Annotated in this window: 22 protein-coding genes and 6 pseudogenes; 11 read left to right on the plus strand and 17 right to left on the minus strand. The window is 65.4% G+C overall.

Annotated elements, in window-relative coordinates; all coding sequences use genetic code 11:
* Window positions 1-145 precede the first annotated feature (145 nt).
* A complete protein-coding gene (locus ACH4YL_RS37790) occupies window positions 146-385 on the plus strand; it encodes a transposase family protein (RefSeq protein ID WP_398512085.1) in 240 nt (79 codons plus the stop codon).
* Between the two features lie 279 nt (window positions 386-664).
* Here the strand turns inward: ACH4YL_RS37790 and ACH4YL_RS37795 are convergent.
* Window positions 665-1,487: pseudogene (locus ACH4YL_RS37795) on the minus strand (IS5 family transposase).
* A gap of 742 nt (window positions 1,488-2,229) precedes the next feature.
* Here ACH4YL_RS37795 and ACH4YL_RS37800 point away from each other — a divergent pair.
* Window positions 2,230-3,057, plus strand: a complete 828-nt coding sequence (locus ACH4YL_RS37800; protein WP_398512064.1) for an N-acyl homoserine lactonase family protein — start codon at window positions 2,230-2,232, stop codon at window positions 3,055-3,057.
* A gap of 1 nt (window position 3,058) precedes the next feature.
* Here the strand turns inward: ACH4YL_RS37800 and ACH4YL_RS37805 are convergent, their stop codons facing one another.
* The gene (locus tag ACH4YL_RS37805; RefSeq protein ID WP_398512065.1) at window positions 3,059-4,858 is read right to left on the minus strand and encodes an ISAzo13 family transposase; all 1,800 of its coding nucleotides are present in this window, start codon (window positions 4,856-4,858) and stop codon (window positions 3,059-3,061) included.
* A gap of 79 nt (window positions 4,859-4,937) precedes the next feature.
* Window positions 4,938-5,759 (minus strand): annotated as a pseudogene (locus ACH4YL_RS37810) (IS5 family transposase).
* A gap of 1,536 nt (window positions 5,760-7,295) precedes the next feature.
* Here ACH4YL_RS37810 and ACH4YL_RS37815 point away from each other — a divergent pair.
* Both ACH4YL_RS37815 and ACH4YL_RS37820 read left to right on the plus strand, forming a co-directional pair.
* Entirely contained in the window at window positions 7,296-8,099 is an 804-nt protein-coding gene (locus tag ACH4YL_RS37815; RefSeq protein WP_398512066.1) for a plasmid pRiA4b ORF-3 family protein, read from the plus strand.
* A 91-nt stretch (window positions 8,100-8,190) separates the two neighbouring features.
* A pseudogene (locus tag ACH4YL_RS37820) lies at window positions 8,191-8,352 on the plus strand (transposase family protein); the annotation flags it as partial.
* A gap of 26 nt (window positions 8,353-8,378) precedes the next feature.
* On the opposite strand, the gene ACH4YL_RS37825 reads toward ACH4YL_RS37820, so the two are convergent.
* The 3 genes from ACH4YL_RS37825 to ACH4YL_RS37835 form a co-directional block, all read right to left on the minus strand.
* Complete coding sequence (locus tag ACH4YL_RS37825) at window positions 8,379-8,939, minus strand: ATP-binding protein (RefSeq protein WP_398512067.1); 561 nt, start codon at window positions 8,937-8,939, stop codon at window positions 8,379-8,381.
* 596 nt (window positions 8,940-9,535) lie between these two features.
* Entirely contained in the window at window positions 9,536-11,905 is a 2,370-nt protein-coding gene (locus tag ACH4YL_RS37830) for an ATP-binding protein (protein WP_398512068.1), read from the minus strand.
* Window positions 11,906-12,258: 353 nt separating this feature from the next.
* A complete protein-coding gene (locus tag ACH4YL_RS37835) occupies window positions 12,259-14,613 on the minus strand; it encodes an ATP-binding protein (RefSeq protein WP_398512069.1) in 2,355 nt (784 codons plus the stop codon).
* A 1,043-nt stretch (window positions 14,614-15,656) separates the two neighbouring features.
* Between ACH4YL_RS37835 and ACH4YL_RS37840 the strand changes: the two genes are divergently transcribed.
* The 6 genes from ACH4YL_RS37840 (at window position 15,657) to ACH4YL_RS37865 (ending at window position 29,091) form a co-directional block, all read left to right on the plus strand.
* Window positions 15,657-16,490 (plus strand): hypothetical protein, encoded by an 834-nt coding sequence (locus tag ACH4YL_RS37840; RefSeq protein WP_398512070.1) that lies wholly within the window; start codon window positions 15,657-15,659, stop codon window positions 16,488-16,490.
* A 1,566-nt stretch (window positions 16,491-18,056) separates the two neighbouring features.
* Window positions 18,057-19,079 (plus strand): sulfotransferase, encoded by a 1,023-nt coding sequence (locus ACH4YL_RS37845; RefSeq protein WP_398512071.1) that lies wholly within the window; start codon window positions 18,057-18,059, stop codon window positions 19,077-19,079.
* Window positions 19,080-19,851: 772 nt separating this feature from the next.
* Entirely contained in the window at window positions 19,852-20,523 is a 672-nt protein-coding gene (locus ACH4YL_RS37850) for a LuxR C-terminal-related transcriptional regulator (protein WP_398512072.1), read from the plus strand.
* Between the two features lie 71 nt (window positions 20,524-20,594).
* Entirely contained in the window at window positions 20,595-24,320 is a 3,726-nt protein-coding gene (locus tag ACH4YL_RS37855; RefSeq protein WP_398512073.1) for a BTAD domain-containing putative transcriptional regulator, read from the plus strand.
* On the plus strand, window positions 24,317-26,491 hold the full coding sequence (locus tag ACH4YL_RS37860; protein ID WP_398512074.1) for a BTAD domain-containing putative transcriptional regulator: 2,175 nt from the start codon (window positions 24,317-24,319) through the stop codon (window positions 26,489-26,491). The genes ACH4YL_RS37855 and ACH4YL_RS37860 overlap by 4 nt, the downstream gene beginning before the upstream one ends.
* 1,154 nt (window positions 26,492-27,645) lie before the next feature.
* Entirely contained in the window at window positions 27,646-29,091 is a 1,446-nt protein-coding gene (locus ACH4YL_RS37865) for a GH1 family beta-glucosidase (protein ID WP_398512075.1), read from the plus strand.
* 744 nt (window positions 29,092-29,835) lie between these two features.
* Here the strand turns inward: ACH4YL_RS37865 and ACH4YL_RS37870 are convergent.
* The 6 genes and pseudogenes from ACH4YL_RS37870 to ACH4YL_RS37895 form a co-directional block, all read right to left on the minus strand.
* Window positions 29,836-30,093, minus strand: coding sequence for a hypothetical protein (locus tag ACH4YL_RS37870; RefSeq protein ID WP_398512076.1), 258 nt, complete (start codon window positions 30,091-30,093; stop codon window positions 29,836-29,838).
* 1,119 nt (window positions 30,094-31,212) lie between these two features.
* Window positions 31,213-31,581: a chorismate mutase gene (locus tag ACH4YL_RS37875; protein WP_398512077.1), complete on the minus strand. Its 369-nt coding sequence runs from the start codon at window positions 31,579-31,581 to the stop codon at window positions 31,213-31,215.
* A gap of 378 nt (window positions 31,582-31,959) precedes the next feature.
* Window positions 31,960-32,599, minus strand: a pseudogene (locus ACH4YL_RS37880) (IS5/IS1182 family transposase).
* Window positions 32,600-32,864: 265 nt separating this feature from the next.
* On the minus strand, window positions 32,865-33,449 hold the full coding sequence (locus ACH4YL_RS37885) for an ATP-binding protein (protein ID WP_398512078.1): 585 nt from the start codon (window positions 33,447-33,449) through the stop codon (window positions 32,865-32,867).
* 313 nt (window positions 33,450-33,762) lie between these two features.
* A pseudogene (locus ACH4YL_RS37890) lies at window positions 33,763-34,957 on the minus strand (IS4 family transposase); the annotation flags it as partial.
* Between the two features lie 1,660 nt (window positions 34,958-36,617).
* On the minus strand, window positions 36,618-37,226 hold the full coding sequence (locus ACH4YL_RS37895; protein WP_398512079.1) for a response regulator transcription factor: 609 nt from the start codon (window positions 37,224-37,226) through the stop codon (window positions 36,618-36,620).
* A gap of 1,397 nt (window positions 37,227-38,623) precedes the next feature.
* On the opposite strand from ACH4YL_RS37895, the gene ACH4YL_RS37900 reads away from it, so the two are divergent.
* Entirely contained in the window at window positions 38,624-39,715 is a 1,092-nt protein-coding gene (locus ACH4YL_RS37900) for a type III polyketide synthase (protein ID WP_398512080.1), read from the plus strand.
* Between the two features lie 608 nt (window positions 39,716-40,323).
* Here ACH4YL_RS37900 and ACH4YL_RS37905 read toward each other — a convergent pair.
* From ACH4YL_RS37905 to folP, 5 genes and pseudogenes are all read right to left on the minus strand, one after another.
* Entirely contained in the window at window positions 40,324-42,171 is a 1,848-nt protein-coding gene (locus ACH4YL_RS37905) for a hypothetical protein (RefSeq protein ID WP_398512081.1), read from the minus strand.
* Window positions 42,172-42,387: 216 nt separating this feature from the next.
* Window positions 42,388-43,182 (minus strand): annotated as a pseudogene (locus ACH4YL_RS37910) (RNA-guided endonuclease InsQ/TnpB family protein); the annotation flags it as partial.
* Between the two features lie 238 nt (window positions 43,183-43,420).
* On the minus strand, window positions 43,421-44,659 hold the full coding sequence (gcvT, locus tag ACH4YL_RS37915; protein ID WP_398512082.1) for a glycine cleavage system aminomethyltransferase GcvT: 1,239 nt from the start codon (window positions 44,657-44,659) through the stop codon (window positions 43,421-43,423).
* 870 nt (window positions 44,660-45,529) lie between these two features.
* The gene (folE, locus tag ACH4YL_RS37920; RefSeq protein WP_398512083.1) at window positions 45,530-46,171 is read right to left on the minus strand and encodes a GTP cyclohydrolase I; all 642 of its coding nucleotides are present in this window, start codon (window positions 46,169-46,171) and stop codon (window positions 45,530-45,532) included.
* Window positions 46,172-46,348: 177 nt separating this feature from the next.
* Entirely contained in the window at window positions 46,349-47,134 is a 786-nt protein-coding gene (gene folP / locus ACH4YL_RS37925; protein ID WP_398512084.1) for a dihydropteroate synthase, read from the minus strand.
* Window positions 47,135-47,257: the final 123 nt, after the last annotated feature.

Genomic DNA, 47,257 nt, shown 5'->3' on the forward strand with positions numbered 1-47,257 from the left:
GTATGTACTGGTCGACGAAACCCTCGCGCAGTGCGACCGGGTCGGCGACGGCCGCGGCAACCACTCGGGAAAGCACCGCCGACACGGCGTGAACCTCCAGGTCATCACCGCTGCGGACGGCCAGATCTCATGAATCTCGCCGCTCCTGCCCGGCCGCACCCACGACATCACCGCCGCGCGTATCCACCGTACTGTCACCACCTGCCGACGGCTGGGTGTCCCGGTCCTGGCCGACCTCGACTACCTCGGGGCCGGCGGCACCTTCGCCGTCCCCGTGCCACGCCGCCCAGGAAAAGAACCCACCCCCACCCACAGGTCGTCGAACACAGCCCACGCCCGGCTGCGCTACCCCGTCGAACCCTGCAAGGCCCGACTCAAGACCTGACGGATCTTCCGCAAAGCCCGCTGCAGCCACACCCGGCTCACCACAGCAGCCAAAACCGTCCTCGCCCTGGAAAGCAACCGCTGAACATGCTCCCTACGTTGTTCTGCGGGATGCTGTGAGCCTGGCTTCGGCCGGGCGGCTCGTCGTGGGCTTCGGCCGTGACGTCGCGGTGTTGGCCCGCCGCTGACCGGGTCCCGCGCGGCATGCCCTTGTGCGCCTGCCGCGCAGAAGCCGGTGCCGGGGCGTTTCGGTGCTGGCTTTTCAGGGGCGACGGTGGGGTCAGGCGCACCAGCGGTGCGTGGTCCACGCCCGGCGGATCATGCTGCGGACGGTGATGATGGAGTCGGCGAGATCGAAGAAGGCGTCGACGACGGTGGCGCGGCGCTCGGGCAGCGGGCGAAGCGGCGGAAGGCGTTCTGCCGGGCATGGGTCCGCTCGACATGCCACCGCTGGCTGGCCTGGATGAGGGCTTTCTCGCCCTTGTGCGCGATGCGGCCGTGCAGGTGGCGTGCGCCCAGCAGGGTGCGGGTGTTGTCGCTGTCGTAGCCGGCGTCGAGGTGGACGGTGATCGGTTCGGGTAGGGGTCCAAGGCCGTTCAAGAGGTCCAGGGTCGGGCCAGGAGTGGTGAGTCGTGGCGGTTTGCCCCTGCCAGGACGCGGCCGAGGTGGATGCCGTAGCCGTCCACCATGCCCGAGCGTTTTAGGCTCTGCTTGCCCCGGTCGACCGGCGAACGCCCCGCAACCTCACCACCACCGGGCGCCTTGGTGATGCAGCCGTGAACAGCGATCCGGTACAGGACCAGTCCCACCATCCGATCGTAGGCGGCCAGCGCGATCTGCTTGAGGCGAGCGAAGACGCCGAGGCGGATCCACTCGTCGCGACGGCTGCGGATCGCGGTGGCCGAGAAGGTCGTGTCGGCGATCGAAGCGTAAGAACAGGCGAAGCGCAGCAGTTGCAGCATCTTGTCAAAGACGCCCCGGTCGCTGATGCGCCTCCAGTGGCAGCCCTGTGGATGGTCCGGGTGGTACTCCGGCCGTGCGGGCAGCAGTACCGCGAACTGCTCCCACAGCGGCTCCGTCAGCCACGACGGCAGAACAGGCACAGCCCTCCTCAGGGATCACACAGCGTCGCAACTCCATGATCACAGAGGCCGGTGTCTGTTCTTCCCACCGGGTGCCTCCAACGCGCCTTTGGCGCTGGTTCTAGGTCTACTGCCCCGCTCCGTAGCCGCGGAGGCGCGCCGGGATGTACTCCTACCTCTCCCCTCCAGCCTCATCCGGCAATGCGGGCATCTCGGAAAGGACGGTCGGAACTTGCCGCGGGAGTCACCTCGGACGGGCATAACCCGGTATGGACAGGCAGCATCCGCTCCTCTTCGTTCCGCCGTTCAGGGCTCTGGATGCCCACAGAGGGCTACACGCAGAAGAGTTGGCTCCCCCCGCCCTTCTGCACTCCGCCGGCCATCGGTGGTCGGCTCCGGAGAGCCCCCGTCCGTGCTACGTAAGGGATTCGCCATGATCGTCCAGGCGCATGAGTGGATCGCAGCTTCCTGTACCGTCACCGCGACCTGCTGGAACAAGTACACGCCGCCGCCAACACTCCCGATGAGGAGAGGCGGATCACGCGGGCCAGCCAGGCTACGCTCCGGACCGAGCTCACGAACGCGCTGGAAACGCAACAAACGCCTCGCGGCACGGGTGCGGCAACTGGAAAGCCGTCAGTCCTTGCAGCATGGCGATGCCGTCCGGGCTGAATGCGATCTCGGCACATGATCTGCTCGCGCGCCACCAGCTGGATCGGACTGCGTCGAAAGCAACAACAACTCGTCAGGAGAACCCCCTGCAATGCGGCGCACACCGCCACCCGTACCTCGTGTGAACCGCCGCGGCGTGCGGCGGATCGTGCCGCTGCTACTCGGCTGGGAGGAACTCCCCAAGTCCGTCTCGGTGCACGGCGCCCCGTACGAGGAGCGGTTGCGCGAGCCCGTACCCGCGGTGCTGCTGGAGTGTGACGGCGGCTGGCTGCTGCTCGACACCGGCTTCAACACGGCACTGATCCGGGACCCGGCACTCCGGCGGCGCTTTTACAACTCCCCCAACTATCGCCCCATCTTGCCGGTCCCCGGCGAACCTCTGGACGCGGCCCTCGATGCGGCCGGCGTCGCGATAGACGCCATCCACGCGGTGGCCGTCAGCCATCTGCACGCCGACCACGCCGGCGGGCTCAAGCACTTCGCGGGCCGGGTGCCAGTACACGTACAGCGGGCGGAGCTCACCTACGGCCTCTCGGGGCAGCCCGACGTGGAACACAACTCGATCTTCCGAGTTGACTTCGACGACCCCCACATCGACTGGCGACGGGCCGACGGAGACGTGGAGATCGCCCCTGGGGTGACGGCCGTACTCACTGCCGGACACACCCCAGGCCACCAGAGCTTCGTGGTGGACCTCGCGGACGGCGGAGGCTTCGTGTTCGCCTTCGACGCAGCCGACCTCACCGAGAACATCGAGCACGAGCGTCCGGTCGGCACCTCCATCGGAGTCGATCCGGAGCAGACGGTGGAGCCGATCCTCCGGCTCAAGGTCATCGCCGACCAGCGTGGCTACGAACTCATCCCCGGTCATGACCCGGTGGTCTGGCCGGAGTTGATGCGGAGGTTCGCACCGCATTGACTCAAGACCAGCAAATGAGCGCTGTCACATACGCGCTGGTCACGCGTAACCAAACTCCATATACGGGCTCGGTGTCAGCAGAGTCGTCCCTGCTTAGGGCGTGCAGATCATTAACTCGTCTTCTTGATCTCGGTTTGGGTGGGTTGGAAGCGAGGAACGTGGCGACGTCGGCTGGTGTTCGGAGGCGGGCGGTAGAGGCATTGATGGGCTGGCCGTGTGCTTCGAGGAGGGGGTGGACTTCCTGTTTCGCGCGGCTGATGGTCATCGCGGTGACTCCGAAGAGTTGGCCGAGGAGGTCCATGGTGGCGAGTTTGCGCAGGTGGAGAACGGTGACCAGGATCCGTTCGGCTGAGGTAAGCTTGGCTTTGGCGCCTGTTCCGGGTGCGACCAGGCGCTCATGGCCGCGACGTGTGCGGAGCACTTGCTCGCGTTGAATTTCCAGCGCGGGAGTCAGGGTGCTGATGAGTTCGCTGAGTTGTTGGCGGGTCATACCGGTCAGCTCGGGGTCCTGCAGCGAACGCGGTGTGAGGCGATGTGGCCTGTTCGCCGGAGCCTGGTCTGACGTGCTGTTGATCGCCGTCGCGTCCAGCGGATGCTGGGGGTGGAGGGTGTAGTTCCAGTCGCCGTGGAAGCGGTGCCGGGTGATCGGCAGGGCGGCGATCTCGTCGTCACTGACCTGGATGCCGGTGGGGTACGGATTGGTGTCGAGTTCGGCGTGCACTGTCAGGCCGGTCTTGGTGGTGGTCGCGGCGATGCTTTCGACGATGACTTCGTGGCTGGTCTGGGGCCTTCCACGCCAGTTCATGGTGATGTGAGAGAACAGCCGGTGCTCGATCCGGTTCCATTTCGATGTTCCGGGAGGCAGGTGGCAGACGGTGATTGCCAGTCCGGTCTCGGCTGCGAACCGGGCGAGTTCGGTCTTCCAGGTGCGGGTGCGATACCCGTTGGAGCCGCCCGCATCGGCGGTGATCAGTAGCCGCCGGGCCGTCGGATAGGCGGCCTGCCCGGCTCCGTTCCACCAGCGGCGGATGGATTCGACGGCGAAGGCGGCGGTGTCGTGGTCGGTGCCCACGTTGACCCAGCCGGTGTTTGCGGCGACGTCGTAGATGCCGTAGGGCACCGCTCTGCCCAGCTCGCGGTCGGGGAAGTCGTGGGTGTCGCCCCGCACCGGCTGGCCTGTCGGCTCCCATTCACGGCCGTTGTTCTTGAAAGGGCCGACCAGTTCCTTCTTTTTCGTGTCCACACTGATCACCGGCGCCCCGCTGTCCTGGTGGTTGCGGGCCTGTTCGTTGAGGTAGTGGAACTGTGCGTCCCGGTCGGGGTACTGCTTGCCTTCGAGGGTCTTGGCGTTGCTCTGCAGGCTGAAGCCCTCCTCGCGCAGGAGGTCGCCAACTGTATCCGCGGAGATCCTGTGGCCTTGCCGGGTCAGCTGTTCGGCGAGCTTGCGAGTGGATTTGGTGGTCCAGCGCAGCGGCGACATGGGGTCTCCGCGGACGTCGGGCTCGACCAGTGCGAGAAGCGCCTTGCGGACGGCTGGGTTCAGGTCGGCGACGCGTTTGCGGCCGGCGCCGGGCCGGCGGACCCGTCCCAACGGCACTTCTCCGGAGCCGAGTTCTCGCATTCCCGCAGAGACCGTGGCCTCACGAACACCGACGGCACGGGCGACCGCTCTGATCCCGCCGTGCCCGAGGGACTGGGCTTCCGCCCCTATCAACAGACGACGCTGTCGCTCGTCGAGGTGCGGCAGAATCGCCCCGAACTTGGCTGCCAGCACGGCCCGTTGCCCTTCCAACCTGCTCATGCCAGACCAACGAACCACCGAACAGAAAGCCGCGAGTTAATGATCTGCACGCCCTTAGTACTCCAGCCGGACTTTTTCATTAGCGCTGGTCAACGGCTTGGGCGTGGCGGTGGGTGATGAGGCAGGTGGCGAGGCCGAGGAAGGCTTCGTGGATGTCGTCGCGTCGTTCCCAGCGGATCCGCAGGCGGCGGAAGCCCTGCAGCCAGGCGATCGTGCGCTCGACTACGTAGCGGAAGATGCCCAGGCCGCTGCCGTGTTCCTGTCCTCGTTCGGCGATGACCGGGCGGATGCCGCGGGCCGAGAGCAGGCGGCGGTACTTGTCGTGGTCGTAGCCGCGGTCTGCGAGGAGCGCGTCGGGTCTGCGTCTGGGTCGGCCGACGACGCTGGGCACCGGTGGGATCTTGTCGAGCAGGGGCAGCAACTGCGTGACGTCGTTGCGGTTCCCGCCGGTCAGCGACACGGCGAGCGGGATGCCCTGCCCGTCGGTGACGATGTGGTGCTTGCTGCCCGGACTGCGCGGTCGACCGGGCTGGGCCCGCTTTGGGGCCGCGCCGAGCGGCCCGGACGTGGGAGGAGTCGATCACCGCCCGCACCAGTCCAGCTTCTTCGCGGCCCGCAGCTTCTTCAGCAGCACGAGATGCAACTCCTCCCACACGCCGGTCTCGTTCCACGCGGCCAGGCACCGCCAGCACGTCATGCCGGAGCCGAAGCCCAGCTCCTGGGGCAGGTACTCCCACTGGACGCCGGTATGCAGCACGAACAGAATCCCGCACAAGGCCTGCCGGGCCGGTATCCGCGGCCTGCCCTCCACTAGCTGAGGTCCCGGCTTGGGCAGCAACGGCTCGATGAGCGACCACAGTTCGTCCGAGACGATCCACGGACGCGACTCCCTCTCTCCCACGACCAAACCAACGAGCAACCAGACCGACAGTCACATAACCGACAGCTTCTCTTAGGACCTCTAACTCCGGCCCAATCCGCTGTCCGGTGGACAGGTCCCACATGCGCACCGTTCCGTCTGTGCCGCCGGTGATGGCATGGGGCAGTCCCTCGGCCACCGTGCTCACCACTGCACACACCCGGCCGTCGGGCTCGGCCAGCTCGCCGACTTGCTGCCCGGTGGTCAGGTCCCACACCCGCACCGTGGCATCGAAGCTGGCTGTGATCGCGTGGGCCCGGCCGTCCACGACGGCTGTGGCGACCGCCCACACCTTGCCTTCGATGCCGGTCAGGGGCTCGCCGACCTGCTGCAGGGTGGTCAAGTCCCAGACCCGTACACGGCGTGGGGCCTACCGTTGACCAGCACGGTACTGACCGTCCAGAGCCTGCCGTCACCGCCGGTCAGAACGCCGACTTGCTGCCCGGTGGCCCGGTCCCAGACCCCGACCATCCCATCAAATCCTGCGGTGACAGCGGTGGGCCGGCCGTCCACCACGGTCGTCGCCACCGCGTACACCTGGTCGCAGTGGCCAACCCGGGGACGCCCGAATGACTGCTCGCCCTGGGAACCGGTCGCCGGCCCACTCCACTCCTCACTTCGCCTCGACCTCGCGTCCACCGGCAGGCGGTGATCCTCGCCGACAACTGCCGGTCCCCGTGCCGGGCCGCGTTCAGCGCCAGCAACTGCCGTCGCACTGCCACTCCGGCATCACGGTGCAGATGTGCCGAGGCCCGGTACACAGCCGCCGTCAGCCGCCCCGGTTGACGCACCCCCGGCCCCGCCAACACATAGTTCATCAGACATGCCCGCATCCACCCACCCCCCACGGACACACCACACGCACAAGGGGGTCACCAACGCGATTTACGTAGCTAATTGCGTAGAGACACCGACTTCGCCCGCAAACAGGACCCGCTCCAGACTCGCAGGCTGCCCTTGACCCCATCCAATCCTCGCAGGGCATAAAGGCAAAGTTGTGTGCCGCATGGGGCACAGAAGAGCAGCCCTGCCAGGTGAGGGATGTGGCGGCTGCCAATATCAGACTGCGTAACGACTCTCCTTCCCGCCCTGACGCCTGTCAGGCAACCATCAAGAAAGTAGGACAGGATGAGACTCAAAAGGTTTGGTCGAGCAGCTGTTGTCGCGGCGATAGTAGCCATCACAGGTGGGGGCATCCTCGCATCCCCCGCTTCGGCGGCTCAAGTAACTACATCCTACTGGGGTGCCCAGGCCGCCTACGACAACAACCCGGGCAACGGCGCCCAGAGCTGGGTATGGGTTTGGGCTGGCTCACAGCAATTTGTTCACCTTGAGTACCAGTTCAATGACAATACTTCGGGGGAGCTATACACCTATGGTCGGAACACTACGGCTTCTCGCAACCTGAACAAGGACATCCGCAGGATACGAGTGTGCGTTCATCAGCTACCTCCTCAATGGCCCTATTTCTGCGGACCCTGGAAATACTGATTCAAGTCGCATGGGCTCAAGCACCTGATGCTGAATTCCGCTTGTCGCCGAGCGAGCCTTTTCAGCAGCGTGGTCGCTGGTCGCCTGACGGTGTCAGGCCCGCAACGCGCAAGGCCCTCGTGCTGTTGGAGTAGGTGTTCTCAATCCAGCGGCGCGGGGCCCTGTTGCTTTCTTGTTCTGCCGCACACGAACTGCCGCTCGCCCCGGCCTCGTGGGGGCCCATACTCCGTGGAAACTGACCGCCGTGGCGGACACCAGGCGCGCGAAGCCCACCAGCCGGACAGCACCGGGGCCCACGGTCCACCAGTCAAGATCGCATTGCGAGGCTCAAAGCCCCCGATCTGGCGCCGCCTGGAGATCCCGTCCCGCAGCACCCTGGTTCGGCTGCACGAGACCATCCAGGCATCCTTCGGCTGGGAGGGGTACCGCATGTGGGGGACTTCGAATCCCCGGGCTGCTACGGCATCGCCGACCCAGATTTGCAGATACGCAGCGCCGCGTCCAAGCGGCTCGACCAGGTGCCCCAGGCGTCGGCGTCTGCCTCCCCTATACCTACGATTTCGGCGACACTGGGAGCACGACATCCACACCGAGGACATCACCTCCCCCGAGCCAGGCACCGCCTACCCCCGTTGCCTCACCGGCCGCAGGGCCTGTCCGTCCGAGGACTGCGGCGGCGTCTGGGGCTACGACCACCTCTTCGAAACCCTCAGCGACTCTGCACGGAGAACGTCGGGAATGGCTCGGCCTCGACTCAGCCCACCAAATCGACCCCCGGCCTTCGACCCGGCCAAGTCAACGCCGCCCTGGCGGACCTCGCCAGTGTGCTAGTGAAAGCCTGACGCCCCCTCCCCCAGGGGAGCTGAGCAGAACCCTCGCAAGAACAACACGCCACAGCACTAGCGCGGTGCGATTGGCCGACGACAACACAGGTGACTACTCCCACAAGCACCGCCACCATCGAGTGAACGTCCAGGTGGCGAGTAAACCAGCCGGCCGACCCCTGCACATTGCGCCCTTACCGCCCGGTCGTGCCCGCGACCTGACCACGGCTCGCACCCACCGGATCATCCGAATCTGCCAGGCTTCGGCGACCGACCACCGAAATACTCACGTGCACGTCGGAAGGCAAGCCCAGTGGGTGGCGCCGTGGGCGTGGACGCGGGTGCCGTGGGAAGTGGCGACGGCGTCCACGATGTTCAAGCCGCGTCCGTGTTCGTCGGGCTCGCAGCAGGCTGTCCGCCTGCCCTTGGGGATGGCGGGGCCACCGTCGACGACCTCGACGCGCAACTGCAGCTGGTCGGGCTCGCGGATCAAATGGAGGGCGAGCGGGGCCTGTGCGTGTGTAACGGCATTGGTGACCAGCTCGGAGACGACGAGTAGCGCTACCTCGCTCGTCTCCTCGTCCACGTGCCAGTCGTCGAGGACCGCAGCGGTGATCTTACGGGCGGCGCCGGCCGCTTGCGGACGGTGTGGCAGCGTCCACGTGGTGTTATCGACTTCGTCAATGCGAGGTTGTCGGACCACAGGCACCGGCGTCGGCGTTCCGCGTCCGTCCCAGGTGCTGGCTGCGACGGCACCTGGCTGGTGCGTGGTGGCAGCGCACTCGGTCTGTGCCGTGAGGCTGAGTGTCCTTGCGTACATGGCGATCGCTTCCTGCCGGTCTGTCACTCAGCCTGCTCCTGCGCGATTACCTGCGCGCCGATGGAACTACCTACATGGATACGTATTCGGCTCTCGCTCTGGGGACGTATCCCTGATGTCCAACAAGGGTGAAATCCCGAAATGCGGGACCCAGTCGCCCGTCGCCGCTGGACTGCCTGGTGGATCCCTTCACCCAGGCAGGCTGACGGGCAGCGATGTCGCCAGGCCGGGCCGGGCGAGCAGGTGAATGAGGCCACGATCCGCCGCCCTCAGTCGGTCAGCCAGTCATCGCGGACGCCTCTTGACCAGCGTTCCGGTGCTCGGAGGCAGTAGTCGGGCATCACCTGCTCGCCCTGCGCCCCGCTGCACCATTGGGCATGGGGTTGTGGTGCCACAGGTCGATCCCCGGGGCTCGGTGTCGGGGGACAGCAGGCCGCTGTCCCCGTTACAGCTCGCAGGCAGAGTCACGTTGATCCAGCACGGTCAGTGGCGGCATCTCTGAGGCCAGGCGGTAGTACTGCGCGAGCCGCGGGGCAGTCGTTGGCTTGCTCGGCGGATGGGCTCGGGTGGCATCGGCGCGTCGGCATGAACGAGTGACTCGGCGGGGTGTGCGGACGCGGCGTTCAGTGGTCGGCGGTGGGCGGACGGGACTGCTGTGCGGTGGCCCAGGCGGCGACCTGCGCGCGGGAGGCGAATCCGAGCTTGACCAGGATGTGCTGCACATGTGCCTCGGCGGTGCGACGTGAGATGACCAGTGTTGCCGCGATCTCCTTGTCGGACATGCCCTCGACGATCAGTTCGGCGACCTGCCGCTCCCTGAGGGTGAGCGGCGACTCTGCTGAGGTGAGCGGCGACTCGGCGTCGTTGCTGCGTGACGGGGCCTTGGGCTTGGTTTCCAGGGCGTAGTCCATGGCTTTTGCCCCGGAGAAATGGCGGCCTTGTTGGAAGGCCGCCTCGAAGCCGTCGTCGCCGAGGGCGGCCCGAGCCAGGGCGATGTGCTCGTCGTCAGCGGCGCCGATGGGGACGTAAAAGTCCGTTGACCCGCCGACCTCGTTCCAGACGGTGGCGGCGATGCCGAAGAGTGTGGCCGATCGCACATGCCTGCCCTGCCGCTCGGCCACCCAGGCGAGGGCGCCCATCGTCAAGGCGATGGGGGGTTTGGCACCCATCCGGTGGCTGCGCAGCGACTCCTTTCCCGCCGTGTCGGCCCGTTCCAGCTGGTCGTTGAGCATTTCGGCCCAGCAGACGGCCCACAGGGTGTACGAACGCCAGAAGAGTTCGCCGCGCTGTGACGTCAGGGTGAGGCACTCGTCGAGGAGTGCCAGACCCCGATCCAACTCCCCCTTCACGCTCAGGACGAGGCCGAAGATGAACAGGGCGAACAGCTCGCCACGGCGCTCTCGATCGGCCCGGAACCTCGCCAGTGCGCTCTCGAACAGCAGCGCCGCGTTCTCCAGGTCACCGGTGAAGAAGCCTGCCATACCCTTGATCAGGGTGGCCAAGGCGCCTTCGACCTGGTAGTCGCGTTGTTCGGTGAGCTCGGTGGCCTCGGCCAGGAGTGACATCCCCGCGTCGACATCCCCCTGCACCAGCGCGTACCAGCCGTCCACGCACAGTGCCGTACAACGTTCCCGGGTGGGTTCGGGCGCTGCCGCCAGTGCCTGGTCGAGCCAGTGACGCGCCTCGGTGAAGTAGCCGTGGATGGTCCAGTAGTCCTCGATCCGGGTGATCAGGGGCAGTGCGGTAGCGGCTTCGCCTTGCGTGAGGCAGAAGTCGAGCGCGACCCGCAGGTTAGGGTGTTCACGCCGGAGCCGGTCGATCCAGGCCTCCTGGCCCGGCCCGATCCATTCCCTGCCGAACTGTTCGGTGAGGCCGGTGTACCAGTTTCGGTGACGGCGCCGCGCGGGGATGTATTCCCCGGCCTCGATCAGCCGTTCCTGGCCGTATTCCCGTAGGGTTTCCAGCATCCGGTAGCGGACGGTACCGCTGTAGTCCTGGCGAAACAGGATCGACTTGTCGAGGAGGGAGCCGATGACTTCGGGCATTTCCTCGGCCGTCACCGTCTCGCCGGCGGCGACCTGTTCGACGGCGGCGAGATCGAAGCTGCCGTCGAAGACCGACGCACAGGCCCAGACTATCTGCTCGCGTGCGGAGCACAAGTCGTAGCTCCAGTCGATGAGCGCTCGTAGTGTCCGCTGGCGTGACGGTGCGTCTCTTGGGCCGTTGCTGAGCAGGCGGTAGCGCGCCGACAATCGTTCGTCGATCTGCTCCAGCGACAGCACCCGCAACAACGCGGCAGCCAGTTCGATTGCCAGCGGAATACCGTCCAGGCTGGAGCACAGGCGCGCGAGTACCGTGCGATTTCGGTCCGTTACTTCGAATTCGGGAAAGGCCGTCACGGCCCGGTCGGTGAACATGCGGACCGAGTCGAACTGCGACAGCGCCTCGAGCGAGTACCGCTTCTCCGGATCGGGCACCTGCAGCGGGGGAACAATCAGGGTCGTCTCGCCGTACACCCCGAGCGACTGCCGGCTTGTCGCCAGTACCCGCAGGTGCGGACAGCCTCGGATGAGGGCGCCCACGAAGACTGCGCAGTCGTCGATGAGGTGCTCGCAGTTGTCGAGCACGAGCAGCAGATGACACCCCCGCAGGTGGTCGATGACCGTGTCAGTGGCCGAGCGGGATGACTGATCGCGCAGACCCAGTTTGTCGGCGACCGTGTTGGCGAGCAGCTTGGGATCCCGCAGCTCCTCCAGACCGACGAACCGCACCCCGTCACGGAAGGTACGGCGCTTGGCATCCGCGAAACGGACGGCCAGGCGGGTTTTGCCGACCCCGCCGGGGCCGGTGAACGTCAGCAGCCGGGAGGCGGACAGCAATCGATTCGCCTCGGAGATCTGACGCTGGCGCCCCACAAAGCTGGTGGAGTCATGCGGCAGACCGCCGACATTCACCATGGCAATGCTCTTCGCCTGCAGTTCCATCTCACTCATGAGTCCAGACTAGAGCGACCGACTGGTCCACCGGGCGAGCCCGGTGAGATCAGTGGCAGCACCCGCCACAGCGCGTACGAACAGCCCGCCGACGTGATCACTTAGGCAGATCGCAGGACGCTGTCCCCGGACAACTCGCGGGCATGGTCCGGTTCGTCCAGCATGGTCAGTGGCGGCATCGCTTCGACAGTACTGCACGAGGCGCAGGGCCGTCGTTCGTTGGCTCGCTCGGCGGATGTGCTCGGGTGGCATTGGCGAGCCTGCGTGCCATCGAAGAGGCGGCACAATGCCACTCCTGCCGAATCACCCCTGGCACCCGGAAGGTGACTCGGCGGGGTGTGCGGACGCGGCGGTCAGCGGTCGGCGGTCGGCGGTCGGGACTGCTGTGCGGTGGCCCAGGCGGCGACCTGTGCGCGGGAGGCGAATTCGAGCTTGACCAGGATGTGTTGCACGTGTGTCTCGGCCGTGCGAGGCGAGATGACCAGTGTTGCCGCGATGTCCTTGTCGGACATGCCCTCGGCGATCAGTTCGGCGACCTGCCGCTCCCTGCGGGTGAGCGGCGATTCGGTGGCCTTGCTGCGTGACGGGGCCTTGGGCTTGGTTTCCAGGGCGTAGTCCATGGCTTTTGCCCCGGCGAGATGGCGGCCTTGTTGGAAGGCCGCCTCGAAGCCGTCGTCGCCGAGGGCGGCCCGGGCCAGCGTGATGTGCTCGTCCTGAGCCAGTCCGCATGGAGACGAAGAAGGCGGGGAGACACCGATCTCGTTCCAGACGGTGGCGGCGGTACCGAAGAGCGTGGCCGACCGCGCATGCCGGCCCTGCCGCTCCGCTACCCAGGCGAGAGTGTCCATGACCAGTGCCATCCCGAGTTTGTTGTCCATCCGGCGGTGGCTGCGCAGTGCCTCCTTTCCCGCCGTGTCGGCCCGTTCCAGCTGGTCGTTGAGCATTTCGGCCCAGCAGAGAGCCCACAGGGTGTACGAACGCCAGAAGAGTTCGCCGCGCTGTGACGTCAGGGTGAGGCACTCGTCGAGGAGTGCCAGAGCCCGGTTCACCTCCCCCTTCACGCTCAGGACGAGGCCGAAGATGAACAGGGCGAACAGCTCGCCACGGCGCTCTCGATCGGCCCGGAATCGCGACAGTGCGCTCTCGAACAGCAGCGCCGCGTTCTCCAGGTCACCGGAGAAGAGGCTCGCCAGCCCCTTGGAGAGCGTGGCCCAGGCGCCTTCGACCTGGTAGTCGCGTTGTTCGGTGAGCTCGGTGGCCTCGGCCAGGAGTGACATCCCCGCGTCGATGTCCCCTTGCAGTAGTGCGTAATAGCCGTCCACTCGCAGTGCCGTACAACGTTCCCGGGTGGGTTCGGGCTCTGCTGCCAGTGCCTGGTCGAGCCAGTGACGCGCCTCGGCGAAGTAGCCGCGGATGGTCCAGTAGTCGTCGATCCGGGTGACCATGGACAGTGCGGCGGCAGCCTCGCCCGGCTGGGTGAGGCAGAAGTCGAGCGCGACCCGTAGGTTGGGGTGTTCACGCCGGAGCCGGTCGATCCAGGCCTCCTGGCCCGGCCCGATCCATTCCCTGCCGAAGCTTTCAACCAAGCCCACATACCAGTCCCGGTGTCGGCACCGTGTGGGGATGTATTCCCCGGCCTCGATCAGCCGTTCCTGGCCGTATTCCCGTAGGGTTTCCAGCATCCGGTAGCGGACGGTACCGCTGTAGTCCTGGCGAAGCAGGATGGACTTGTCGAGGAGGGAGTCGATGACTTCGGGTACTTCCTCGGCTGCCACCGTCTCGCCGGCGGCGACCTGTTCGACGGCGGCGAGATCGAAGCTGCCGTCGAAGACCGACGCACAGGCCCAGACCGTCTGCTCGCGTGCGGAGCACAAGTCGTAGCTCCAGTCGATGAGCGCTCGCAGTGTCCGCTGGCGTGACGGTGCGTCTCTTGGGCCGTTGCTGAGCAGGCGGTAGCGCGCCGACAATCGTTCGTCGATCTGCTCCAGCGACAGCACCCGCAACAACACGGCAGCCAGTTCGATCGCCAGCGGAATACCGTCCAGGCTGGAGCACAGGCGCGCGAGTACCGTGCGATTTCGGTCCGTTACTTCGAATTCGGGAAAGGCCGTCACGGCCCGGTCGGTGAACATGCGGACCGAGTCGAACTGCGACAGCGCCTCGAGCGAGTACCGCTTCTCCGGATCGGGCACCTGCAGCGGGGGAACAATCAGGGTCGTCTCGCCGTACACCCCGAGCGACTGCCGGCTTGTCGCCAGTACCCGCAGGTGCGGACAGCCTCGGATGAGGGCGCCCACGAAGACTGCGCAGTCGTCGATGAGGTGCTCGCAGTTGTCGAGCACGAGCAGCAGATGACACCCCCGCAGGTGGTCGATGACCGTGTCAGTGGCCGAGCGGGATGACTGATCGCGCAGACCCAGTTTGTCGGCGACCGTGTTGGCGAGCAGCTTGGGATCCCGCAGCTCCTCCAGACCGACGAACCGCACCCCGTCACGGAAGGTACGGCGCTTGGCATCCGCGAAACGGACGGCCAGGCGGGTTTTGCCGACCCCGCCGGGGCCGGTGAACGTCAGCAGCCGGGAGGCGGACAGCAACCGTTTCGCCTCGGAGATCTGACGTCGGCGCCCCACAAAGCTGGTGGAGTCATGCGGCAGACCGCCGACATTCACCATGGCAATGCTTTTCACCTGCAGCTTCATCTCACTCATGGGCTCAGGCTAGAGCGACCGACTGGTCCACCGGGCGAGCCCGGTGAGATCAGTGGCAGCTCCTGGGCAGACGCACATCCCACCCGCGAGCATGATCGCTTATGCAGATCACGCGCTTGCCATAGTACCGTGGAAGTTGAAAGAAGCGCGAGACCTCGTCACCGCACGGTCCGCTCGTGCGCGGTGCCGGTGCAATGGCTGGCACCGTTGAGTGGCGGCTGCGCAAGCCCCGCGCGCAGCCGCTCGGCGAGTGCACGCGGCGAGAGTGCTTGCAGTCGTAGAGCGCGGCGTCGGCGAACCACTGAAGCTGTGTCAGTTCGCGGGTACCGAGTGCGTTTTGGAGCGCGGTGCGACCGAGTAGCGACGTCGACCACCTGGCGTTGCCCCGGGTGACCGGCGTATGCACCATGCGGGTGTCAGTAGCGCGAGGCGGACTCGCGTTCGTCGCGCACCAGTGCTGCCAGCGCGACGGCCAATTCGTCACCGCCAGACGGTCGATGGCCCCGACGTACCGGCTGGACGGTACGTCGGGCTGACGTCGTCCGGGGCGCGGCGTCGCCGACCGCGTGGCCCATCGAGTCGTTGACATTCCTGACGTGGTCCTGGTCGGAAACTCGGGTTCGCGGGTCTCTCCGGTCGAACTCGCCGTCGAAGAACGGCGGCAGGTCACCACCCAGCCCCGAGCATCGCCAAAATGACTGCGGTCAAGCGCTTGTTCTACGGCGGCAACCTGGTCCGAACACGGCCCGAGATCGGTGCAGCTTGACGAAAGGTCATGGGCGCGTCCCGTACGTGGAGGACCAGCGGTCGGCACGATCGGGAAGACCCGGCTGCTTTTGCGGGCTGATCTCACTCCGCGGGCCGCCGTGGGAGGCAGACCGTTCCTAGAGTCGCTGACGGCACTTCAACTGTGGTACGGCCACCGTCCGAGACTCCCAGGGAGAACCGACGAGATGAGCAGGATCAACGAATCTCGGGGGCCGGGCCCGGACACACTCTCCGGGCCTGTACTTGTACAGGCCCAGGCAGAGGACGAACCCCGGGTGCAGTCGGCCCCAAGCGCCGCGGCCCGGATCGTGCCGACAGGCGGAAGGGGTATCGCCCGGGACCGGCTGCGGGTGGCCGCCGCGTACGGCGAGCGGTACCGGCTGGCCCGGGACGCCGCGACGCGGGCACTGGCGGAAGCCTCGAAGCCTCGGGACGGCTTCCGGGACGACCGGGTCAGCGTGGTTGCCGACCTGGCGGCCGTTTACCTCTATTTGACCGGGGAGTGGGCGTGGCTCGATGAGGGGATGTCTGGTGGCACTCCGGGTCCGCACCTTCCGCTCGCCCGCTGTGTCGCGTCGGGGCTGCGCAGGCTGCCCTTGTTCCGCGGCCCCGCGATCGTACGTACCTCAGCAGACGAACCGGTGGCGGAGTGGTACGGCGAGAAACGGTTTGTAACCGAGCGGAGCTTCTGGGGCGCATCTGCGCCGGTCGGTGGAATTGGTGGACCTGGGTTCCTTGTATGGTCGCTGACTGCTCGCAGTACGGCAGCCCTGGACGCGAGCGTCCCGGACCGGGTGGTCTTCATGCCCGGCACCCGCTTCAAGGTGCTGCGAGTGACGGACGGGGGGCAGCCCCTGGTGTTGATGCGTGAACTGTTCCCGCCGGAACTGGCCCAGGATGACCCCTCCGGCTCCAACGGCAGTGGAACCGCGTGGCTGGACGAGAGCACGAGGGCGGAGCTGGAACGGGCTGTGACCGGTCCGCGTGCCGCCACGGAACCGTATGTACTGGCCTCCGCCGACATGGTGGGCCCGCGAGCCAGACCCCCTGGACTGAGGTGGACGAAAGGGGCGTCGGACGAGCCGGTCGGTGAAGCCCTGCCTCGATGACACATGTCGGCGACGCAGGGCACCGGGATGAGAAGAAGAGAAACAGCTAAGGGGTAAAGAGCCGGGAAGACACGGGTACCTGCTCGGGCGCTCATCGCGCCATCGACGACTGCTCCTTGCCCGAGGGCAGGCCACGGTACACGTTCCCTCGTGAAAGGCAGGCCAATCGGGGGAGCCCACGATGGCCTCCCCAGGCACGATGCGGCTGCCGTAGTAACTGCGTACGGCCGCCAGAGGTGAGACGATCATGGACCTGTGCGGGCGCATCCTCGAGGCCGAGGCATCGGCGCCGCCCTGGACGATCACTCGCGCGAGCGCACGACGTGGCGCAACGACCACCGGGACCGACTCATGACCAACCACGCCGGTGATCTATGACTGAGATTCCCTAAGATGCGGAGCGGGTCATGAGACGACGCCGGAAGGAACGGCCGTCGGCCCACATCATCTCCCCTACCTTCCTGTCGCCACCTACTGGCTAGGGTCAACCACCTGATCGTCATTTCCTGGGCCGTTGTCATCGCCACCGGCATCTCTGCCACCGGCCGCTCGAGATCATCGGCCCGGCAGTCGGCGAATGCGATTCCAAGCCGGCCCGGCTGGAATTGCAGCGACCCATTTATGCCCACGGCTTGGCGAACGTCCAGCTGGCCATCTCCGGTAGCTGCAGCGGCTTGATGGCCATGACCGCACGGTGCTTCTCGGAGGCCGCCGAGATGTTTCCGCGTTCGCCGACTACTACCGGCCCGCCGGGAAGGTGATCGCGAGCAGCAACCCGCTGTGGCGGCGAACCGGGTGAGCAGAACTTGCCCTTCAGGACAAACAGGTGGCGCTTTCGGCAGAGATCGGGCAAACAGGCAAAAGCTGGCGAGCCCTCAACAGGGCACCACCTCCGGCCTCTTCCGATGCGACACCGTCCCGGCGAGGAGCCCGTATACGCCGTGTTGTCGGACATTTCGCCAATAGGGCGCCCATGAGCCACCGCCGGGGTGCCATGGAGCGCGATGCGAAGTAGGCGACAAACGGGCATCCACGGACGAGATCCGGGTGGTGGGATCCATGACAGGCGGTCTTATGGTTTTTCCGAGGGAGGCCAACTGCAGAGTCTCCTGAGGCCAACCGGCATCTACGGGTACAGATCCGGTTACCGCGGTCGCCCCCGCCATGACCTGGTAGTGGGGTGATCCCGATGGCCGGAGCGCACCGCTACGGATTCAAGGGGAGCAGGGTGCTCCGGCCCCGCACGCGAGCGTGGGGGCTCGCGGCGGAGTGGATTCCTGGGTCGGTGCGCGGCGTACGACATCCGGCCCAGGAATCCTCATCGTGTTTCGGCGGTGCTCACTCCGCGCCGAGCACGAACTCGTGTTAGCTGCCGCTGTCGATTGATGCGTGCGTGCAGTCGATCCTCGCGCGATCGGATAGGAGAAGAGCGCCATGGAGAATGGACGTGGTGGTGCACTCATACTCGGCACCGAATGTAGTGGGTCCGCTCTGCTTTCCGACTTGATCGGAGAGAGCCCCTCGACCGCAGCCTTACACGAATGTTTTTTGTCCGTTAATCGAGTGATGGACGTTTTCGATTCCAGCCGGCAGACCGGTCGCGAATTCTGGAGGCTGATCAGCGAGCCGAACACGGTACTTCGTGTACTCCACCGAATCGGCCGTATGCCAGCGGAGTTCCGTTACCATTTCAAGGAGCGTCCAAGCGGCTACGAACTGAACATGTGCGGCATTCTGGGTTATACCCTTCCGGGCCTCGATGGGGATCCAGGCGCGTTGTTTAGCAAGCTGGCGAAAGTGGTTCCTGGATTTCCGACCCAGGAGCCTCGTGACCACTGCTTCAAGCTCTTCGATCTCCTGGCGCGCCTATCCGGAAAGGGGAAATGGGTCGAGCGCAGCGGCGCGTCAGCGTTTTTCGCAGCGGACCTGGTGGACAGTTTTTCCGGGATGCCGATCGTATATCTGGATCGAGACTGCGTCGACACCGCTGTCTCCGTGAGCAGATCACCCATCTTGGTGCTCTTTCAGATCGGCTTGCTCATCGCCGAGGACATCGGCATCAACCCATATGCTTCGAATTTCGATTGCGGCTACCAGAATACACCACCGCGCATTGTTCAACTCCTCCCGGAATGTATAACTGCTGAAATATTCGACTCCTTCATCGGCGCCCCGGCGACCATGAAGCGTGCAATTTTATATCTGGCCAGGATGCACCACATCTCAGAAGCCGTTCTGGAGCATGTGCCTGCAGGGATCCTGCTTCGGGTGCGTTATGAGGATCTCGTACGCGCCCCCGAGGACTGTCTTCGCCGTGTCGGTGAATTCCTGGGAATTTCCGACTGCGGCGAGTGGGTCGACGAAATGACGCCTCGAGTCAACCTACGGCCGCCCGGGATTCCTCTCGACGACAGGCAGCGGGGGGAGCTGTACGAGCTCTTCAACATGCTGATCAGTGACCCATCGATGCTCGGCCGAGGAAGAATCGGAGAGGTGATGGACCGGGTGCGTCGATACGGGACCCAGACTGCCCTCCAGTACGCGACGCTCGAAAGACGTGGCGACGGCCGAAAGCATGCGCGGGATTGAATGTCTGGGCGGGCCTCTCCATCCAGGCGGGGAGGTGCGGCGTGACGGAGGCCATCACCAGCCAGATTGCGGCCGGCTCGTGCCCCGCATCCCGCCGATCCGGTCCCACGGCGGACACAATGTTGAACGGCCTCATCAACCGACTGTTGATCGCAGAACTCATCCACGCCCCGCCGCCTGACTCGCGATGTCTCGCATACGTACGTAGAGACGTACGTAGTTTGCCCGACGTGCGAGGCCTTCGGCCGGCGCATGGTGTACGTGAGCGAGCTTCCTGAAACCTGCTAAGCGCCAGGGACGTCCTATGTGCCAATTTGACCGATTGCGCCGGTCGAGCGTAGTGCTCATCGGTAGCTCGTATCCGGTGACGGGGCTATGTCAGGTGTTGCCTTGAGCGCCGACCGACTCCGGTTCGCTGATGCAGATCGCGCAGCGGAGCCCGTCCAGCACCGCACGTACGACACGGCCTCCGGCTGGAGCTTGCGCGGCGCCCAAGTTCATCCCGATGCCGGTGAGGCCCCGTGCGGATCTCGCCGTGCAGCTCTTGTTCGGCGGGCTGCCCCGCTGCCGCCTGGTGAACATCGAACTGGCGGACGGAATAACCACGCACCCGGATTGAGTGGTCAGGGAATCCATGAGCGGCAGGAGGAGTCCTATGTCGAATCCTGAGCGGTCGGCGGCCGTCCTGCCGGATTGTCGGAGGCAACCTGCTTCCGACAGCCGCAGCGCCCCTTCCTCAGCGCTGCAGAACTTGGCATTGCGGCATGAATCCATGAAGAAGGAACTCACGAACCAATCGGCCTATATGGGTGCTGATGCTGTGCGGACGGTCACCGTGCGTATTCATGCCGACGACACCCTCACCCAGGCCGGCCTGTCACATTGCCTGGCGCGCTTCCGGGGCCTGGTGGAAATTGACCCCGATGCGCCGCAGGAACCTGACGTAGTCGTTGTAGGCGTAGTGGGTGCAGGTTCCACGACTTTGGAGTTGCTGCAGACGCTGTCGCCTTCCGGTACCGGCCGCTTTGTGCTCGTTGTTGACGAGGGATGGGACGCTAGTGTGTCCTCGGCTGTGGAACTTGGAGTACGGGCCATTTTGTGGCGCTCGAGATTTTCAACTGCACAATTCGCCCGTGCCGTCATTGCGGTGGCGGAAGGAGAGGGCATTCTCCCTTCCTCGCTGCAGGGCAGCCTTATGCGGGAAATTCAGCATATGCAACGCGAAATGTTGGCCTCGCGCGGCATTACTGCTTCTGGATTCTCTACCCGGGAAATTGATGTTCTCCGGCTTCTCGCCGAAGGCATGGATCTCGAAAAGGTATCCGAGGCACTGTCGTACTCTGAACGCACGATCAAGAACATTCTCTATGGTGCAATGAAGCGCCATAAGCTCCGGAATCGAACACATGCAGTCTCGCATGCCATTCGCTCAGGCCTCATCTAGCCTCTGTCGTCGGTTGGGTGGGTGGAGGGTGTGGGTGTTGGTCGGGTGGGTGCCGGGACGGGGTGGTCGTGGTGACTGAGGATGTGCGGGGTTTGCTTCGGGTGGAGTTTTTGGGGCCGGTGGTTGTGTGGCGGGGTGGGGCCGAGGTGAGGATCGGCTCGGGTAATAGGCGTGCGGTGTTCGCGATGTTGGCGTTGCAGGCGAATCGGGTTGTTTCGCGTGCGGAGCTGGTTGACGGTGTGTGGGGTGATAGTCCGCCTGCGAAGGTGGATGCCAGTTTGTATACCTATGTTTCGGCGTTGCGTGGTGCGTTGGAGCCCGCTCGGTGCAAAGAGTCTGGGGTGCGGTTGCTGGCCACTGTGGGATCGGGCTACTCGTTGAAGCTGGATGCTGACGCGGTGGATGTGCGGGCATTCGAGTGGTTGCTAGAGCGAGGCGGTCGGGTGGGTGGGCATGATCCGGCGCGTGGTGTGCGGACTCTGGATCAGGCTCTTGGTCTGTGGCGGGGTGATGCGCTGTCCGGTGTGCCGGGGCCGTTTGCTGAGTCACAGCGTCTGCGGTTGAACGAGATGCGGCTTACCACGGTTGAGCGGCGTGCTGAGCTGCTGCTCGAGCTGGGTCGTCACGCGGAGGTAATTGCCGAGCTTTCCGGCCTGGTCAACGACTTTCCATTGCGTGAGGGGCTTCGGGTGTTGCTGATGACGGCCTTGTACCGGGCCGGCCGGCAGGCCGATGCGCTGACGGTGTTCCAGGACGGCCGTCGGGCCCTTGTCGAGGGGTTGGGCATTGAACCCGGGCCGGCGCTGCAGCGGGTGCACGGGCTGGTGCTGGCCGGCGACTCGGTTCTGGACGCGCCCGGTGGCCATTCGGCGATCAGTGTCTCGGGCCGGGAACCGCGGCGGGCTGGGCCGTGGGTATCGCGGCCGGCGGTGTTGCGTGGCGCGCCGCCGGTGTTCGTAGGCAGGGCGGAGGAACTGGACACGCTGCGTGGCGCGGTGAGTGACGTTCTCGCCGGGCGTGGGCGGTGTGTGTGGGTGGAGGGCGAGCCGGGTATCGGCAAGTCCAGTCTCCTCGCGGCCGGACTGTCCGGTCTGCTGGACACGGATACCCAGATTGCCTGGGCCGCTGGTGACGAACTCGGTCAGCGTTTTCCGCTGCGGGCCATGCTGGAGTGCCTGGGTGTGACCAGTTCCTCGGCCGATGTGCGCCGCGCTGAGCTGGCCGCGACCCTGCGGGAGGAGACACCGGCCAGTGTCGTGTGGGGGGCGGGCGACCCGGTCCTCGCCGCTATCGACCGGCTGCTCGGGCTGGTCGACGAATTGTGCGCGGACGGACCGCTGGTGCTGGTCCTGGACGACCTGCAATGGGTGGACGAGGCGAGTCTGCTGGTCTGGCACCGGTTGTCGCGCGCCATCGGTCAGTTGCCTTTGCTGCTGGTAGGGGTGTCCCGGCCGGTCCCCCGCCGGATCGAACTGGAACAGGTGTGGCAGGCCGTCTTCACCGCTGGCGGTGACATGATCGCTCTGGGCCCGCTGCCAGGAAGCCGCGTCCATGAGCTCGTGACAGGTCTCGTCGGCGTGCCGCCTGGCGAGACACTGGGCCGACTCATCCACCTGGCCGCCGGGAACCCGCTCTACGCACGGGAGATCGTCGGCGCGTTGATGCGCGAGGACGCCCTGGTCATCCGGTCCGGAATGGCCGATGTGGGCACCGGCTCCCACTACCGCGTACCGCGCTCACTGAACTCGGCCATCAGCCGCCGGCTGGGCTTCTTGTCCGCCCCCACAACCGATGTGCTGCGCCGGGCCACACTGCTCGGTGCCCAGTTCACACTCGGCGACATCGCCGTCGCCTTCGGCCTGCGCATGCCAGACCTCATCCACGCGGTCGAGGAAGCCACCTCGGCAGGCATCATCATGGACGCCGGACCCAGACTCGCCTTCCGGCACTCGCTGATCCGGCACGTCCTGTACGAAGGCATGCCCACCGCCGTCAGAGTCGCACTGCACCGCCAGGCCGCCGAGGCACTCGCAGCAGCCGGCGAACCCGTCGAACGCATCGCCGAACAACTGACCCACACCCACGAAGCCCCCGACACCTGGACGCTGGAGTGGTTGCTAGGCAACAGCGCCGTCCTCGCTCAGCGCGCACCGGACATGGCTGTCCAGTTGCTGCGTGATGTGCTGGCCCAGCCAGCAGTTGCAGCGAACCAGCGGGTACGACTGACCGCCCAGATCGCGCAGATCGACTCCTGGCTCGGCCGGGAACCGGAGACCGAGGCGCGCTACGTGCTGGACCACACCCACGACCGGGATCTGGCCGCTGAGATGCGGTGGATCCTGGCCCACACCACCTATCGGCGGGGCGCCGTAGAGAAGGCCGTGGACCAGCTCAGGGCTGGCGTGCGCGACCCATTGACGCCGCAGATCTGGAAGGCGCGGCTAGAGGCACTGCTGGCTGTGATCCAACGTTCCGGTCTGGACGATCTCGACGCCGCCCTCGCCACAGCGCGCAGCGCGCTGGCGAACGCCGAGCGAGTGGGGGACCGATTTGCGACCGCGCACGCGCTGCAGACCCTTTGGGAGGTCAACTGCAACCGTCGCGACCACGCCAAGGCGTTGGGCTACATCGACCGGGCCCTGGAGGTGGTCGCTCAAGACCCTGATCTGGCGCACCTCAAGGTGTTGCTGCTGGACAACCGGATCTTCTGTCTGCAAAACCTGGACCGCCTGGCGGAGGCGGACGACACACTGGGCAGGGCCCAAGAACTGCTGGCCGCCAACGCTATGCCCGGCGGCGTGCACATTTCGACGGCCGTGCACGACTACTGGCTTGGCCGCTGGGACAACGCGCTAGTGGAGCTGGACGCTGTCGTTGTTGACGGCCCGGAGGTCACCTTTTACGGACTGCGGGAACGCTGTGCAACGCTGCTGATGCACGGGGTTGCCGCGCTGATTGCCGGCCACCGCGATCATGCCGATGAAGCCCAGGCACTCCTGCGTAGCGCGGCCGCCTACCCCGTCGTCACCATGAACGACCGCGACAACTCTGACTTCCTGTTGGCTGCTCAGTCGCTTGCGGCTGAACAGGACGGCCGGGTTGACGGCGCGATTGCGGCGATGGAACCGATTCTGCGTCCGGTCTACGGGCGGATGCTGCTACGGCACCAGTGGTTGCCCCAGCTGGTCCGGCTTGCCCTGTCCATCGGGGACACCGAGTCCGCACAGCAGGCACTGCGGGTCTGTGAGGCAGAGTCGAAGTTGGAAGCGGTCCCGGCGCGGGCACACGCAGCAACGGCCCGATGCCGTGGGCTGATCGCGGGCGATCCTGCGCCGGTTCTGGCGGTGGCGGAGCACTACCGCGCGGTCGGCCGTCAGATAGAACTGGCCGAAGCGCTGGAGGACGCTGCCGTACTGCTGGCTGGGCGCAGCGACATGGAAGGCGCCCGGCGCGCATTCGACGAGGCGGTCACCATCTATGCCGGTCTGGGTGCTGCCTGGGACACGCGGCGCGCCGAGTCCCGGTTGCGCCCCTTCGGTATCCGGCAGGAAAGCCCCGTGCACATACCGCGGCCGGCCAGTGGTCGGGAGGCGCTGTCGCCGATCGAGGAACGCGTCACCGAGCTCATTCTGCTTGGAAAATCCAACCCAGAGATCGCTGCCAAGCTGGAGCTGTCCCGCAAGACAGTACAAGCCCACGTGAACCGCATACTGGGGAAACTGCATGTCGACTCCCGCGCAGATATCGGTGCACAGGACTGGGCAGGCTCACGACTAAAGCGGGTCAACCGACCATGACCACAACGACACGTGAGCCCCTGCGGGTGGCGTTGCTGGGCTCGCTCCGCGCTTGGCGAGGCGACGTCGAACTCGGCCTTGGACCGAGTAGGCAGCGTGCCGTGTTCGCCATGCTCGCGGTTCACGCCAACCACGTTGTCTCCCGTGAGGAATTGATCGACGGAGTGTGGGGGCAGGATCGGCCGGCCAGCGTGGACGGCAGCCTGCATACGTACGTCTCGGGGATGCGGAGAGCACTTGAGCCCCATCACAGCGGCCGCGGCAACTGGCAGGTGCTTGCGACACTCGCGTCCGGCTACCGTCTTCATCTCGATCCCGACGGGCTGGACCTGCACAGATTGCACGTTCTGCGCGAGCAGGCCCGACACCAATGGTCCGGCAACGATGCAGCTTCGGCCGTGCGAACTCTTGATGCCGCACTGGAATTGTGGAACGGCGATGCATTCACGGGTGTCCCCGGCCCGTTCGCCGAGGGGGAACGCGCTCGGCTGTGTGAGCTGAGGGTGAACTGTCAGGAGCAACGGGCCGAAGCCGCATTGGCGATCGGTGCGCACCGCGAGGCAGTCGCGGATCTTACCGGACTTCTCCGCGACCACCCATTGCGCGAAGAGCTCCGCCGACTGCTGATGATCGCGCTGTGTCGCTGCGGGCGCAACGCCGAGGCACTGGAGGTGTTCCAGGATGGCCAACGGGTGCTGGCCAGGGAATTGAGCGTCTCGCCCGGCGCGGCGCTGCGGCAGGTGCACCAACAGATCCTGGCCAACGATCCCGCATTGTCGGGCCGTGAGCCAGAGTCTCCATCGGTTCCGACGACCCCGCATGGCAATTCCTCGCCTGCCGCAGCCGTGCAGCGAAAACGCGCGTCTCAGATGAAGCTTGTCGGCCGGCAAAGCGAGCTGAAGCAGTTTCGGCAGCAGCTGAGCGAGGTCGCTGGTGGAACAGGCGGTGTGCTGTGGGTGGAAGGCGAGCCCGGCATCGGCAAGACCCAACTCCTCGCGACGGGTCTTGCCCAAGCAAATGACGCTGGTTGCCACCTGGCCTGGGCATCCAGCGACCAGATGAACTTGTTCCCACTGCGGGTGATGATGGATTGTCTGGAAGTCACACCCGACTCACCCGACCCCCGCCGCGCGGAGTTGGCCGCCGCCCTGCACACCGACTCCCCAGCCCCGACTATTTGGAGCCAGAGCGATCCCCTCCTTTGGGCCATCGATCGCATACTGGGCCTGGTGGACAAACTGTGCGCGGAGGCACCGCTGGTCCTGGTCATGGATGACCTGCAGTGGGCCGACGAGGCGAGTCTCCTGGTCTGGCATCGGCTTTGCCCGCTGACCAAACGGATTCCCCTGCTCATGGTGGGTGCGTGCCGTCTGACACCGCGTCGGGCGGAACTGGACACCTTGCGGTTCGGTGTCGAGTCCAGCGGTGGGCGGGTACTGGACCTCGGACCGCTCGCCCCGTCGGCCGCCGTCGAGCTGATCGGTCAGGTGGCAGGTGCCCAGCCTGGTCCGAGGCTGCGAGCATGGGCAGATCGGGCAGCTGGCAACCCGCTGTACCTGCGCGAGATGGCAGAGGTCATGGCCCGGGAAGGTGTGTTGCACCTCGATGCGGCTACAGCCGACATCGCTGATGAGAGCTATGAGCTATCGGTATCGCTGGCATCAATGGTCTCCCGCCGACTGGACTTCTTGTCCCACGACACCAGGGAAGTACTGTGCCGGGCAGCACTATTGGGTGTGGAGTTCGCTCTGACCGATCTCGCAGCCGTGCTGGACCGACCGGTCTCTGATCTGCTCAGTCTCATTGAGGAAGCAATGTCGTCCCGCATCGTGGTGGACGCCGGACCACGGCTCGCTTTCCGGCACCCACTCGTCCGGGAAGCACTCTACGGCGGCATCCCCATGGCAGAGCGCATCGCGTTGCACCGCTACGCCGCGGAGGCGCTGGCTGGCGTCCGGTCGCCGGTAGAGCGTGTGGCCGAGCAACTCGTTGCCGCCGAAGTCCCGGTTGACAGGTGGGTACTGGACTGGGTGGCCGCGAACATCAGCGCGGTGACGCGTCGTGCCCCCGGCATCTCGGCGTACCTGCTGCGCAAGGCATTGCAGGTATGTCCGAGCACCGACGGTCGCTGGGAAGCGCTTGCGGCGGAACTGGCCAGGCTACCGGCCTGATCGCATCGTCATTGGAATGGAGCTTGCTACCGATCCAGTGCATGTGTCATCAGGCTTGAGTGCTGTGCCGCTGACGATGATCGACCATCGACGAGCCGGTAGAACTCCGGTAGGACTCCTCGGGTCGATCGGAGGGCGCAGAACAACTTGCCGGCGGACGTCGATGTCGTTGTCGGTGTGGCCGGGCCGGTGGTCGAGGACGACTGTCAGGCCGACCGGGGGTCCCGCGCTCGCCTGGCAAGTGTTTGACGGTGCCGCTGATCAACGTGCCGTGCGGGAGCTCGCATCCGCCCGGATTCAGGATGCCCGTATCGCCGATCTGCCAGTGCCTGCCGCAGTGATCCGGTCGATGGCCTCGCGCCGCTGAGCGACAGTGACGACGGGACATGTCGTCGGCGGGACTGAGCCACCCGCCCGCAGACAGCACCACGTCCGTCAGGTCGAAGAGCATACTGACGCACTCATACAGGAAGTCCTGGAACTCCACCCAATTACGGACAACGCCCCAACGGAATCGCCCTTCGAGACTTATCCGGTAGATGCGTCACAGCGGTCGTGCTTCACACTCCATGGCTTGACACTTCGAGCGTGTAGGACGGCCGCTCCCGCTGTCCAGCCAGCACACCCTTCACCACCAGCGCACATCTCAACCAGTAGAAGGCGAAGTTGGGAAACGCACTCAGGGCGCCCCTGGAGACAGCCTGCGGTACGACTGTGTGGGGGTGACAGTGAGGGTGGCCATCGAGGCCACTCGGGATCGGGTTGAGCTGCCGTCAAGAATTCGTGAAGTCTCCTCAAGCACAGTGGAGCACACAGATCGACCCGCTCCGGTGAGGGGGCGGTCCGCATCGAAATGTCGCCACTCTCAGCGAGACGATTAGCTCTTGGGTTTCCTATGGCGCGTGCCGTCGTCGCGCAGCGTAAGAGGCGTCGGCGCGGCTCCCGCGGGTCATCCCACGCAATCGCTGACCGCCACCGCGACGCGACAACCACGGAGGATCCCTGTCGCTTTCGCCTGGCGGTGACGAGCAGGCACCATGCAGGGCACGGATTACGGTCCCATGGAGCAACTGACCTGCCCCTACCAGCCAATTGTCAGATTTGGCGCGACGAAGAGACCTATTGAGTGGCGATGCTACGGAAGAGGTAAGCAGGTGACGCCGGAACGCTCGCTGGTTTTCCCAGAACGATTCCGCTGGGGGGCGGCAACGTCGGCCTTTCAGATCGAAGGAGCGCCAAAGGAGGATGGGCGCGGGCCATCCATCTGGGACAATTTCGTTCCAAGTGCGGAAAACAGTGTCAGTGGGGACGACGGCACACGCGCGTGCGACCATTACCACAGGTTCCGTGACGACGTCGCGCTGATGAGCGAGTTGGGACTGCCCGCCTACCGCTTCTCAGTGGCGTGGCCACGAGTGCAACCGGATGGGAGGACGTTCGAGCCGCGTGGGATGTCATTCTACGATCGACTCGTCGACGAATTGCTTGAATGTGAGATCGAACCTGTCGTCACGCTCTATCATTGGGACTTGCCACAAGCGCTGGAAGATGCAGGCGGTTGGACCAACAGGGTCACTGCACAGCGATTCGCCGACTACGCTCAGCTTGTGTATTCCGTACTGAGCGATCGGGTGGCGGATTGGACTACGTTCAACGAGCCGCTCGTCGCCGCATTTCTCGGTTATGGCAGCGCAGTACACGCACCCGGACGTGCAAACTCAGCTGACGCGCTGCAGGCCGGCCACCACATGCTTGTCGGCCACGGGCTAGCTGTTAAAGCTATGCGAGCGCAGGAAACAGCCCATAGGAAGTTCTCCGTGGCACTGAACTTCTCGCCGGTGCTGCTGGAGGTGAATGATGAGGAACATCGGGAAGCCGCCCGGAAATTTGACGGTCTGCACAACAGATGGTTCCTCGACGCTGTGACCGGAAGGGGGTACCCGGCGGATGTGCTTGATGACCTTGCGCACCTCCGTGCGCTGGAGCCGGTACTGCGGGACGGTGACTTCGCGTTGATGTCGGCTCCGATCGACTGGCTCGGCGTCAACTACTACGCACCGAGCCGGTTGGCGCCGATGGCTGCTGACCCGAGTGAGTTGGGCAGCAACCCCCTGCCCGGCCTTCGGGGATCCGGCCTTCTTCCCGCGCGTGGACCTCTCACGTCGTTTGCGTGGGAGCGAACACCGGCCTCACTGACCGATCTGCTGGTGTGGTTGCACCAGCGACATCCAGGCCTTCCCTTGGAGGTGACCGAGAACGGCGCCGCCTTCAGAAATGTAGTGGGGGACGGCGGCGGGGTGCACGACAAGCAACGCGTCAACTGCTTGGCCGACCATCAGCGGGCAATCCACACGGCCATCATGCAAGGCGCGGACGTACGCGGCTACTTCGCCAGGTCACTGCTGGATAACTTCGAGTGGGCAATGGGGTACTCACAGCGGTTCGGCATCGTGCATGTGGACTTCGACACCATGCGCAGGTCGGTCAAGGACAGCGGACGGTACTTCGCTCAGGTCATCGCGGACAATGCGGTCCCAGCCGGCCTTCTGGTGCCCAACGGCCCTCCGGTCGGCGAGGGCGACCTCACCCGGATAAGCTGAGATTGTTCTCAACTTCGCCGGTCCGGCGTCTGATTGACGGTGTGGTCCCGGGCCTGTCAGTCAAGAGATTCTTGGTTGAGGGAAGTGGCGGAGTGATGCGTCGCCATGAACTGTCCGATGCCAAGGGGGCGTTCGTCCGGCTGCGGGGAACTTCCGGGCGGGCCACGGCCTGGCGAGAGGTGCGGGGCGTGATGCCGATTTGCCCCCCGGCGTATAGGGCATCACCGGGGCGCCGCCCTCGGGACACATGACGAAGCAGCGTACGACGGTGTGCTCGTCTGACGGGAGAACCACACCGAACAGGTCCAGGAGCCCGGTGCTCTTCGGGTGCAGCCACTCGTCGGCCAGGCTGTCAGGACGGTTCTGCAGACGTTTCGGCATCACCCGCCTGCCTGAGTGCGGGCCGAGCGGCCGTAGCGCGCTTGCTCAGGCTGGCGACGATGGTGTCGAGATACTGGCTCAGACCGGTGGTGAATGTATGCACGGCGGGGCAGACTGTAGCCCTGGATGCGCAGTCCAAGGCTGCCTCTTGCAACGGAAACAGACCTCACGAGACCTGGGTTCGCACCAGCTTGGGCTCATGTGTTCCGTGGAGTCAGCGTAGCCAGGTTGACTGCAGCGTGCCCGATTCGACGCCCCTGGGGCTCCTGGTGGGGCGTGGCCGAACCGGTCACTGGACAGTGGGACTCGCTGTCCAGCGCCCCATGCAACGTGGCAGTTCGCCGCGGGTAGCGTGGCGCTTTCTCACGGGAGCGGTGCGGCTATCGAGGGGAGGGGTCGAGCGAGCAGCCCGAGGGAGTAGAGCAACTCGATGCCTACTTGCTCACGGACGTGCTGTTGTGCGTCGCCCAAGTCGAGCAGCACCTCACCCAGCACCGCGGTATGTACAGTCACTTGGGTGCCGGGAGGGTGGAGGGCCGCTGAGGCTGCCAGCTCGTCGCCGTACGGGGCGTGCAGAGTCGTGTTCGGCGACTGGTGCCGTACGAGCTGCTCGTCTTCCACCACGCCATCAAGACCGGTGTTCGATGCTCGGGCAGCGGGCTGGTTGGCGCGACGGAAAGGCACGTCACCCCAAGTGCCTGTCGTTCTGTGGCACGGGCCGGTACAGGGGCTGCCGAAAGGATCTGGGTCGCTCGTGAAGTGAGCCCGCTGCGGGGCGATCGGCGGCGCGATATCTGGCTGCCGGCTGTCTACCGGAGCAGCGGACCTCCAGGCGCTCTGCGTGCCTTCGCCGGTCCGGGCCGGGGGAATCGCCAACCGGTCGGGAGGGTCGACCGCCCGGTGAGCATTCTGAAGAGTTCTTGTCTCTGCCGTGCTGTGAATGGTCAAGTTGGTGGGCTCTTCGGGACGGCTCGTGTTGCGTTCGGACGTCGCCCCTTGCGTCGTAGCAACTTCCATGGCGGCCTCGCTGTGTGGCGCAGAGTGATGGATTATCTTTTGCGATGCGCCAGACGCATCGTTTGCCAGCATCCATCACCCGGTCCATAGCGGCTGCAGAGGTGTCGAATTCTTGCCCATTCAAGCACCGGCCTCTGGGGCAACTAGGCAGGCTGCTTTGAACGCCGTACTCGCGGAATTCATTTCATATGCGTTTGGTCTATGACAAAGTCATTCTTGATCGACGTGGGCGAGTTCTGCACGCCGTCATATTCGATCAGTACGTATGATGGTAGTGAGGGTTCTGGCATGCTGGTCCTCTGGAAAGCGTCGCGTCGAGCAACCCGGCCTTGATGCCTCCCGGCAGAGCTGCGGCGTCCGGCGTCCTCGTGGGCCCCCATCGCCCTTGTCGGCCTTCCCGTTTCACCGAGCCTTTCTCTCGCTTAGGTCGAGGCCCGCAGCGTGCACGGCCGGCTGCAACGTGAATTCGCAGACATGGTCAGGCGGTTGAGTGCGGTGAAATCGCCGTGCAAGTAGGAAAGTACGATCAAGAAGGGCAGGGAATTGGCGGCAGTCTGCCCCGATCGAGGTGCGGCGGAACTCGCGGCCACAGGTCCCGATGTGGTCCGCCCAATGCTGATCTGTCCAGGCTCGCACAATGGGGGAGCTGCAATGAGATCCTTTTTGCCGCCGTGAGACCGCGGATCATGGCACTGATCGCGACGGCGCTTTCTACTTTGCGCGTCAGGAGACAGGTGGACGAATATAGTCCCGGCCCCGGCACAGCTGCAGCAGCGACGTCGCCACCGCAATCCCTTGCTTGCCGAGGGCGTCGTTGTAGCGGTCGAGAATCTCCCCCTCGCGGGTCAGGCAGAGCCTGCGTCCGCCCGACGCCAGCCGGGCGCGCTGCACCTGTGCCGAAACGAGCATGCGGTTCCAGATCAGTCTGATGATCGCATCGTCGAGATCGTCGATGCACCGTCGCGCTTCCGCGATGGTCTGCTCCGCGGGCTGCCCGGTCATGGGTGCTGGTCCGCGTACGGCATCGCTCGCCTCCGGCGCCACCCTGGCCCCGGCCTCCTCCGCACCGGTAGTCCCGGTTGAAACGGTCATGGCGGCTCACCTCGCCGTTCGGTTGATGTGCGGGTCTTCGGAGAGCCCCAGGCCCTTCCCGGAGTGTGCGGTCCGGCTCAGGACGGGCAGATGCTGGGCCCAGCCCTCGCCGTACGCCGCCGGCTCGATCTGCCGTGGTGTGTCTCAGGTCTCGCCTGACGAGCGCTGCTCGTCAGTACAGTGGATGTGCGAGTCGCCAATGACCGTCGACGGTTGACAGGGAGCATCCGGTACACCGGATTTGCCCACATACACCTTTGTGACCTTGCCGTCGCTGTGGCTGCCGCAGACGCCATCCCGAGCCGCTCGGCGCTGCAAGCAGGGTGCGTGAGGCCCGTAACGCTTTCAGGTGTGTCGAGATGACCTGCGTTTGCTCCTTTATCCCGCGAGGACGCGGTTGTGCACGCGGGCGATGGCGAACATGGCCAGTTGGACGCTTTCCAGCAAGTGAGCTCCAGCTTGGCGGGTTCGAGAGGGCTCTGGAATGACCAGGTCGGTGCCTCAGTAGCCGCCGCCGCGATCACCATGGTCTTGGCGTCGGCGGCCTTGGCTGCCGAACACTCCCATGCGTTGCGGTCGTTGCGGTTGTCTTACACTGGCCGGCCGGCGGAGACGACGAGCCGGGTGGCGGCGGCGTCGACGACGACTTGGCGGTAGTCGAGTACCTGCAGTTCGTGGATTGCTCGGCGACGGGGATCAGCGTGCCGTCTACGATCAGCACAGGGTCCTCGCGGAGCCGTATGCGAGGCTGCGTTCGAGTGGCGTGGCGCGGGGTCGATGATGCTGCCAGCGGCCGCCATCGACATCCCGAAGACGGAGCGAGCTGCCGCGGGGTCTGGTTCGTCCGCCAGCGCGCGGCTACCAGCAGGGTCCGGTCCTCCAGCGGCGGGCTCTGCTCCATGAACCAGCGCATGATCGCATGAGGGTGCCGTGCTCGTCGTGGCTGTGGATGCGCACGATCGGCTCGAGGTCCGGATCCTCGTCTGGTATCACCGCCACCAGGAAGGCAGGGTCGCAGTTGAGTCGCCGCGTTGGGCGTCTCAGCTCACGCAGCCGTGGCCGGGCTGCCTCGCTCAGATCCAAACACCAGGCATCGTCTGGCACGGCGTAGAGGAACTGAACGGCGTAGTGACGGCCTGCATGAGCACGCAGTTCTGGCATGCCAGCCGGCTGACAGCTGATTCGGCAGGGACTTGCGAGTACCGCGGTCAGCACCTGGTGCGCGACCCAGCCAACGTTGGCGGGACAGCCCTTAGGCATGGGAACCTGAATCGGCCAGACGGCTACTGAGATTGGGCAGCGGTCGAAAGACAGGCCCAGTGAGTGGCGCCGCCGGGGTAAACGCAGGCGCCGTGAGCGGTTGCCACGGCATTGACGATGCTCAAGCCGCGGCCGTGTTCGTCGGGCTCGCAGGAGGCCGTCCAGTCCCCTTCGCGGAGGGCTGATCCACCGTCCGTGACTTCCAGCCGAAGCTGGCGGTGACGGTGCTCGTGGATCAGGTGCAGCGCCAGCGGCGGCTGCGCATGTTCAATGGCGTTGGTGACCAGCTCGGAGACCACGAGCATGGCCGTTTCGGTCGTTTCCTGGTCCACGTGCCAACTGGCAAGGACTGCAGCGGTGATGTCACGTGCGGCGCCTGCTGCTTGTGGTTGGTGCTCTAGTCGCCACGTGTTGGCATCGACCGGGTCATCGGGGAGCGACTCGACGACGGGCCGGCGCGCTCGTGTTCCCGGCCTGTCCCAGGTGCTGGTCCCGGCAGCGCTGGGGTGATGCCGTGTGGGGGTGCCACGGGGCTGCGCACTGATGTCGACCGCATCGGCAGCCGTGATCGGATCGGGCTCGTGCACGGCGACCCGTACTCGGTTCATGGTCCCTCCAGAGGAGCTAGCCGATGCCTGTAGTCCAATGTGTCCGAGAGGGCTTCACGAACCCTGAACGGCAGCTAAACCCAATACCGGTGCTTTAGGGGCCTTTCTGGCGTCTGCTGGTGGGTTTGGTGGGCGGGACGAGTGTGATTGCCGCGGTGGGTGGTTGGGGTGGGTTGCGGTGGTGGGTGTGTTTGAGGTGCCAGTTGGTCATCTTGCGTTTGATCACCCGGGGGTTGGCACGTGGTCTGCGGGGTGGGAGGAGTCGTTCCACCAGCTCACCGGCTGTGTGCGTCAGGGCTCTCTGGAGTCGTGAGGGGGAAAATGCCGCCTGGTCGGTGACGTGGCGGCGTACGACACGAAGGGTGCGGGTGAAAGAGATCCGGTCGGGGTCGAGGCCGGTTTGGTGTGCGGTGTGGTGCATGACATCCCTCAGTGCGTGGTGCACGAGGAGGAAGCCGTAGATTTCCTGCTCGACGCCGTCGGGATGTTGCGAGCGCAGGACGAGTTGGTGCCCACCCTGATGGGTCTTGATCTCGTCCAGGGTGCTCTCGATCTCCCACCGCTGGTGATAGAGGCCAGCGAGCTCGGCAGCTGGCGCCTGGGCCGGGTCGCAGAGGGTGGTGATCAGCCGGTAGACCGTGTCGTCGCCGTCGCTGCCGAGGGTGTACTCGATCACTCGGACCCGGGCCGGATCAACGCGTTCGCGGTCCCTCGTGGCAGCGATTTCCGACAGATACGAGCCATCCTCGAAGGTTTTGAGGAGCGGGAGCACGATGTTCTTGCGGACCCGCCACAACAGGTCCGCGCCCGTGCCTGAGGCGGCCCGCCACAGCTCGAAGCCTGTAATGCCGCGGTCGGCCAGGAGCAACATTCACGGCTTGAGCCGGTCCAGCAGCCCGGGGATCAGTTTCTGCTCGTGAACCGACAGCGGACCGGTCGCTGCGCCGAACACCGCATGCGTCCCGCATTCAACCAGCGCAGCTATCCTCACCTGCGGATACGCGCTCCGCTGCTGCCCCCGGCCCGAGCCAGGCCGGCCGAAGAATTCACCGTTCGCTTCCGTGTCCGGGACGTCGAAGACGGTCCCGTCCACCGCAACCAGCCGCCACCGCCGATACCAGGCACCGACCGTCTCCTCGTCAGCCACCGGACTGCACACCCGGGCAAACAACACCTTCAGCGGCTCCGGTCCCAGCCGGCGGCGAGCCCTGCCGATCGCCCCTGTGGTGGGCACCCGCCACGGTTTCTCCCACCGCCGCGCCCGTTCCAGACCCTGCGTCAAAAAGCCGGGCCACCTCCTCATAGCCCTGCCCGGAGAACAGACACATCGCCAGCACGAAATACACCACCACCCGAGCCGGCAACAACCGGGAGCGCTGCTCGAGCCGCCCGCACTCCACCACTACTTCATCCACCAACTCTGGCGGAAACACACGCGTCAGAACACCCAGAGCAATCCGATCCGACAGACGCTCACCCGACAACTTCACCTGACCGGGCCTCGGCACACCAAGACAACGACCCACCACCAACAAAGTCACCGGTATTGCAGCTAAACCATGTCCTGGATGCTTCTACGCGCAGGTCAGCATGGCTGTCGCGCCAGCCAGTGCCGCGCGGTGCTCGTGCTGATTGAGCAGGAACTCTTCAGGCGTACGCTGCCCCCTTGGCAGGACTCGCCGCTGGCCGGGGGCTGCTTAGCGTTCTGTCGGCCGTGGATGCGGGGCCGGTGTCGCAGCTCGCTCACTTGGTCGGGGGCGGCATCGGGCGGCGCCCGACCAGGTCGTTAGTGCCTGACTGAGAACCGGTGACCGTAGGTGGAGTGTCACGTTCGGGTGGCGTGGTGATGAGGAGTGGGGAGTATGCAGAACTGGACTCCCGTAACAACAGCGGTTACCAAGCCAAACCGTTGTCACAGGAGCCGTGTCATGCTGTTGTATCCTTCCGAACCCACGATGCCAACTCCGCGGCTCCTTCGTCGTGTTGTTGCCTGGCCTGCCGGTTCGGGCAGAGAGCCGTGTGTGCCGGGCGTCCGCGGCGTTATCCGTCGGACATGAGAGAAGCGGAATGGCAAGTCACCGTACCGTTGCTGCCTCTTGCGGCCTGGCGGTGGGGCCGGAGGGGCCGGCCGGAGAAACACTGACGCCGAAAGAGTGTCGATGCGATCAGGTATGTGTCGGTCAATGGCTGCAAGTGGCGGCCCTGCCCTGCGACTTCCCACGCCTTCTTCGTGCCGTGGGCGCGGGCCCACGTCGACGCTCTGCACGACACACTCCGCGACCGGCTCCCGCGGCACGACGGCCGCGATACCGAGCCGAGCGCTGCCATCATCGACTCGCAGTCCGTACCGGCCCGCCGAGACTATCGCCACGGACAGTCGTGGCTGGGACGCGGGCAAGAAGGCGAACGGCCGCAAGCGGCACATCGCCGACGACACACTCGGTCCTTCTGCTGGTGGTGCTGGTCACCACCCCTCAGTGCAGGACTGCGACGACGCTCGGCCGCTGATCTCCCGTCTGCCGCAACTCCACCCCCGCATCACCTGAGTGAGGGCCAACCGCAGATACGCTGGCAAGCTCGTGACCTGGACAAAAGAGCAATGTCTCCTCACCTTCGACATCGTCAGACGCACCGACGACGCCAAAGGCTTTGTCGCTCAGCCCCGCCGATGGATGGTCGAGCGCAGCCTGTCCTAGATCTGCCGCAGACGACGCTGCGTCCGCGACTACGAACGTCTACCAGAGCATCACGAAGCCGTGCTGAAGTGGTCAAACATCCTCATGACCCGCCGCCTCGCACGACACACACCTCACACACCCGCCAGTCCGTCACCGGTTCTCAGTCAGGCGCTGAGAGGGCGTACACCATCAACGCCTCTTCGAGGAAAGCCACATGGCATCCGTGGAACCCGGGGCCACGGCTGAGCCGGGCGGGGGGTCTGACCCTCGTTCGAGGTCAGATGTTCAAAGTGGCTAGGGCTGCCCGCGTGAGTCGAGGCCCTTCGGCTGGTGAGAGATGTATGACATCTCAACGCTTCAGCCTGGGGGCGTCGTTCGCAAAGAATCGAGCCGCGCTCGACCTGACATGTGCGCTCGTCGAGCGGTCACGGTGCTGAGCGTCACGTTCTCGTGGACAGCACTCTGGCTCCGAGCATGATCGCCCGATCCTCTAGATGAGTCCACAGCGTATGGCGTGGGATACGGCGTGTGTCCGGTTGCGGAGTTGGTGTCGCTTCATTGCGTTGTAGAGAATGTTCTTGATGGTGCGCTCGGAGTAACGCAACTTTTCTGCGATCTCTTCCAGATCCCGACCTTCGGCCAGCAGCCGGAAGACGTCAATTTCGCGTTCGGAAAATCCGGACGGCGTGAGACCTTGAGGTTCGAGAACTTCACGGTGGATACGTTGGACCTGCTGCATGAGACTGCCCTGCAGTGTCGGAGGGAAAAACCCCTCCCCTGTCACAACAGCACTGACCGTCCGGGCGAAGGCAGCGGCGGAGAAACTCGTGCGCAAGAGCACGGCTCGTACTCCACATTCCACAGCTGCGGATACGTCAGCATCCCATCGTTTACTGACGATGAGCACGAAACGGGCTGACCCGCTTGGGGACAGAGACTTTAGCAACTTCAATGTGGAAATGTCAGCGTTCTCCACGGCTACGGCGAACACGTCGGGCTCTTCTGCCGAGTCGGGACAGGCCTCGGTCAGGTCAGAACATTGCTGCAGCAGGTGGGCTAGACCGTTGTACGTGATTGTGTCGGAGGCGTGGATTCTCACGGAGGTGCCTCGTGTGCGTGGAACCACCTGGGCAGGCACGCTTAGGGTTCGCTTCGCGGCCTCTTCCCGAGTCCGCATTGCGGGATTGGAGTTATAGCCTCTGGTCTCGCTCACTTGCTGCCACCCTTGGTCAGGTCGCCGTCTGCGCTGCGAATCATTGTGCTGCGATGCGGCGGGGCACGGGTTGAGCGCTTGCGCGCCACAGGTCCCTCAGCGTGCGGACCTGGCTTGCCGGCATCGTTGGACGCATTGATACCGAAGCCCTCTCTGGTCCCTCGATCCGCCGGGCGTTAGTCGCGGGCATGGCAGTGGTGATGGGATCCGGCTGGTGCCATGCGACGCGTGCTCGGTTCATCGTTCCTCCAAGGACCCGGGCCGATCTATGTGCTCCAAGGTGCCCGAGGGGACTTCACGAAGTCTTGACGGCAGCTCAACCCGGTCTCCGGTGGCTTCGGCGGTACGCCCGCGAGGTCACTCCAGGTAGCTCCGGCAGGCTGTCAGCCGGAAGCAGCCTGCACTTGCCCGTCGGCCCGTGCGGCTGTATCGCTTGTCGGGCGTTGCGACGCGCCGGGAGGGCGCGGTCGTGCGTTCCTCGGCGGCGCGATCGTCCGCGGCCGGGGCGGGAAGGTCGCAACGTACCGGAGAGGGGCGATCTGCCCGCAACGCCAGCGATTCCGGTAGACCTCTGGTGACCGGTTCACAGAGGGAGTAGGCCGGCGTGTATGAGGTCCAGCGTCTGCTCAGGCAGGGTAGGAGGTCGGCACTCGGTTGCGGAGCTGGTTGAGGGGTGACCCCGCTACCACGTCCATGCGGCAGTCGGCGAGGGGGGTAGGGGTCGGCTGGGATCAAACGACGGTCCCGCCGCTGACTGCGCCCCGGGCGATGAAGGAATCGCACCTTCATGCTTGAGAGTGACTGCCAACCGACGCGAGGTGCCTCGTGGGGCTTTGGTGCACGAGGTGCGGGCGGAAATGCGTACCCCGAATCGAAGAGGCGCGTCTGGCGGCTCTGGGTGCTCGGCATGGAAGCCTCCGTGACCTCGTGAAAGGATGCGAGGTCCTCTATCCGGTGCGCGAGAGCGTTTCCAAATTTCCCAGAGGTACACCCATGGTCAGTCTCAATCCCGTAAGCTGGCGCCGATCGGCCTCACAGAGGGTGCCCTGGCGACGGGAGCGCTGCAACATCCCTTGTGGTATTGATTGCCTAATGGGCAAGCATTCTGCCCATTATGGGCGCCCCGAGCTGGAGACGCTTCCTATTTTCGCCGCAACGGGTTTGGAATGAGTGCGGCCTTCCGTTCTCGCACACCTGGCAGACGCGTGCACTACGGACGGCGATAGCAGTACTCGATACCGCATGTTCGTGAATCCGACCTCAACCGCGAGATCAGGTGCCTTTTGCCTACATTATGTCGCCCGTTCGTTTGGGTCCCGGAGTACACCATCTCGATGAACGAGACGCTGGATATGTGCCGTCGGCTGCACGCCGACCACGAGAAGCTGCCGCTGATCCTGCGCATGGTAGAAGATACGGGTATCCGAGAACGGCACCTGATCCAGCCGATAGAGCAAACTTTGCAGCATCCAGGCGTCGAGGCCCGTAAACGGATCTATCTGAGCGAAGCCCGGGCTCACGTTCCCTCGGTGATACAGCAGGCTCTTGCATCGGCCGACGTTGCAGCCGAGGACATTGACGCGATCGCGTTCGTATCATGCAGTGAATTCAATATGCCCCCACTGACCGCGTCGATGATCAACGCCATGGGCTTTCGAAAGGACGCACGGCAGATTCCTATCGCCCAACTCGGCTGTGCGGCCGGTGGTGCGGCGATCAACCGGGCCCACGATTTCTGCATCGCTTACCCGGACACCAACGTACTGATTGTGGCCTGTGAGTTCTGCTCACTGTGCTATCAGCCCATGGATATGGGTGTTGGATCGGTGCTGTCCAACGGCCTGCTCGGTGATGCCATCGCAGCCGCGGTGATGCGCGGCGCTGGCGGCATGGGGCTGAAGCTGGAGCGCAACGCTTCCTATCTCATCCCGTACACCGAGAATTGGATGCCCGATGAGGCCGTGGCCACAAGCTTTGACTTCCAGGCGGAGAGGCGTGTTCCGGGAACCATCTCTCTGCTGGCGCCCTCCCTGCACATGCTGGCAAGCTCGCACGGCTGGAATGCCTCCAAGCTCGATTTCTACGTCATCCATGCCGGAGGCCCCGGCATTCTGGACGGACTGAGCCGCTTCTTGGCTGTCGAGCCGGATGCCTTCCGCCACAGTCGGGCCACTCTGACCGAGTACGGCAACATCGCCTCGGCAGTGGTGCTTGACGCCCTGCGCCGGCTGTTCGACGAAGGTCTGCCCGAAGGGGTCCGCGGCTTGGTCGCTGGATTCGGCCCCGGCATTACGGCCGAAGCCTCTCTGGGGACCTGGGTCACCGAAAGCTTCGCGCCGACCCCAGGCCGGAATCGAGCGTCCGGCGACTCCTGAAGCCACTGTGCTGCCCACGACAGATCCTGCGGAGGGCAGTTCCTCCGCTCAGGAGATGGAAGCCGCCTAACTGGTGGCGGAGAAGCATCTTCGCGAGGGCCGGACTTGGCCGACCTATGAGGGGGCCTGCGTGCCCGTTGACGACTCTCATCATCGGCGGCAGCGCGATGGCGGCAATGGCCACCTTCGTCGCCGGGCTCTGACCAGCCGCGCAGCAACGACCCGTTGTGTCCGTCACGGCGGAATCCCACACCTGCGTGCGCCGGCCGCCGCAGGCCGGAGTGGCGTACCGTATCGCCCCGCGTGATTCCGGTCCGGTTCCGCCACAACAGTAGGACGGGCTGCGAGGCACCCCTCGCCGGCACGTGGACACGGCGGAGCGCACACCGTCGGTACGGCCGAGGTTGACAGCGCCGCACAGCAGCGGTGGTGGTGCACGTCGGCGGTAGGAGCGTGACGGAAGCCGACACGAAGCTGCCCCCGTATGACAACGTCGGCCTTCAAGACCGCAATCAGGTCTTGAAGGCCGACGTGACGCGAGGCCCGAATGGACCAAAAGCATTCGGGGATTCGCAGGACTGCAGGGGTATGTCCGGGATGCGTGCCGGTCAGCTGGCGGCCGTCTTGCGGCGGGACAGCCACCAGGCCATGGCGGTGCCTGCGGCGATCAGGGCCGCGGCGATGCTTGCGACCAGGCCGATGGGAGTGTTGGACCCGGTGTCGGGGAGGTGGCCGTCAGGATCGGCCGGCTCAGTGGTGGGCTCACCACCGTCGCCAGCGTCACCGTTACCGCCACTCTGGCTCTGGGTCGGGGTCGGCGTCGGGTCATCCCGCTTGGCCGTCTGGGTCGGGTCGGGTGTGCCGGTTGGTGTCGGAGTCGGGTCGGACTGCCCGGCGTGCCTCTCGCGAAGCTGCGCGGCGTAGAGACTTGCCGGAAGGACGTGCTGGCCGGGGGACTGGATCTGCCCCATGTTGTGGCCGTTGGAGGGAGGCGTCTGCTTGCCGGTGCAGCCGATGGCCCAGTTGTGGGCGGTCGGCGGGTCCTCGACCTTGTAGCTGCCGACCGAGCAGTTCCACGCCACATGGTTGGCTCCCGCCCAACCTTGGCCGCTGCCGAGCCACTGCCGGTCGCTGATGGACAGCTTTCCGCCGCCGGACATGGTGATCTCGTCATACAGTGTTCCGGAGGCCCAGCGCTGGTGCGGGCCCGCGTCCATCAGCCGCGAACCAGTGTTGGTGGCCGAGCACCGGGTGATGACATTGGGGCCCGGGACTCGGGCCTGCGTCACCCAGGCATGCTGGTTGCTGCCAGTGACTCGGCAGTCGGCGATGAGCGTCTGCTGGCCCGCAATGCTGTATGCGGCGGGCTGGGCGTGGATGTCCTGCGGGACGCCAGGATCCAGTGACTGGGTGTTCAGTATGCTGACGCGCAGCGCGCCGCTGCCGATGTCGAAGGCCGAACTCAGTTGCCGGGCGGTGATGTTCCGGACCCAGGAGTTCTCGGCGGCAGCGACGCTGACCAGCGTTGACTGGAAGTAGCCGGTGCTGTGCCAGGAGGGGTGGGAGTGGAACGCCTTACCGTCGCCGGTGAGGTTCTCCACGCCGGCTCCACTGATTCTCCCCGGGTAGGTGTACTTCGAGACAGTGGCGTGGGTGTACGGCTTTTCGAGCGCCTGTGGTAGGGGTGTGTCCAAGGTGATGGTGTTGCCCCGCACAGCCGCGATGGTGCGCTGGAAGTTGATGTCGCTGACGGGTTTCCACTGAGTGGTGCGGCCTCCGTCCGGGCGCTGCGGAATCCGGTCCATGCCAATGGCGTGGATCCAGCTCGCCTCCATCGGGCGCTCTACGACGATCCGGTCGCCGGCCTTGAACTTCGAGGACGCGGCGTTGACGTGGATCACCGCGGAACCGACTGGGACGTAGTCGTCGGTGACTGGGTAGTAGCCGCCTGTCTTGCGGATTCCCGCCGATCCCTTGGCGCCCAACTCGATCAAGGTGTGCGCCTTGCCGGTGCCGCTGAGGATCGTGCCGTTGGAGCCCCGCAGCACGATCCCGCTGCGATTGAGCTTGATCGTGCCGCCGATGCGGTAGGTGCCCGGCCGCAGCAGCACAGCGCCGCGCGTGGCACGCTTGATCGCGGCCTGGATACGGGCGGTGTCGTCTCCGCGGGCGGATGGGGAGAGAGTCGCGACGACGGGGAGGTCCGGGATGGACGCGTCGCCGCCGCGGTAGCCGACGGATGAGAAGTCGGGCACTCGGTTGCCCTGGGCGTCAGCGCGGTACGACAGCTTGCCGCCGCGAAAACTCACCCAGTCCGATGATGCGGCTCCGTCCGCCGAAATGGGCTGCGCGCTCGCCTGGAAGAACATGCTGCAGAGGCTGGCGACGGCCAGTGCGGCGGTGGACGCCAGGACCACGGGGTGATTGCGCCTGCGCCGCGCATGAAATGATTTCATGATTCGACAGCGTTGTTTCCCAACAGCGTTTGGTAAAGGTCCACTTTTACCTGAGAAACACTCCCTTTGGTTCCAACACGACCAGCGCGGTTCTTCAAGGTGGTCACCGATCGGGTGACGGCTGTTGACGCGTGTGAGTCGAGGTCCTCTGCTGAGCGAGATGTGTGACTCCTCCCGCCCTGAAGGGCGGAGCTTCTCGCTATGCCGGTTGGGCTACGCGTGATCGAGGAGCCGTCGGCGCACCTTACGATGCAGCTTCGCGACCCTCTCCACGGCCCGCTGGTGGATGGCGGTGCGGTCCCTGGCCTTACGCCGCGGGAACCGGGACAGGGCCCGCTGCGCGGCCTGAAGCTTCGCGGCGGCCCTCCGGCCGTGACGCGGGTTCGGCACGAACCCGCCGTGGGAGTCGGCGAGGAAGTTCGCGATGCCCAGGTCGACGCCGACCGCCTTGCCGGTCGCCGGAAGCGGCTCGGGCTGCTCCTGCTCGACGGTCAGCACGACGAACCAATTGCGGCCCTCACGCTTGACACTGATCGTCTTGACCTTGCCCGCTACGGGCCGGTGCTGGTGGACCCTGACATGCCCGACCCTTTGGAAGCGGACACGGGTCACCGGGTCGTGCGGGGTCGAGTCCCACCGGACCCCATCCCCGTCCTTCGGGAAGTCCACCGTGTCGAACCAGTTCACCCCGCGAAAACGCGGATACCCCGGCGTCTGACCGGACTTGACCCGGCGGAAGAACGCCGTGAACGCCTTGTCCGGCCGGCGCAAGGTGGCCTGTTGCTACGAGAACGACTAACGCCCCTGACGCGCCGGATCAAACGCCCGGATCTCCTTCAACTGCGCTGACTGCTGGCCGTATCTGACGCTGGTCTTGGAGACATGCCGGTAGGCATCACGGCGTTCCTGCAACGCCCCATTGTACAGGGAGCAGTGATCGGCCAGCATCTCGCCGAAGGCAACCATCTGGCCCACGGTGGGCCGCAAGAGGAACTTGTACGCACGCATCATCCAGCCCACCCCTCGGTCAATGGCGATCAACCTAACGGCCGCCACTGACAATCACAACCGTCCACTGCCGCGGGCGCCTCAGAGCAGTCCAGAGATCGCATACCCTCCCGGCCTCAACGCCGGGATTCCCTGCGAAGATCAGGGATGGAGTCTCAACTCTTCAGCCGGGGGCCTTGTTTGTCACCTGGCCTGCCGTGTTGGGCGGCTACGCACACGCCCCAGTGTGCACGCCGACCCATCAGTGCTCTGGGCTGCTGGCGGCTGGCTGCCGGTGGGGGCGGTGAGAGGTCAGCTGCTGGCGGTGGGCGGCACCGAGGTACTTCGGCCTGGCTGAGGCGGGGACTGGGGCACTGGGTCGCCTGTAGAAGGGGAGCGCGACCACCTTGTAGCGCTCGTGCTTTCCGTGGATGTTCACGGCCACGTGGGTGCCGGTCTCGGCGTGTGCCGTCTCCAGGTATGCGATGGCGATCGGTATGACGAGAGTGGGGGAGAGGGCGCCGGAGGTGACCTCGCCGACTTTCGCACCTTGCTTGTTGACGACGGGGAATCCGGTGCGCGGGCTTTGTTCGCCTGTGGATACAAGGCCGACAAGTTTGCGCAGAGGGTACTTGTGGGCTGCTTCGGCGGCTCTGATCAGGGCGTCCCTGCCGATGAAGCGGCCTTTGTTGGTGGTCTTGTTGAAGTGGACTACGTGGCCGCGGCCTGCGTCGAACGGGGTGATCGCCGGGGTAAGTTCGTGTCCGTACCGTGGCATCCCCGCCTCGAGGCGCAGTGTGTCCCGGCATGCCATTCCGGCCGGGACGAGGCCATGGGAGGTGCCTGCCTCGGTGAGGATGTTCCACATCGCCTCTGCGGCTTCGGCGGCGACGTACAATTCGAAGCCGTCCTCGCCGGTGTAGCCGGTGCGGGCTATCAGCGCATCGGTGCCGGCGACTGTGCCGTGCCTGACGCCGTAGTACTCCAGGTCGACCCCCGCCAGCGGGGCGATGATGGCGGCTGCCTCCGGGCCTTGGATGGCGACCAGCGCGTAGGTATCCCGGTCGTCACGCACCTTGGCGCCGGGATACGGGGCTGCGCGGGCGGTGAGTTCGGCCAGGACAGTCTCCGCGTTGCGTGCGTTCGCCGCGACCAGGTACTCGCGCTCACCGGTGCGGTAGACGATCAGGTCGTCGAGGATCCCGCCGTTCTCGGCGCAGATCATGGTGTACAGGGCCCTGCCTGTGGCGAGAGCGGAGATGTTGCCCACGAGCGCGTGGTCGAGAGCTTCGGCTGCCTGGATACCGCTGACGGTGATTTCGCCTGTGTGGAAGAGGTCGAACAAGCCTGCCTTGGTGCGTACCGCGATGTGCTCCTCTCGCTCGTTGCCGTAGCGCATGGGCATCTCCCAGCCGGCGAATGGGCCGGTGGTCGCTCCGAGGCGCCGGTGTACGGCGTCGAGTGGGGTGGTGCGAAGCGGCGCGTCGGGCTGGGTAGGCATGTGGACTCCTATGCCGTTGTCAAGTTGTCCGTGGGTTGGGTGGGTGAAGGTATGTCAGGGAGAAACCGCCGGTGTGCCCTCGTGTTGCGCCAAGACTGTTGCCGTTGCCGTTCAAGGAGGCATGCAAGGTGCGCCTCTGCCGTTCTTGTCGGGGGATTTCGGCGCGGGCCCGTTCAGCACCGGGGGAGGGGGAGGCGAACGAGCCCGCCAGTGGAGACCGTAACGGACGAGCAATGGCCGCATAGCGCGCAATGGGCAAGGGCGGAACTATCGGGAAGTACGGAGTTCCCCTTTTTCGGCGAGCTTGTGATCGGCACTGGTACGTGGGACCAGGTGACGGCCGAATCTACCCTGGTCGTGGTCACTGACCCCGTTGGTAAGGCAGCCCAGCACGGTGCCCAGCCACCATGCTCGAGTCTCATCGCGTACGCATAAGAGATGCAGCCCCACGCATCCCGGAGACCCCTGGTCGCCGGTACCTCCTTCTAAGCCTTTCCGCCGCGCTTGCCACCAGCAGCGCGCCTGCGTGCGCAAAACGCCTCGAAGGTCGAAGGTGGGAGCCATCCGAGCCAGACGCAATGCTCTACGGGCCGAGCCGGTCCGTCGGTTTGTTCACCAGGCAAAGCGAGGCACCCTCGTTCACGAGCGGAAGAGTCACGAGGCCGCTGTTCTTGTACTGCTGGCCGCAGCGGCTGCATCACGCGCCCGAGCTGCCGTGGGGCGAGCGCTCGATGGACCTGCGCTTCACACTGATGCCGCAACCGCGTGACCTCATGCGTGATTTCATCGATGGCGGGGTGGTCAACGGCGGCCCGCGGCTAAGGTAGGCGGGCGGGGCGATCACGGCGGACAAGTCGATGCTCTTGGCCATCAGGGCGTCCTCCAATGCGCGGTGGCGAGGGTGAGGAACTCCTGCGAGAGCACCGGGTCGGTCCGGAACCGGCCCCCCTTCCGTGACGAAATGGTGCGGGCAGGCTCCATCCGCACGCCCCGCATGCTCATGCAGAGATGCGTGCCTCGGACGATGACGGCCGTGTCCGCGGAGCCCGTGGCGCGGGTGATCTCGGCGGCGACCTGTTCGGTAAACCGCTCCTGCACCTGAAGGCGCCCGGCGTTCCGCTGAGCGATCCGCCCGAACTTCGACAGGCCCACCACCTCACCGTCAGGCATGTATCCGACGGCGACTTCCAGGTTCATAGGCAGCATGTGGTGCTCACATAGTGACCAAACGCTCATCCCCCCGACCACGATCAGTTGCTCGTTCACGCCGGTCTCGGTGAAGCACGTCGCATTGGCCGAGGTGTGAGGGGAAAGGAAGTCGGCCCACCAGGAGGCGACCCGGGTTGGCGTATCCGCCAGGCCCTCCCGCGTCGGGTCCTCGCCCAGTGCGGTCAGGAGTTGGGTCACGAGTGCGGCGACGCGCTCAGCGTCGACAGGTCGCGGTGAAGGCGCGGTTTGTTGTAGCAGGTCCGCGGTTTCGCTGGAGGGCCGGGTAGTGGTGGGTGCGGTCATTGTTGTCTTCCCTTCTCGTCGCCTACAGGCGAACGGGCAGTTGAGTTGTCAAGCAGAACCGGCAGCGATGGCAGGTCGGCGAGTGTCTCGAGGCGTTCGGTCGCGGGGAGTTGGTCACCTGCACACTGGCGCGAGCCTCCCCGCACGCGTGGGACTCTGTCCCGTGAAACTATCCGTTCATTGGCTGCCGACCACCCGGATGGTGGACAGCGCCGCTGCGACACGAAGCGCCTCCACGGTCTCCCGCACGTCGTGGACCCGTACCAGGTCCACGCCGGCGCCCGCTGCCAGGGCCGCAGCGACAGCGGACCCGGTGACCCGCTTGTGGGGCACGGGCTGGTCGGTGAGCGTGCCGATGAACGACTTCCGGCTGAGGCCCACGGCCACGGGATGGCCGGTCGAGATGAGCTCGTCGATGTGCCGCAGGAGTTCCAGATTGTGTTCGAAGCCCTTGCCGAATCCGATGCCTGGGTCGATCCACACCTTCGCAACGCCTCGTGACAGTGCTCTGTCCGCCGTGGCGACGAGGTGGTCCCGTACCTCGGCTACGACGTCGCCGTACCGCGGTTGTGCCTGCATGGTGAGAGGTACGCCCTGCATGTGCATGGCGATCCAGCCCGCGCCAAGGTCCGCCGCGACCCCGTCGAGGCATGAGGAGACGTCGTTGATGATGGAGGCGCCTGCACGTACGCACGCTGTCGCCACCCGTTCCTTTGTGGTGTCAATGGACACGGTGCAGTGCGCCGCCAGGGCCTCGACGATGGGGACGGTCCGTCGCAGCTCCTCTGCCACACTCACGGGGGTGGCACCGGGTCGGGTCGACTCACCACCGACATCGACGATGTCGGCGCCTTCGGCGAGCATCTCGTGAGCGTGGGCGAGTACGGCAGTGAGATCCGGATAGTTGCCGCCGTCGGAGAACGAGTCGGGAGTGACGTTGAGGACTCCCATGATCGATGTCATATCGGTTCCCCTTCTGCTTCCGCCTCGGCTAGGCCGTGTATCGAAAGAGTCCTGCTGAACACCGCGAGCCGATTTCGACGGCACGTGGCTGTCAGTGCCCTCAAGTAGGTTCTGTCCGTTCGG

Source organism: Streptomyces sp. NPDC020681, from assembly GCF_044334895.1.
Taxonomy (GTDB): domain Bacteria; phylum Actinomycetota; class Actinomycetes; order Streptomycetales; family Streptomycetaceae; genus Streptomyces.

Coding starts and splice junctions, on each gene's coding strand:
- ACH4YL_RS37860 (WP_398512074.1), top strand. CDS start 24,317: ATGACCACAACGACACGTGAGCCCCTGCGGGTGGCGTTGCTGGGCTCG.
- ACH4YL_RS37815 (WP_398512066.1), top strand. CDS start 7,296: ATGCTGAATTCCGCTTGTCGCCGAGCGAGCCTTTTCAGCAGCGTGGTC.
- ACH4YL_RS37875 (WP_398512077.1), bottom strand. CDS start 31,581: ATGACCGTTTCAACCGGGACTACCGGTGCGGAGGAGGCCGGGGCCAGG.
- ACH4YL_RS37905 (WP_398512081.1), bottom strand. CDS start 42,171: ATGAAATCATTTCATGCGCGGCGCAGGCGCAATCACCCCGTGGTCCTG.
- ACH4YL_RS37850 (WP_398512072.1), top strand. CDS start 19,852: ATGAAGAAGGAACTCACGAACCAATCGGCCTATATGGGTGCTGATGCT.
- gcvT (WP_398512082.1), bottom strand. CDS start 44,659: ATGCCTACCCAGCCCGACGCGCCGCTTCGCACCACCCCACTCGACGCC.
- folP (WP_398512084.1), bottom strand. CDS start 47,134: ATGACATCGATCATGGGAGTCCTCAACGTCACTCCCGACTCGTTCTCC.
- folE (WP_398512083.1), bottom strand. CDS start 46,171: ATGACCGCACCCACCACTACCCGGCCCTCCAGCGAAACCGCGGACCTG.
- ACH4YL_RS37845 (WP_398512071.1), top strand. CDS start 18,057: ATGGACGTTTTCGATTCCAGCCGGCAGACCGGTCGCGAATTCTGGAGG.
- ACH4YL_RS37830 (WP_398512068.1), bottom strand. CDS start 11,905: ATGAGTGAGATGGAACTGCAGGCGAAGAGCATTGCCATGGTGAATGTC.
- ACH4YL_RS37800 (WP_398512064.1), top strand. CDS start 2,230: ATGCGGCGCACACCGCCACCCGTACCTCGTGTGAACCGCCGCGGCGTG.
- ACH4YL_RS37805 (WP_398512065.1), bottom strand. CDS start 4,858: ATGAGCAGGTTGGAAGGGCAACGGGCCGTGCTGGCAGCCAAGTTCGGG.
- ACH4YL_RS37835 (WP_398512069.1), bottom strand. CDS start 14,613: ATGAGTGAGATGAAGCTGCAGGTGAAAAGCATTGCCATGGTGAATGTC.
- ACH4YL_RS37885 (WP_398512078.1), bottom strand. CDS start 33,449: ATGAACCGAGTACGGGTCGCCGTGCACGAGCCCGATCCGATCACGGCT.